This is a genomic window from Congregibacter litoralis KT71, assembly GCF_000153125.2.
Classification (GTDB): Bacteria; Pseudomonadota; Gammaproteobacteria; order Pseudomonadales; family Halieaceae; genus Congregibacter; species Congregibacter litoralis.
Genome location: NZ_CM002299.1, coordinates 3148957 through 3205717, shown reverse-complemented (window position 1 = coordinate 3205717; position 56761 = coordinate 3148957). Strand labels below are relative to the sequence as shown.

Genomic DNA, 56761 nt, shown 5'->3' with positions numbered 1-56761 from the left:
CAGTGTTTTCGAAGGGTTTCAGGGCTCTGCGCTGAAACCTTCAATGGTAGGTTTTTGGCTTTTGGTGAAACTTGATCCAGCACCGTTTCACCGGGGCTTTATTGAAACTGGAGTCGTTTCTGCTGGAGAAGCGGCAGGCGCCTGGCGCCAACCCAACTAACAGGTACTTGTGTAATGAGCGAATCCTTCGCTGATCTTTTTGAAGAAAGTTTAAAAACCGTCGATATGCAGCCCGGCGCCATCGTCACCGGTGTTGTCATCGATATCGACAACGAGTGGGTCACCGTTCACGCGGGACTCAAGTCCGAGGGTGTGATTCCCCGGGCGCAGTTCATTGACGCTGCGGGCGAATGCAGCCTGAGTATCGGTGACGAGGTCCAGGTCGCGTTGGAGACCGTGGAAGATGGTTTCGGTGAAACCAAGCTGTCCCGGGAAAAAGCCAAGCGCGCAGAGTCCTGGAAAGATCTTGAAGCTGCCTTTGCCGCTGAAGAAGTGGTCAAGGGCGTCATCAATGGCAAGGTCAAAGGTGGCTTTACCGTTGACGTTAATACGATTCGCGCATTCCTGCCCGGTTCCCTCGTGGATGTACGCCCCGTGCGCGACACCGCGCACCTCGAAGGCAAAGAGCTGGACTTCAAGGTGATCAAGCTTGATCAGAAGCGCAACAACGTTGTTGTTTCCCGTCGTGCGGTTATGGAAGCGGCCAACAGTGTAGAGCGTGACGCTCTCCTCGCCGGTCTCCAGGAAGGACAGTCCATTAAAGGTGTGGTCAAGAACCTCACGGATTACGGTGCCTTTGTTGACCTGGGTGGCGTTGATGGTCTGCTGCACATTACCGATATGGCATGGAAGCGCATCAAGCATCCCTCCGAGATCGTGGAAGTCGGTCAGGAACTGGACGTGAAGGTGCTCAAGTTTGATCGCGAGCGTAACCGCGTTTCTCTGGGTCTCAAGCAACTGGGTGAAGATCCCTGGGTCGAGATCACAGGTCGCTACCCCGAAGGTAGCCGTGTTATGGCCAAGGTAACGAACCTTACAGATTACGGCTGCTTTGCCGAGATCGAAGAGGGCGTTGAAGGTCTGGTACACGTCTCCGAGATGGACTGGACCAACAAGAACGTTCACCCCTCCAAAATAGTGCAGCTGGGTGACGAAGTGGAAGTCATGGTGCTGGATATCGACGAAGAGCGTCGTCGCATCTCTCTGGGTATCAAGCAGTGCCAGCAGAACCCCTGGGACGCATTCGCCTCCGGTGCAAGCAAAGGCGATCGTATCTCCGGCGTGATCAAGTCCATTACCGATTTCGGTATCTTTATTGGCCTCGAGGGCAATATCGACGGACTGGTTCACCTGTCTGACATCAGCTGGAATGAGACCGGTGAAGAAGCCGTTCGCAACTACAAGAAGGGCGATGAAATCGAAACGGTCATCCTTTCTGTGGATCCTGAGCGCGAGCGTATCTCCCTGGGTATTAAGCAACTGGAAGACGATCCCTTCAGCAACTACATCGCTGTTAACGATCGTGGCAGCATTGTCACGGGCGAAGTGATCGAAGTGGATCCCAAGTTCGTGACCGTGAAGCTGGCGGAGGAAGTTGAGGGTATTCTCAAGGTTGCTGACATCAGCCGTGAGCGTGTTGAAGACGCACGCAGTGAGTTCAAGGTGGGTGATACGGTAGAAGCCAAAATCATCTCCGCTGATCGTAAAAACCGCGGCGTAGCGCTGTCCATCAAGGCGAAGGACTTCGACGACGAGAAAGAAGCCGTTAAGTCTCTGAAAGACGAGGCGGAGGCATCTTCGCCCGGTACCATCGGTGATCTGATCAAGGCCCAGATGGGCGGTCAGTAATCTGCTGGTATCGCCCGCCTGTATTCGGGCGGGTGACGATCAAAGGACCCCTCGGGGTCCTTTTTTTTTTGTCTGCGGGGTGGTCAATCAGACATAAGACCGTCCCGGGTCTGACGGCCAAGTGTAAATTTTCCATAAAAAATAGGAGCTTGCGTGATTTTGTGGAAGCGTACACAATGGCTCTGGAGAGGTTCTCGCGGGGGCTGCGAGGGTTGCGGTGAAAAGAGTTTCACCGCGCCAGGCCAACCGGGAGAGCGATAGTTGATTGATCATAGTTTTGGATCGCCCCGAATGACAAAAAGTGAACTCATAGAAGCCATCGCCCTGAAGCAAACACAGCTTTCCACCAAAGATGTGGAGTTGGCGGTAAAAACGGTCATCGAACAAATGTCGAACTCCCTCAGTTCCGGGGGGCGGATCGAGATTCGGGGCTTTGGCAGCTTCTCCCTCCATTACCGGGAGCCTCGTCGGGGTCGGAATCCCAAGACCGGTGATGCGGTGGAGCTCACGGGTAAGTACGTTCCGCACTTCAAGCCTGGCAAGGAGCTCAGAGATCGGGTGAATCTTGGCCTTCAGGCAGGTCTCTGAGTCTGCCTCTGATGGGTTTTTTACGAAAACTATTGGTTTTGATGATTGCCGTTGCCATGGCAGCGGTCGGGGTGCTCTTTGCGCTGCAGAATGCGGAACCGGTGCCCCTGGATGTGCTTTTCATGATTCTTCCGCCCCGCAGTCTGGCGCTGTGGGTACTGGGTGCCCTGGCCCTCGGGGGCTTTCTGGGACTGTTGCTTTCATCCTTTGCGGTGCTGCGACTCCGGGCCCGGCTCATGGCTGCGCGACGGCAGATCGCAAACTCCCAGGCAGAGATAGACCGGTTGCGCGCAAAGGGCCTGGTCACGCGTGAATGACGCGCTGGTTTTCTTCCTCCTCTTCTCGGCAGTGGCCTGTGGATGGTGGTTAGGTCGCCGCAGCCTTAGCGGCGCCAATGGGGCCGTGCCCTTTCCGCCCAGTCAATATTATCGTGGTCTGAACTATCTCCTTGACGGACGTCCCGACGGCGCCGTTGATCAGTTCATCAGTGCCCTGGAAGTGAACAGCGAGACTCTGGAGACGCACATCGCCCTGGGGAATGTGCTTCGACGCCGCGGTGAGGTGGATCGGGCCATCCGCATACATCAGAACCTCCTGGCGCGCCCTAATCTGCCCAAATCCCAGATGCATATTGCTCACCTGGAGCTCGCCCGAGACTATATATCCGCCGGTCTTTTAGACCGGGCGGAAACGCTGCTGCAGGACCTGGTGAAGGAGTCCGACGAGCAGCGGGACATCAGCCGTCTGTATCTTGTGGAGATTTATCGCTCGGAAAGCGAGTGGCAGCGGGCCATTGACGAAGCCAAAGCGCTTCTCCCCAAGCGCAGCCTCCTCGGTGGAGAAGCGCAGGCACCGCAACTGTCCGGCCAGCCCATTCCCGTGCAACTGGCACATTTTTATTGCGAACTGGCTCTTGAAGTTGCGGAGGAGGGCCGCAGCGATGATGCCAGGGCGATGTTGCAAGAGGCCTTGCGCAGCGACCCGGCCTGCGCCCGGGCCTCCCTGGAGCTGGGACGAATTGAGGGTGCTGCGGGTAATCATCGCCCGGCCATCGAAGCCCTGACCCGGGTTGTGGAGCAGCACGCGGAGTTTCTGCCGGAAGCCATACCCGCCCTGCGCGAATGCTACGCGGCGCTGGGCGAGGAGGACGCCCTGTCGGCCTATCTGCGCCGCTGCCTTGATGAGCACCCGTCCACACCGCTAATGATCGCCGTTGCCGATGACATCCGGCGGGACGAGGGCAACGATGCTGCGCATGAGTTTCTGGCGCATCGCCTGGCAGAAGCGCCTTCTTTGCGAGGTCTTCTTCGTCTGATTCGCATCCAGCAGGAAGACAAGCCCGGCACGCCCGGCGACTCCCTGGCGATGCTGGGTGTTTTGCTGGATCGCCTCATTGAAGTTCGCCCGGCTTATCGCTGCGATCATTGCGGTTTTTCCGCCCGCCATCTCCTGTGGTTCTGTCCTGGCTGCAAGTATTGGGGCACCTTCAGGACCATACGCACAGCAGAAACGGAGTAATCCCATGAGTCGTGTTGAGTCTCCGGTGATCGTAGCCCTGGACTATCCTGAGATGGCGCCAGCCTTGGAACTGGCATCTGCTCTGGACCCGACGGCCTGTCGCCTCAAGGTGGGCAAGGAGTTGTTTACGGCTGAGGGCCCCGGGCTTGTAGAGCGTTTGCAGTCCATGGGTTTTGAGGTGTTCCTGGATCTCAAGTTTCACGATATCCCCAATACCGTTGCCGGCGCTCTGCGCAGCGCCGCGGACCTGGGGGTTTGGATGGTCAACGTGCATGTCAGCGGCGGTCGTCGCATGCTGGAGGCGTCTGTGGAGGCCATTGCCGGCGGCGCTAAGCCACCGCTACTCATCGGCGTCACCGTGCTCACCAGCATGGATGCCGGTGATTTTGATGAGCTGGGATACGGGAACTCCCTCGAGGAGCAGGTACTGCGCCTCGCAACGCTGGCGAAGGATTGCGGCTTGCAGGGGGTTGTCTGCTCGGCACGGGAAGCCGCGGCGCTGCGAGCAAGGCTCGGTACGTCCTTTGCACTGGTGACGCCGGGCATTCGTCCCGCGGGTGCTGTCGCGGACGACCAGCGGAGGATCCTCACCCCGGCCCAAGCGATAGCGGCCGGTGCAAGCTATCTGGTAGTGGGGAGACCCATCACCCAGGCCGACGATCCTGCCGCTGCTCTCGGGGCAATCAACGCCTCCCTGTAGCGTCCCGGGGTGGAGCCCGGCCACACAGCGCCTTGCTCCCACCTATGGCCCCGGAGCAGTCCTATGCTGATCCATAGTGCAGTTTGCCCGGGTCGCTTCTTGGACCAAATGTCTTTTGTAAGGTGAAGTTCAGCCCGATGCGGTCAGTCCAGCCGCGGTGCGGTGAATCGCTGCTACTCTTTTTGCGGTGGCCCCAGGGGCTGGTCTGGCGCGGACGTTTGCGCTGCGACTCCATGAGGTCACATTCCCATAAATCACGCGATGACAAGGAGGTCACACCGTGAAAGAGACACATACCCATCGTTTACCATTCTTCGCCGTTTTGCCGGAAAGAGCTCAGGAAAGAGCCCAAGACCGTGCGATAAGCACCACCGCAATCGGTTTCAACAATGGCCAGGGGCCTTTTAAACGCTGTCCGGGGCGTAGCCGGAGTCTGCCTTTGTTGGCGGTGGCCGCCTTTGCAGCCCAGCTCTGCCTGCCGGTAGCGCCGGCGCAGGCGCAGGTGCAGGTCCAAGGAGAGGCAATGCGTGTCGCCGAGGCGGTAGTCGTAGAACAAAAGCTTGAGGAGCAGAGCGCTGTGGTCAATATCAACAGTGCTACGGCCCTGGAACTGGCAGAGGGGCTTACGGGCATCGGTGGCAGCAAAGCAGAAGCCATTGTGCGCTACCGGGAAGAGTTCGGTCCCTTTGAATCTATCGACGAGCTCTCGGAAGTCACAGGAATCGGTGCGGCGACGGTGGAACGTAACCGGCAACGGCTCCGACTTCAGTAGGCGGCGGTAAAGTCTTGGGGGCACTGCCCCCTTTATTTCCTGGCGCCATACGCGCACCATTCGGCCGCAGCGTTTCGCTGGGGTTGATGGAGAGTGCAGGGCGTGCATTGCCTGGTGACAGGAGCTAACGGATACATAGGGCGGGGACTGCTGTCGGCCCTCTTCGAGAGTGGGTGCTCCGTGAGCGCGCAAACCCGCCCCGGCTCCCCGCCGCTTTTTTTGGCGTCCGGTACGCATTACCAATGTGACTTCGGTGCCGGGGATTGGGATCTGCCGCTGGAGGGGGTGGATGTTCTTTTCCACCTCGCGGGCATCGCTCACCAGCAGGGCGATGTGGGTCATTATCAGGCCGTCAATGTGGATGCCACGCTGGCGCTGGCAAACAAAGCCCTCTCCGCAGGCGTGAGGCGTTTTGTGTTTATCAGCAGCGTCAAAGCTGGGGCGGCCGAGCGCGATAGCGAGGGCGAACTCCTGCCTCTCGCGGAGTCCCGTAACCCCTATGCTCAATCCAAGGCGCTGGCCGAAGCCGGTCTGGAAGCCCGCTGTCAGGGTGCGGACACAGAACTGATTATTGTGCGGCCCGCGCTGGTGTACAGCGAGGATGCTCCGGGGCATCTGCGCTGGCTGCGTCGCTGGACCCGTCTTCACCTGCCCGCGCCGCCTCCCGGCGGGGAGCGGAGTATGATTGCTCTGGCTGATCTGCTGGCATTATTAACGCACCTGAAGAACGCGCCGCTCAGGGAGCAGACCCGGGTCACGGTGACTGATGGCGAGCGCTACAGTACCCGGAGACTGCACAAGGCACTCTGCGCGGCGGGCCAGACTCAGCCCTGGTGTCCGTCGCCGCCGGCCCTCTTCTGGAAAGCCGCCTGTGCGCTGCTCGATGGCATACGGGGAGAGTCTCGGGGATCTACCTGGGCGCGCATGACCGGGGACGAGTGCTACCCGTCGTCGGGGCTTGATGCCCTGGGGTTTCATCCTCGACTGAATTTTGAATCCAGTCTGGGGGTCTCCATTGATGCCCCTTAGTCTCGGATTAATGGCCATGCTCCTCTGCCTCCTGGGAACGGCGGCCTACCTGCCTCTCGCACGACGCTGGCGACTGATCGATGAGCCCAATCATCGCAGTGCCCACGCCGTGGTAACGCCGAGTTCCGGTGGTCTCGCCATTGTTGCAGCGGTTGTTTTGAGCCTTATTGCTGCGCAGCTGTCGGGGACTATCGCAGCGGATCCTGCTGTGGCCGTGATGATCGGCGCCCTGATCCTTCTCTGCCTCATCGGTGCCTGGGATGATCGACGGGCCTTGCCCGTCGCTTTGCGCATGCCGGTGTTTCTGTTGTTGTCCGCTGTCGCCGTGCTGGCCTGTAGTGATGCTTCGGCGATGCCGGTATGGTCATGGCCGCTGCTGATTCTCGCCTTTGCCTGGCTGTTGAACCTGACCAACTTTATGGACGGCATCGACGGCCTTGCGGCATTGCAAACGCTGCTGGTGGCCGGGGGCATGACGGTTCTCGGTATAGCGGGGGGTGCCGAGGAGGACTTTGTCACGCTCTGTGTGATTGTGGCCGGCGCCTACGGTGGATTTCTGTTTTTTAACTGGCCGCCGGCAAAACTGTTTATGGGGGATGCGGGCAGCCTGAGTGCGGGATTTCTCATGGGCTGGCTGGGGCTTTGGACCTGGCAGGGCGGCGATCTTTCCCCCGTCGCCTGGTTCCTGCTAATGAGCCCCTTTCTCCTGGATACGGGTATCACGCTGGTGGAGCGGGCGCTTCACGGCGAGCCTCTGACCCAGGCCCATAGCCGTCACTGCTATCAGCGTCTGGCGCGTCACTGGGGTTCCCATGCGCGGGTTGATGGCGCGCTGCTACTTCTTCACGGATGTTGGTTATTGCCCCTGGCGCTGATGACGGAGTTCAGCTCCTGGCCTCAATGGACGTTACTGGTCCTGGGATTATTCCCGCAACTCTTTCTCATAGCGAAATTGCGCCGTTTACAGTAAGCTTCGGTCCTTAAGTCGGCACCCAATACAGTGTTTTTTAAAGAAGCGTTTTTAAGCGTTTAAACAAAAGCCGACATGCGCATAACCAGCGCGGAGTGACAAAAACGATTGAATAAACCGGCCCAAAACCTGGTGGAGAGAGTGCGCGCAGCGGTGGACGTTGCCGTTCAGTTGACTCTCCGCATTGTCGAAGTGCCTCGCAACGTCAAGCAGGCCATGGTGCTTGGCGTGGATATGGGCTTCGTGGCTCTGTCCCTCGTTGTTGCCTTCGGTTATCCCTTCGCCTCTTTTTCGCAGCCGCCCGGCAGTGTAGAGCTATTCTGCGCCGCGCTGACAATGCTGGCGAGCGCGATAGTGTTTCTGCGCATGGGGCTGTACCGCGCCATTATCCGTTTTATGGGGCAGCAGGCGATCTGGACCATCATCCAGGCCGTGAGTTATTCCACCCTGGCCCTGGGCGCGGCCATATTTTTCACCCAGGCGGATGTCCCGCGTTCCATGCCCTTCGTTTACTGGGCCATGGCGATGTTCACCATCGGTGGTTCGCGTCTGATTGTGCGGGCGGGCTATCAGGCGCGCCTGCGCTCCAGTGGCAAAAACGTGCTTATTTATGGGGCGGGTGAGTCGGGACGTCAACTGCTCACCGCTTTGCACCACGGGGATCAATACCGCGTGGTCGCGTTTGTCGATGACGACCCCCGGGCCCAGCATGCGGTCATCAACGGCTTGCAGGTTGCCTGGCCGAAGGATCTCGAACGTCTTATCGAGCAGCACGCGATTACCCAGGTGCTGCTGGCAATACCCTCGGCGTCCGCTGAACGGCGACGGGAAATCATCAACTCTCTCGTGGGCCTGCCGGTGCATGTGCGCACGGTGCCCAAGATTAATGAGCTGGTCGGCGGCGCCGCCATGGTCAGTCAGATTCAGGACATCGACCTGGATGATCTTCTGGGTCGCGACCCCGTGCCTCCTCACCCTGAGCTTATTGATCGCTGCATTACCGGCAAGGTGGTCATGGTGACCGGTGCGGGGGGATCCATTGGCGCCGAGCTTTGTCGCCAGATTCTCGAAGCGGGTCCCAAGCAGATTGTGCTTCTGGATAACTCGGAGTACGCGCTCTATCGCATCGAGCGGGAGCTTAAGGAACTGTTACTTCGCCAGCAGCGACCCGTGGATATTTTCTGCCTCCTGGGCTCCGTGCGGGACCAGCGGCGCATGGAAATGATTTTCAAAACCTTTGCGGTGCAGACCGTGTACCACGCGGCGGCTTACAAGCACGTGCCCATGGTGGAGCACAATGTGGCGGAGGGCGTTGCCAACAATGTGTTCGGTACCTGGCATGCGGCGGAGGCTGCACGTCTGGCAAAGGTCGAGACCTTTGTATTGATTTCCACGGACAAAGCCGTGCGACCCACCAATATCATGGGCGCATCCAAGCGCTTTGCGGAATTGATTCTCCAGGGGTTGGCCGGCGAAGAAAGTGCCACGCGATTCTGCATGGTGCGCTTCGGCAACGTGTTGGGCTCCTCCGGGTCTGTGGTACCGCTGTTTCGGGAGCAGATCGAGGCGGGAGGACCGGTGACGGTGACCCATCCCGAGGTGTCCCGCTACTTCATGAGTATTCAGGAGGCTGCTCACCTGGTGCTTCAGGCAAGCGCCATGGGAACCGGTGGCGATGTCTTTGTTCTCGATATGGGCGAGCCTGTGCGCATCGTTGATCTTGCCAAACGGATGATTCGTCTCAGTGGCCATGAAGTGGGTACCGGGCGGGATAAATATGACGCCGTGGATATCGATTTCATTGGTCTGCGGCCCGGCGAGAAGCTCCACGAGGAACTGCTCCTGGGTACCTCCGTCAGCGGCACGGGTCATCCCATGATTATGCGCGCCGAGGAGGAATGCCTCTCCCACGGTCAGGTGGCGGTAGCGCTCAAGGAGCTGATGCTGCGCTGTGATGCCATGGACTGTCAGGGCATCACTGAAGTGCTTCGCGAGGCTGTGAGCGGTTTTGCCAACCACGAGATTCGTCACGATCATATCTGGGTGAAGCAGGGTCGTGCAGGCAAGCGTCGCGCCTTGCCCACGGACAGCGAAGTCGCCAACGTCGAAAAGCTGTTTCCCAAGGCGGCAGCGATCGACGTATAAAGCCGCGGCGACTTTTGTGGTCAGCTTACCCCCTGTGGGCCGGGGCTCGTCCGCTGCCATACCCGTCTCGACCCTCCGCCTCACTCACGGCATACTGGTCCCATGAAGAAAAATTTTGATGTGTTTAATGGCGATGCCGACGGTATCTGTGCGCTGCTGCAGCTGCGTCAGGCCATGCCTCTGGACGCTGAGCTCCTTACCGGTGTAAAGCGCGACATTCAGCTGTTGGACGGTCTGGATCCAGAGGCGGTGGACAGAGTGACGGTGCTCGATGTGTCCCTCGATAAAAACCGTAAGCCTCTGGTTGCGCTCCTCGCCGCAGGTGCCCACGTTTTTTATTGCGATCACCATTTCGCGGGAGAGATTCCCGGGCACCCCAATCTTGAGACCCTGATCAATCCGGCACCCGATGTATGCACCAGTCTCCTTGTGAATGGACATCTCCGCGGTGCCTATGCGCACTGGGCCGTGGTCGGGGCATTTGGCGATAATCTCGATGACAGTGCCAGGGCCGTGGCCCGCACCCTGGATCTGGACACTGACACCGTGGATCTTTACAAGCGCCTCGGCACCTACGTGAACTACAACGGCTATGGCGCGATGCTGGGAGATCTGCACTTTCATCCCGCAGAGCTCTATCAGCTGATGCATGGCTACGCGGAGCCCCGGCAGTTTGTTCAGGATGCGAGCGCCAGTTTTGACAAGCTGGAGCAGGGTTATGAGGGTGATATGAGTAAGGCGGCAGCGATCTCGCCGGAGTGGGAGAGTGATTCCGCGGCGCTCTACCTGTTACCCGATGCGCCCTGGGCGCGGCGGGTGAGTGGCGTTTTCGGCAACTCCCTGGCGAATCAAACACCCCAGCGCGCCCATGCCGTGTTCACCCGCAAACCCGAAGGAGGCTTTTTAGTGAGTGTTCGCGCACCGCTCGCGGACAAACGGGATGCGGATACCCTCTGTCGTCAGTTTGATACCGGCGGTGGTCGTGCTGCGGCGGCGGGCATCAACGCGCTGCCCGATGATCAAATGCGCGCCTTTATCGACGCCTTTTCCGCGACCTATCCCTGAGCACCATGGATTGGGATGATCTTAAAATTCTCCTGGCGCTGTCGCGGAAACGCTCAGCCCGGGGCGCGGCACAGCTTCTGGGTGTGAGCAATTCTACGGTGACTCGCCGTCTTGATGACTTTGAACGGGATCTGGGTTCGCGCCTCTTTGATCGAACCCCTGAAGGTTACCGTATGACGCAGACGGCAGAGAACCTCCTGCCCACCGCGGAGCATGTGGAAGAGCTCATGCTCGCTGCGGAGCGACAGGTTACCGGGACCGATCAGGAGTTAGAGGGGACTATCCGTCTGACGCTCCCCCCTGCCAGTGGATTTAACGTCTTGATGCCGAGGCTCGCCCAGTTTGCCAGTGATTATCCGGGTATTGATCTGGAGGTGATCAGTAGCGCCGACGCTCTGGACCTGGGGCGGCGCGAAGCGGATATCGCTATCCGCGTGTTTCTTACGGGAACCTCGCCGCCAGACAACCTCATCGGGCGCAAAATATCGGCGATGACGGCTTCAGCCTACGTGCATCGGGATCTGCTCAACCCCGACAACCCCGAGGATGTCAGTCACCTTAACTGGATCGGTCTTCACGGTAACAATTACGATGATTCCTGGAAGAAAGTCTGCAAAAACGGTCACTTGCCGGTCAGGCATGCCGTCTCCGCTATTACTCTCCAGGTAGAGGCCGTGCGAGCCAAGATGGGTATGATGTTCGCCGCCTGTGCGATGTTCAGGGACCACCCGGAAGTGGTCAGGGTGCCGGGAGAAGATGTGCATCACTATCTTGATCTGTGGGTTCTGACGCATAAGGATCTGCGTCTTTCGGCGCGCATGCGCATCTTGCGTGAGATTCTGGCGGAAGAGCTGTCCCTGCTCCGTCCCTACTTCGACAGCTGTTGTGGGGACGAAGACGCTGTTGCAAAATTGCAGCAGGCCTAGTCAATAGCGGATATTCCGCTTCATATTTGCAGCGACTATAGTGATCTCCGTCATCAATGAAGGAGTTCCACCATGAAGAAGATTCTCGTTTCCAGCATCGGAATTATTCTTGCCACCGGCGCCGTGTCAGCGTTTGCCGCCAAACAGGACCGTGAAAACCTCGCGCAGTGCAAGGCAGACATCAATGCCTATTACGGCGATAACACCCGCACCCGTCTGCGCAGCATCAAGCGCAGTGCCGGTGAGACGCACCTCCGCCTGATGGTGAATCCCAAAAACGGCGAGAACACGGTGATTGTCTGTTCCGTGAGCAGTGAAGGCGCCAGCAGCCTCGCGACCGGCGACGGCGTTGCTCTGACCTCTCCTGAAGGTGAGCAGAAGGTCAGCTACGCTAAGTAAGCCTGCTTAAGTATCAAGCCAGCCTCGGCTGGTGTTTCGACCCCAGCGGGCATCCCCATGGCATGTCCGCTCTTGTCCCGGAACCTGTGGTTCCGGGTTTTTTTTTGCCTGATTTATCGCTTTGCTGATTCAGTCTTCCACGTCGTCAACGTCGAGCTGGCCGCTGAGGCGCCGTCGGATATGCGACCAGGACATCCCCGCCGCCAGCAGTAGGGAAACCAGCAAGAGGGCCAGCCAGGTCAGGGCGCCCGTGGACTGGGTGCTCAACAGTCCCAGGTCGATAAAGAGCCAGATCATGCATCCAAACAACGCAGCCCCCAGGGCAATACCCAGCCATCCAAGGGAGTTGAAGGTAGCCCGGAGATAAACCAGCCAGGCGATAATCAGGGCGACGCCCACCAATGCCGGCAGGGGCCCGAAGGCAAAATTCTCCGAGCGCAGCCACCCAACGTAAGAGAAGGCCGTGGGATTGTAGGTGCCAAACACCAGCGCGACGGCAAACAGCCACCGAACCAGAAAGCTGTCGAGGCCAAAGGACTTTGCCATACTCTTTTCTCCGTTCTTTCCTGTCTGACGCCAGGGCGCCTTGTCGATAGGCGTCTGTCGCTGGTGTTACTGCTCATGCGAATGCTGATGTTGTTAACGTCGGCTCTTGAAAACAGATCTGCAGTTCCCGGGGCTCTGCCAATTGCTGACGCTGGCGCTGCTCCCCTGCGTCAAAGCTAGAACAAAGCTCCCAGCTGTGCAATCGCCAACGGCGCCTAGGGCGCGGGGATAGGGTAAGCCTGATGGATGGCTTCGAGTTCCCGAAGGAGTTCCTTATCAAGTTTGAGATCCACGCTCGCAATGTTTGTACGCAGCTGTTCCATGGTGGTCGCGCCGATAATATTACTGCTGAGAAACTCTCGACTGTTGACAAAGGCAAGCGCCATTTGCGAGGGATCAAGACCCGCTTTTTCCGCGAGAGCGACGTAGGCATCGGTGGCGGCTTCGGACTGCGCGTTGCTGTAGCGGCTGAAACGCTCGAAACGCGTCAGCCGGGCACCGGCGGGGCGGGCGCCTCCGCGGTATTTGCCACTCAGCATGCCAAAAGCAAGGGGCGAGTAAGCCAGAAGCCCCACCTTTTCGCGGATAGCCATTTCAGCGAGACCGACCTCAAAACTCCGATTGAGAAGGCTGTAGGGGTTTTGTATGGACTGCACCCGCGGCAGGTTCTTTTCCCGGGAGACCCGCAGGTACTCCATGACGCCCCAGGGCGTTTCGTTGGAGATGCCGACGGTACGCGCTTTGCCTGCAGTGACCAGTTCTCCCAGTGCGGAAAGCGTTTCTTCGATGGCAATGCCATCATCAGCCCGATGACGGTAGCCCAACTGGCCAAAGAAGTTGGTAATGCGCTCGGGCCAGTGCACCTGATAAAGATCCACGTAGTCCGTCTTTAGCCGTTGCAGTGAGCTGTCCATGGCTGCATGAATGTGTTCCCGGGACAGGCGCGGCCCGTCGCGGAGATGGTCGAAGTCGCCGCCCGGCAGGCTTCTCCCCGCGACTTTGGTGGCGATGACTAGATCGTCGCGCTTACCCCGGTTTTCCAGCCAGCGGCCAATGATGCTCTCGGTCTCGCCCTGAGTTTCCGCGCGGGGAGGTACAGGGTACATCTCAGCAGCATCAAAAAAGTTCACGCCCTGGCTGACGGCGTAATCCATCTGCTGGGCGGCTTCGTCGTAGCTGTTCTGCTCCCCAAAGGTCATGGTGCCCAGACAGATGAGGCTGACATCAATGTCGCTGTTACCGAGTTTTTTGTATTCCATAGTGAAAACGTTTCCTACTATTGTGGTGATGGAGGGGCCGCTGTCCCGGTCCTTGCCAGGGCCCAGACGGGCTCAATCGTCAGTGTGCCAGCGTTGTACTTCAGGAACACCCTCAGGATCCTGATGAATGACGATGTCCGCGCCGGGGTAATGATCAAGAATCGCGGTTTCGACCTCCTCCGCTATGTGGTGGGCTGCCACCAGGGAGATATTCTTGTCCATTTCCAAATGGAGTTGGATGATAGACGTGCGCCCCGACTGCCGCGTCCGCAGATCATGCATTCCCCTTACCTCCGGATGCGCAAGGGCAATGCCGGTGATCCGTTCCTGATCCATTTTTGGGAGCTCCCGATCCAGTAACTCGTTCAGTGCCTGGCGAAGTATCTCTCGCGTGGACACCAGGAGGTATCCGGCGATCAGTAACGCAAAAATCGGGTCTGCCTGAAGGATGCCCTGGCCGGCCAACAGCAATGCCAGCAGCGTGGCCGCGTTACTGAGTAAGTCGGCCCGGTAGTGAACCGAGTCCGCATGAATCGCGGTGGACCCCGTTTGGCGCACAACATAGCCCTGAAAAACAATCAGACATGCGGTAATCACCAGGGACATCAACATCACGATAACGCCCGGTTTGACCGCGAGCATCGGTACCGGCGACAACAGTCGATGGAGTGCCTCATGTATGAGAAAAGCGCTGGTGGCCAGAATAAACACTGCCTGAATCAATGCCGCCAGGGACTCTGCCTTGCCGTGACCGAAGCGGTGGTTTTTATCAGCGGGGGCGAGGGCGTAGCGCACGGCGATGAGGTTGATCAGGGATGCCGCCGCATCCATCAGGGAGTCCATAAGCGATGCCAGCAGACTTACGGCACCGCTTTGAAGATAGGCAAAGAGCTTGACGCTGATGAGCAGACAGGCTGTTGCCACGGAGGCCAGGGTGGCAAGCCGCAACAGCCGCGCAGGGTCTTTTACATCGCCCGGAGAATTAGCCATTGGCTCTGGTCTTTAGCTGCACGAGGGTTTAAGTCCGAGGCTTGAATGCGTACAGTCGCACCCTGAATTTGACGAGTTATTCTATCACCATGTTTCTAACGCGCTCAGCGACCGCGATACCTTTATATCCACTGTTCATCTTTCCCTTCGCCTTCCTCGCGTCGCCTGCCTCGGCGTTGCCGCAGGCTGGCACGCTGGAGGAGGTGCGAGTCGTTGGTCGCCGCGACGTTTTACTCCCATCGCTGGGAGCGGGAACGACGGACTTGATTGCCTTTGATGAGCAGGTGTCGATGAACCGTACCGTCGGTGACTGGCTTGAGCAGTTGCCCGGTGTCAGTCTGAATGGTCAGGGTGGGCTGTTTCAGGCTTACAGTATCCGCGGCTTCAGTCGTTGGCGGGTCCGGACGGAGCTCAATGGCGTACCGATCATCACAGATCGACGCGCGGGTAATTCTGCCTCTTTTGTGCCCCCGGATCTTATTGCTCAGGTTGCCGTCAACAAGTCAGCGTCGTCGACCTTATATGGATCCGGCGCCATGGGGGGCGTAGTCAACCTTGATTCCCGAATCGAGGAGGGGCGGTCCCTCCGGGCCGAGGGCGCCAGTAATGGCGGGCAATTTGCCCTGACGGCGCTCAGCGGTAATCCCGGCGGGCTGTCCGCGGGCCTGAGTGTCCGCAAAGCGGAAGATAGCGATGCGCCGGACGGTCGCAAGCTGAATACTGCGTTTGAGCAGGTGGCGGCTACCGTCACGGGGAGTAGTGAACTGGGCTCTCTGAGCCTGGACTATCGTTGGCTCGGCAGCGTGAGCCGGGATGTCGGCAAGAGCAATGCTTTGTTTCCCGAACGCAGAATCAGCAGCTACCCCAGTGACGATCACTCCGTGACCCAGCTGGAGCTCCGCGCTGACGGTGACTGGTTTATCCGCGCGTACCACCATTTGCAGGACTGGGAGGCAGATGTCGAGCGTGTCGGGGAGCGTCGTAACCTCACGAGCTATCGGGCACACACCGTGGGCGGTCTTTTTCAGGCCAATACCCGGCTGTTGTCCGGCGAGGGTAGCGTCGGCGCAGAGTGGGTCGGTCGGCGCGGCGTCGCCATTGACGATGAAGAATTCACCCCGGATGGCACGCTGCTCATAGAGCAGGCCCTGGTGAGGGGGGAGGAGGATACCGTCGCACTCTTTGCGGACCAGCAGTGGCGCCTGGGCGCCATGGAAATCAGCGGCGGTATGCGCTACGACCATATGGACCAGTCATCCAGGTCGCAGAGTAACGCCGATGGACAGTGGTCCGCGAGCGCCGCCGTGGATTACGGCCTGGGTGACAGCTGGACGCTGCGCGGCGAGCTGGCCTCGGGCTTTCGTTTTCCCGGCCTGAGTGAGCGCTACTTCAACGGTACAACCCCTCGGGGCGAGGTGCTCGGCAATCCGGACCTGGAAGCGGAAACCCGACGCAGCGGTGAGCTGGCGCTACAGTTTGCACCTCTGGTGTCAACGCTGAAGGCCGGCGCTGCGGTGTATTACAGCGATCTGGAGGACTACATCGAGCGATACCCTGTGGGACCGGAGCTCGTCTCCTATCGCAACCTCGATGGCGCAAGTATCCAAGGCCTGGAACTGGATGTGGGTTTTCAGACGGGCGTCGTGCATCACCGGCTCAGTTATCAGTGGCAGGAGGGCGAGGACGATGAGGGCAATACCCTGGCGGACCTCAATCCTCCCTCCCTTCGGTATTTTTTTAGCTGGGAACAGGAGCAGCGTGGCTTTTACAGTGACCTGAGTTACCGGGAGTCCCGGGAAGAGTTTGGCGCAGATGAGCTGCCCCTGGCTTCGGCGGTGATCTGGAACGCGCGCTTCACCCAGCGTGTGGCCAGGCGCTGGCAGGCCGAGCTCTTCCTCAGCAATATCCTCGACGAAGAATACCGCTCCACTGCAGATGATGTGGCACCCCTGCAGCCGGGCAGGACCTTTGGTATTCGGCTGGAGTGGCGCGAGAGCTGAGCCTGGCGCGACTACTTAAGTATCTTCAGGAAAAATCACAGGGGTTTGCCCCGGCGTCCACGGGGGATGCTTGGCCATCACCGCCTTGAACAGCGGGTGATCCAGAAGGCTGTCCAGCCAGCGACGAAGATGCGGGTAGGGTGATTCGTCGAACCAGGCCCTGTCGACGCCGGCAAACTGGCGGATGAAGGGAAAGATCGCAATGTCCGCAAAGCCTTCCTGTTGTCCCCCGAGCCAGGGAGCCTCCGACAGCCGCCATTCAAGTTCTCGCAAAAAGCTGCAGGCCTCCTCGCGATACTTGTGAGGCGGGTGTTCCGGGTGGCGGTCGGCGTACTTGTACTTGTCGAGACAGGTTTTAAAGCGACCGTCATTCTCTGTTATCAGTGGGTCGCGATCCCCGTAGTCCCCTTGAGTCAGCCAGGCGTTCGGGTCCCTATGACCAAGAGTCCAGCGCATAACATCGATGCTCTCATCAATCACCCTGCCGTCTGGGAGAGCCAGAACGGGCACCGTGCCTTTTTGCGAAAGCGCGAGCATCGCCGGGGGCTTGTCCTTGAGAAGCACCTCGCGAAGCTCCACAGGGACGTCCGCATAGGCCAGCGTCATACGCGCGCGTATGGCATAGGGGCAGCGTCGGAAGCTGTATAGAACAGGATGCCCGGTCATGGCCGTTGCGTTCGCAGGAGGCGTGTCTCTGTGCTTTGACAGTGCATAGTGGCGACGGTGGGTCTGCTATCTGTGGGCTTAGTCGATGTACTGCCAGGTTTCTGCGCCATCGAAGGTGCGCAGGGTCAGCTGTGCCGTGACGTCCGGAGACAGCATACGGGCATTAACTGCCACGCGCCGGGGTGCTTCATCGATAAGGGATTCATAGTGGGTCATGCAGCCACAATGGGCGCAGTGCTGAAAGGCGATGCCTTTGTCGCCCCAGACGTAGGACACCAGCTTGCCGGGAGTCGCAGTGACCGATGCGCTCTGATCATCAAGATAGGCCCAAAGCGCGCCATAGCGTCTACATATGGAACAGGTGCAGGCCGTGACCGTGTCCGGTAGGTCAGTAATCGCGATGGTAATCGCACCGCAGTGGCAGCTGGCTTCGGGCATGATGGTGTCCTTTACAAATCTAGGCGGTCATACCGCCATCGACCATATAGGTGGCGCCGTTGAGAAAGCGGCTCTCCTCGCTGGCTAAAAACAGCATCAGGTTTGCGACGTCTTCGGGATCCGCGTAGCGCTCCATGGGGATCGCGGACTTGATCGCTTCGTACTGTGCCGTGGGATCTTCGGGCATCAGACCCGATTCCAGGGAACGCATCATGCGTCCCTCCACGGGAGACGGGTTTATGGTGTTTACCCGGATGTTCTGAGGGCCGCCCTCTTTGGCGCAGGCTCGCATGAGTCCGATAACGGCGTGTTTACTGGTGCCGTAGGCACAGATACCCGGCGTGGCGCTGACGCCTGCCACAGAGGAGGTGATCACGACGCTGCCACCGCCACCGGCAGCCATGACGGGGAAGACATGCTTGATGCCAAGGAAAACCCCCATCACGTTGACATCAAGCACCTTCTGAAAGCTCTGCAGGTCGAATTCGCTCACGGGGGCGGATGGGCCCTCCACACCGGCGTTGGCGAGGAGCACGTCCACACCGCCAAATGCCCCTACCGTGGCGGCGACATAGGCCGCCGTATCGGTCTCTGAGGTGACATCGGCGACGGTGTATCGAAGGTCATCCTCACGGCATTCGGAGGCGATGTCCCGCAAACTACTCTCATCCAGATCGACGAGCATGACTTTGGCGCCCGCGTCTACGAAGCGCCGGGCCGCGACTTTGGCGATGTCGCCGGCGCCACCGGTGAGGATCACGGTCTTATCTTTTACGCCTTGCATGGTTTTTCTCCTGTTATTTTTTTTGTGTGTTTTAACCGATGGTATCACCGAGGAGGCGCAGCCAGTTGAGACCCAGGAGGCGCTCAATGTCTTTCGAGGCACAGCCTCGGCCCTCCAGCACCGCCATGAGGTTGCGGTAGCGGTCGGTGGTGTCGAGGGCGGGAATCCAGGGCGGCCAGCGGAGCTCGTAGCTGGGTTTGAAGTAACCCGTACGCGGAACAAACCACTCCTCATAGGTGGCCCAGGGGGAAATGCCCTGGGGCGGATAGTCCGTAGAGATGCCGATGTGTTCTATGCCTGCGACATTTACTGCATGCTCGATATGGTCGGCATAGTGCTCGATGGTGGTGTCGCCGCCGGGATCGGGGCCGACGAAGTAGCCGAGGGCCACCATGCCAATCACCCCGCCTTTCTCCGCGCAGTTTCGCATCTGTTCATCGGTTTTAGCCCGGGGATGACTGCGCAGGGCATCGCACATGGTGTGGGTGATACCTACGGGTCGCTGGGAAAACGCGATGCCGTCCAGGGTGGTCTGATCGCCGCAGTGGGAGAGGTCGATGAGCACGCCGGTGTCATTCATGCGCTCCACCACTTCCAGGCCGAAGTCCGAGAGCCCCGCATTGGTTCGTTCCAGACAGCCATCACCCACGAGATTGCGGAAGTTGTAAGTGAGTTGAAACGATCGCATGCCCAGGGCGTACAGCGCATCGATGTTATCAACGTCACCGTTGAGCATGGTCGAGTTCTGAAAGTTCATCATCACGGCGGTGCGCTTGGAGTCCTTTGCGCGCCGAAAATCTTCTGCCTGTAGAGCGAACATCAGTTGGTCGCTGTGATTTTCAATACGCTTTCGCCAGTCCAGGAGCGCATCAATCGCCGTTTGCAGGTTCTTGCGCGGCAGGCTCTCGATGATGCCCGAGTAATTCGCCGCGCGAAGAGCCGCGAAAACCTCCTCTCCCCATTCCTTGCCAAAGCACAGGGCATCGATAACCAGCATGTCTTCATAGCTTTTATCCGGGCCGCTGTCCGCAGCGCCGGGGAGGGCCTGACTCGCCAACACGGCGGCGGCCCCCTGAATAAATGTGCGTCGATTTGTGTCCCATTTCATGTGCTATTCACCTCCGTGGTTGGGGGCGTTGCAAAAGATCGGAGCCCCGGTGGCCAGTCTACCCCCAGAGTAAAACCGGTTCCGTGCCCGCGGTCGATAGTTTTTCGTTTACTATTTTGCCCCTCTTTGACAGCGAGCCTCTTCCTTCATGATTGATCTGCGTAGTGACACCGTCACCAAACCCACCCGGGCAATGCTTGAGGTCATGGGGGAGGCGGAAACCGGGGACGATGTTTACGGCGAAGACCCCACGGTTAATGCGCTGGAACGCTTCGCTGCGGCACTCACGGGCAAGGAAGCTGCGGTGTTTGCGCCCACGGGCACCCAGTCCAATCTCCTGGGGCTCCTCAGTCACTGCGGGCGAGGGCATGAGTATATTGTGGGGCACACGGCGCACACCTATATGTATGAGGGCGGCGGCGCGGCGGTACTGGGGGGTATACAGCCCTGCCCCTTGCCCTTTGCCGCGGACGGGTCTTTGCCTCTGGATGCCGTGGAAAAAGCCATCAAGCCCGATGATGCGCATTTTGCCATCACCCGACTCGTGTGCCTGGAAAACACCCAGGCCGGAAAGGTATTGCCCCTTGATTATCTCCAGCGTTACAGCGAGCTGACCCGGCAATGGGGTCTCAAGCGGCATCTTGATGGCGCGCGGCTGTTTAATGCGGCGGTAGCCCTGGACGTACCCGTGGCTCAGATCTGTCAGTACTTCGATACGGTATCTATCTGCCTGTCCAAAGGTCTTGCCTGTCCCGTGGGCTCTCTCCTCGTCGGTGACGAGGACGCAATCCGCAGCGCAAGGCGCTGGCGCAAGATGCTGGGTGGAGGCATGCGCCAGGCAGGGATTCTTGCGGCGGCGGGGCTCTATGCGCTGGAAAACAATGTCCAGCGTTTACGGGAAGATCACGACAAGGCGCGGCGCGTGGCGGATGCCCTGGCCAGCCTTCCCGCCTTCACACTCCAGGCGGCCCCCCAGACCAATATGGTGATGCTCGATGCCGCGACGGATGTGGAGTCCCTGGCGAGGCATCTCGAAAGCGATGGTATCCGCACAGCGGGCACACGCTGGGTCTTTCATCAGGACGTTTCCGACGATGACGTCGATCGGCTTATTGAGAGTTGTCGACGCTTCCGTTGAGGATCACGAGTTCCCTCAGTTCGCTTTAACCACCGCCAGGAATGCCGCAGCGTATTTATCGCGCTTGCGGTCACCCACGCCGGAGATGGCGGCAAATTCTGCGACGCTGGCGGGGCGCTGCTCGCAGATGAGTTGCAGGGTGCGGTCGTGGAAAATGATGTAGGGCGGTATGCCCTGATCCTCCGCGAGCTGTCGACGACACTCCCGCAGGGCCTCCCAGAGACCGACATCGATGTGCTCGGGCAGTACATTTTTTGTGGTGCGACGAGCGCTGCTGCCCTTGGGGTCCTGGCGCAGAAGCACCTCAACCTCGCCTCGCAGTACGGCACGCGCGGGCTCCTGCAGGCAGAGGGCGCCGAAGCGTGTCATGTCCACGCTCAGTAATCCCCGGGCAACCAGTTGTCGAAAAACCGATTTCCACTGCCGTGTATCCAGGCCCTTGCCCACGCCGAAGGTAGGTAGCTGATGATGATCGTTTTGAAAGATCTTGTCGTTTTCAGAGCCCCGTAACACATCGATGAGATGGTTGACGCCAAAGCGCTGGCCCGTGCGGTAAACCGCTGAAAGGGCCATCTGGGCCGCCTCTGTCCCATCCCAGGTGGCTACGGGGTTCAGGCAGCTATCACAGTTCCCGCAGGGTTTTTCCAGGGGTTCATCAAAGTACGCCAGGAGTGCCTGCCGTCGACAGCTGGTGACCTCGCAGAGACCCAGCATGGCGTTGAGGCGGTGTTGCTCTTCCCGCTTGTAGATTTCGCTGCCCTGGGACTGATCGAGCATCTGACGAAGGGTAATGACGTCCTGGAGCCCATACACCAGCCAGGCATTGGCCGGCAGGCCGTCGCGACCTGCGCGCCCCGTTTCCTGATAATAAGCCTCAACGGTTTTTGGCAGGTCGAGGTGCGCCACAAAGCGTACATCGGGTTTATCAATGCCCATGCCAAAGGCAATGGTGGCGACGATGATGATGCCGTCCTCCCGCAAAAACCGCCGTTGATGATCGGCGCGGGTGTCCGCGGGAAGTCCCGCGTGATAAGGAAGGGCTTTAAAGCCCTGATCCACCAACCAGCGCGCGGTTTCGTCGACGCGTTTACGCGAGAGGCAGTAAACGATGCCCGCATCATGCCGGTGCTCATTCTGCAAGAAGCGCAGTAGCTGGCCCCGGGGATTGTCCTTGAGGGCGATGCGGTAGCAGATATTCGGGCGGTCAAAGCTGACGAGGAAGTGTCGCGCTGTCGTTAGATTCAGCCGCTCGGCAATCTCCTGTCGCGTTCGCGCGTCTGCCGTCGCCGTAAGGGCGATGCGGGGTACCTGGGGATAGCGCTCGTGAAGTGCGCTGAGCTGCAGATAGTCCTCGCGAAAATCGTGGCCCCACTGGGATACGCAGTGAGCTTCGTCGATGGCAAAGAGGGCCGGTGTCATCTGATCCAGCAGGGCAAGCATCCTGGGTTGCAGGAGGCGCTCTGGAGCGACATAGAGCAAATCCAGACGATCATCGAGCCAGTCCTGCTCTATGGACCGCGCCTCCTCGGGGGCAAGGCTGGAGTTGAGGTAGGCGGCGCGCACGCCGAGTTGCTGCAGCGCTTCTACCTGATCCTGCATCAGCGCAATAAGGGGCGAGACAACGATGGCGCAACCCTCGCGAAGGAGGCCCGGTATCTGGTAGCAGAGGGACTTGCCGCCGCCCGTGGGCATGATGACCAGGGCGTCCTCCCCGCGGAGAAGCGTGGTGATAATTTCCTGCTGGGGCGGCCTGAATGCCGGGTAGCCGAACACGTGCTGGAGCGTGTTCAGCGCCTCAGCGGTGTGATCGGTATGCCTGTCTTCTGCTTGCAGTGGACGCCTCGTTAATCCTGGCGCTGCGTTCTGGACTCATCGCTGTACTCATCGTTATACAGCGATGGCCCCCGGGCAGTGTTAGCTGGCGCTTTTGCTCGCCGCTGATTTTGCCTTGGGTGCTGCCATGTTCGCCTGGCCGCTAACGCCGGACTTGATCTGCTCGATTTCTCCGCCGGCTTCCAGAAAAGCCTTCACTTTATCTTCCAGGGAGGAGGAGGTCTCTACCGCCGCCGGGGGTTTCTTTTTGCCGGCAGTTCTAAGGGGTTTCTTGGCCATGACTAGGGATTCACTATGTTTTCGACACAATTTTCGGCCAGCCAGCATAGCAAATTATGGACTCAAGAGCCCGCACTAAATTGCGCTGCTGCGTGCCCTGGCTCGTTCACCGCCCTCACAACCAGTCCGTCAAAGCGATGCCGATGCCGATCCGGTTGTTGTAATTCTCCATGTCGATAAGATTTTCCCCGTATCCGGAGTAGAGTTGAACAAATCCCTTGAGTCGCTTGAACAGGGGGAAGGTGTAATTCACTTCCAGGCCGCTGCGATTGGGGCTACTGAGATTGTTTTTCAGTCCTATGGCAACGGTATGGCGCTCGCGTTTGTGCACCAAACCCAGTTGGAGCCTGCCCATGTAATCCTCGATATTGGGATTGTCATCCACATCGGCCGGTTCACTGATGCGTGCCCAGGTCTTGGCAGAGACCACCCAGTTGCCGCGATCGAGGGCGAGTTCTGCGGTAACCCGGTTCCAACTCCTGGACAGGGGTTCCGAGCGGCCGTTGGACTGGTGGTTGATGGCCAGGGTAGTGGTTCGGGCGTTCCAGCCAAACACCTTGAAGTCTACGGGCAGCTGCCAGAAAACCTCTGGCTGGTGGTTGGTTTCCCGAAAGGGCGCCGACGCATCATCCTCGGCATAAAGCTGCCAATAGGATTGCTGGGTGTAAGCCGCCCACACCGACGAATCCCGCCAGAGGCCCTCGGCAAGACGTGTTTTCAGGCTGAGCTGCATTTTGATCTCGTAGTCACTGAAGCTCTCCTCCAGGGGGCCGAAATCAGAATAGTCCGGGTTGCTGCTGAAGGTCATGGGCAGGATGTAATTGGGATGGTGAGGAGTGATCGAGAACCACTGATCCGTGAGGGTGTCTTCCTGCTCAATGCGGGCTTCGATGAGCGACAGGGACGGGAGCGCCTCACTGAGGAGTTCCACCTCACCGGCGGCGTTGACCTCGGGAAGCTCCTCGGGTGTGAAATAGCTGTCAAAACAGTTCAGTCGGGCATCGGCGTCGGCGATATAAGCGCAGGTTTCCGGGCTTCCAAAAGCCATGGACCCATAGAGCAACGCCAGGACTGAGGCGATGCCACAGAGGTTTTTCGTAGTATGGCGCAGCGTTATTTTCATAAACAGAAACTCGGGGTCGGAGGCGTGCCAGCAACAGAGGTGGGGAGGCTAAAAAAACGACGATACCAGATCGGAGGCCCCCTGCCTGCCATAAATTGACGCCTACGGGGGCTGTACAGCCTTTGTCTCTCCCGACAAAATACGCGCCCTCTCATTCCTTGGAATAGCTTTATGGCCTCTTTGTCTGATGCCCTTACGTTTAAAAGCGGGGCCATCATGCCCAATCGCTTTATGCTGGCGCCTCTCACCAACCTCCAAAGTCATTCCGACGGCACCCTCAGTGATGACGAGTATCGTTGGCTGAGCAAACGTGCTGAGGGCGGCTTTGGTCTCACCATGACCTGCGCCTCCCACGTGCAGGCCGTGGGCTGCGGGTTTCCCGGCCAGCTGGGCTGTTTCTCTGATGAGCATCTTGAAGGCTTGGGTCGCCTTGCTGCCGCTATCAACGCGGAGGGCAGTGTGTCGGTCCTGCAGCTTCATCATGCGGGTATGCGGTCGCCCGAGGCGCTTATCGGTGAGCAGCCCCATTGCCCCAGCGACAATGAAAAGACCGGTGCCCGGGGTTTGTCCCACGAGGAGGTGTTGCGCTTGCGAGACGATTTTATTGCCGCTGCGGTGAGGGCTCAAAAAGCCGGTTTCACCGGCGTGGAACTCCACGGCGCGCATGGCTATGTACTGGCTCAGTTCCTGAGTCCCACTATCAATCTGCGCGATGATGAGTACGGTGGCTCCCTGGAAAATCGCAGCCGACTGCTCCTGGAAATTATCGATGGCGTGCGAGAGCGATGCGGCGCTGACTTCCTCCTGGGCGTGCGTCTGTCGGCGGAGCGTTTTGATATACGCCTCGCCGAGATGCGGGACCTGGCACAGCAATTGATGCGTGAGGGAAACATCGATTTTCTGGACATGTCCCTGTGGGACTCCTTCAAGGAACCCGAGGAAGAGGGCTTTGAGGGGAAGACCTTACTGGAGTGCTTCACGGAGCTGGATCGAGGGGACGTGCTTCTGGGAACCGCGGGAAAAATCCGCAGTGCCGAAGATGCCCGCCGTTGCATTGAAGCGGGTGCCGATTTTGCTGTCGTCGGCCGCTCAGCCATTTTGCATCACGATTTTCCCCGACGAGTCTTGTCTGACCCGGCGTTTCAACCCGTCTCGAATCCGGTTACCGCCGAGTATCTGCGCAAGGAGGGTCTCGGGGAGGCCTTCATTGAATACATGGCCTCCTGGAAGGGCTTTGTCGAGGCTTGATGGCGGGGGGCGGCCTTTTTTATGAGGCCTTTCCCGCGATCTTTGCGAGGACGCAGCGGTCATGCCCTTTAGACATCACCCGGCGCTGCGCTGCCCTCTGGATGGTTTGCCCATGGAGTGGGATAGCCACAGCTTGCGCTGTCCCAACAAACACAGCTTCGATAGAGCACGACAAGGTTACTGTAATCTGCTGTCGGCGCAGGACAAGCGCTCTAAAGACCCCGGCGACAGTCAGCCCATGATTGCTGCCCGTCATCGGTTCCTGGAGGCGGGGCATTATTACCCCGTAGCAGAGGGTATTGCCCAATTACTACTGCCCTATGTTGATTCCAGCCGTCTGGTTGTCGATGCGGGCTGTGGTGAGGGGTATTACCTGAACCATCTTCGTGATTGCGTTCAGGCAGCGGGATTATCGGAGCCTGGGATCCTGGGGTTCGATATTTCGAAATGGGCCTTGCAGGTGGCCGCGCGGCGTTTTCCCGGCACCTGGTTGGTCGCCAGTAATCGCAATATCCCCCTCGAGGATGCGTCCGCTGACCTTGTTATGGACATGTTTGGCTTTCCGGATTTTCCTTCCTTTTCCCGCGTACTCAAGAGCAGCGGTCTGCTCCTGCGGGTCCAGACGGGGCACGAGCATCTCAGAGAACTGCGGGAACTGATCTATCCGCAGCTAAAGGCCCAAAGGCCTGCTTCCGATATACCAAAAGGCTTTACGCTGCGCGAGAGAGCGGCGCTCACATTCAAAACGGCAGACCTTGATCAAGAGGTCATCGCGGATCTTCTCTTGATGACACCGCATTTCTTTCGGGCGTCTGCCGAGGGTAGGGCTCGCGTTGCGGCAGTGAGCTCTCTGGCAGTGACCGTAGATGTCTCCCTGACGCTGTTACAGCGGGACTAAATTTTTAAAGCCCGGTTTGCCGGCTCAGCTCAGGTAACCCATGAGTTTCTCGGCAGCAATCATTCCCTGCTCCTGCAAGCCCTGTATAAACGCGGCGTCTGCCTCCGCGCTGGTTTTCGGGGAGCTGAAGCCATCCAGGCGCGCTGCTTTCATCCATGCCATCAGCGCTGGATCCTCTTGCCAGGCCAGTCCGTTAACGAGATCGGCGAGCATATTGCGAAGATAATCGGTATCACAGTCTGGGTGGGGGACGGGCGTGCAAAAACGATTTTTCTCAGCCTGATCCTTCTCCGACAATTCGATATGGGCAATGAACGCCGCGCTGAACACCTGCTGGCAGGTCCGCACAGACTGGAGAGTGATTCGGCCATCCCTAAACACAGGCTCCGGAGGACGGCGGGCGAGACCGTCCGCCGTGCAGTCCACAAACAGGGTTTGTGCACCATAGTTATGCGTACCCTGCTCCAGCACGATACGTTCCCGCTCAATACGTTCTACCCGGCCCAGGCGCAGGACATTCTTGATGCTGCGGAGTTTCTCGATTTCAGTTTTTGTGACTGTAGCGCAGCGAAACATCGTGGGAGCCTCGGATTCGTCGATGCGCAGGACGAGTCCCGCGGCCTCGGCCCGTGCGAAGAAATCATCGACGGACTCGGATTCCGCCACCACCCTGACCTGCATCTGGGAGAGCGTCTGAATGGACTCCTCAAAGAGCTCTCCCGCCTGGGCATAGGCACGATCCCACAGCCAGGCTTCTCGGGGTTTTATCCAGGAGATGGCGTCAGGGGAAACGCCGCTATCCAGTAAAAACAGGCAGGCATCGAAGCTTGTCTTGCCCGCGCCGATGACCGTGTAGTTCGCGTACTCGCCTCGCAAAGTCGTGAGAGCGTTGGGCGCAACGCAATGCACGCCATCGGCAACAGCGTAGGCAGGGGCGGCCATCGCAGGTACCTGCACGTTCATAAATGTGGCATCGACCACGGTGCCGGCCTGAATGCGGTGTATCTCCGGTGAGGTGAGGGACTGAATGTTGCCGTCTCCACGGTATTCACTCATGGGGAAATATTGCAATCTGCCGGTGCCAAGGAACTCACGCATAAGCTCGTCGTAATAAGCACAGATCTCAGCCTTGCTCGCCAGCTCATAAAGGCCCTTGTTGTTGCCCCGGGTGTCAATGCGATCTTTACCCAGGGGGCGGGAGTTGACGCCGTAAAAACTGGAGGGTTGGTGGAGGCGCACATAGGAGTAGGCCAGGTTCCAGTGACCCCCGGGTTGATGGTAGCGGTCGACCATCGTGATCGTGGCCTCGGACTCATGCATGAGCACGTCGGCGAAGGCCATGCCCATGGCACCGGCGCCCACAATCAGATAATCCGTGTTCTGTGTTCTCATTGCCGACTCTCCATTATTCTTTTGATTGTCTTATCGGGATCTCTTCACCGCGGCCTCTTCACCATGGTCTCTTCGCCACGGTCTCTTCGGAAAGAGCGACAGGGCGCGCGATAGAGGCTGACACAGCAGGATTTGTCGCAACACCTTCGTCCCTCTGTGAACCGCCAGTCTGTGTCATTATTGGCAGCGGATATTGAGTTCACAAACAACTGCCTCGTAAGTGTTGGGGAGCAGGGGGATAAAAACAATGGAACGACTCCAGAAACTGATGATTGGCAACGCCTTTCTCGTGATCGTGATGAGCATGTTTGCAGGCTTTATGCTGGGCTTCGGACTCATCGGCGGTCTGGAGCTTTATCCGGGCAAGATCGTAGCCATGCCTTACTACGGTACGGCGGAGGGTTGGGCCCGTGCCCATTCCGGTGGCTTGAGCAATGGGCTGTTGGTCCTGGCGGTGGCCTGGGCCCTCCCCAAGATCCCCCTGAGCAATCGCATGCGCAACATCACCGCCTGGGGTTTTATTTATATCGCCTGGGCAAATACGGTCTTTTACTGGGCGGGCAATGCCGCCGGTAGTCGCGCCCTGAGCTTCGGTGACAATCCCCTCGGCGCAAGCAACCTTTTTGGTGTTCTGGGTTTCGGTCTGGCGTTTGCCGGGGCGCTGCTCATCGTTTACCTGCTCCTTGTCGCCGCCATCAGCACCTTTCGTAGTGCCTGAGGAAAAATAATGCAACGACTGACTGCTACTTTGTTTCTGATCTTCTCCTGCGCCCTTATGTCGATGATGCCGGCCTCTGTTTTTGGAGAGGCATCCTCGGACACGCAAGGGTCTGTTTATGTGGATTCGGAGGATCCCATGGCCGATGTGCAGCGTGCTTTGGAAAAGGCAAAACAGACCGACAAGCTGCTGCTTCTGGTGCTGGGTGCCCAGTGGTGTCACGACAGTCGGGGGCTGGCCGAGAAATTCACTGATCCTGCCGTTGCCGCTGTTTTAGACGCTCATTATGAAACGGTTTTTATCGACGTGGGCTATTTTAAAGACCTCCGCGAAGTGACGCGGCGTTTTGATCAGGCGCATTACTTCGCCACGCCCACGGTGATGATCGTCAATGCGCAAAGCGAGCGCCTGATCAATCGCGAGGATATGCATATCTGGGGCTCTGCCGATTCGGTACCCCTGGAGAAATACGCAGAGTATTTCGCGGCCTATGCGGCCAATCCCTCACCAGCCTTTGTGCCCCTGCCCCCTGCGCAGGCGTCTGTTGTGGCTGCCTTCGAAGAGCGGAATGCGCGACGCCTCCAAAGTGCCTACGAGCACCTGGTGCCTGCCATGCGCAGGGAGGACGAGACGGGGAGGGCAAGCGATGCGTTTTTGGCGCAGTGGCGCGAAGTCTGGCGCTACCGCAGCAGCCTGCAGAGGGATATCGTTACCCTGCGACAGGAAGCGCAAAAGACGCCCGAAAGCGAACAGCGCTTACCAGAATACGCGCCCTTCAGCTGGGAAGCTTCGGGTTCCGCTCAGCCCGATTCCTGATTTGAAGCTGCCTCAGGAAGCGAGGGCGGTAGTGCTCAGGGCTTCCTGATGGGCAAGATATTCGTCGTAGCTACCTTGAAAATCCACTAGTTCGCCATCGCGGATATCGACGATACGCGTCGCGAGAGACGAGACAAACTCCCGGTCATGGCTGACAAAAATCAGGGTGCCGTCGTAGTGCTCGAGGGCGAGGTTAAGGGCTTCGATGGATTCCATATCCAGGTGATTGGTGGGCTCATCCAGAAGAAGCACGTTGCTATCCATCATCATGAGCTTTCCGAAGAGCAGTCGATTTTTTTCGCCGCCGGAACACACCTTTGCCTTTTTCAGAAAGTCGTCCGAAGAAAACAGCAGGCGTCCCAGGGTCGCCCGCACGATCTGGTCATCGTGACTGGGCTTGCGCCACTGACTCATCCAGTCAAAGAGGTTCAGGTCCGTGTCGAATTCGTCGTTAGTATTCTGGGGGCAGTAGCCCAGGGTCGCACTCTCGGCCCATTTGATGCGACCGGCCATGGGTTCTAATTGCCCCATCAGGCAGCGGAGGAGCGTGGTCTTTCCCGCGCCATTCTCACCAATGACTGCGAGGCGGGCGCCGGCCTCCAGAATGAGACTTCCGTTTTCAAACAGCGGCCCCTCGTCAAAACCATGGCCGAGGTCCTCTATCACCACCGCCTGACGGTGAAGCTTTTTCTCCTGCTTGAAGCGGATGTAGGGGCTGACGCGACTCGAGGGCTTAATGTCGTCGAGCTTGATCTTCTCAATACGCTTGGCGCGGGATGTTGCCTGCTTTGCCTTTGAGGCATTTGCCGAGAAGCGCGATACAAATTGCTTGAGATCGGCGATCTCGGCGCTCTTCTTGGCGTTCTGTGATTGCAGGCGTTCCCGTGCGGCTGTGGAAGCCGTCATAAAATCGTCGTAGTTCCCCGGATACACGCGCAGCTCACCGTAATCGATATCAGCCATGTGTGTGCACACGGCGTTGAGAAAGTGCCGGTCGTGGGACACGATGATCATGGTGGACTTGCTCTGGTTAAGCACGCTTTCCAGCCAGCGGATGGTATCGATGTCCAGGTTGTTGGTCGGCTCGTCCAGAAGCAGAATGTCAGGATCCGAAAACAATGCCTGGGCCAGCAGCACGCGAAGCTTCCAGCCCGGTGCCACCTCGCTCATGGGGCCGTGGTGCAGCTCCTTTGCGATACCGGCACCAGTGAGGATTTCCTCCGCGCGGCTTTCGGCAGAGTAGCCGTCTAATTCGGCGAACTGGACCTCCAGGTCCGCCACGCGCATGCCGTCCTCTTCGGACATGTCGGGGTTCGAGTAGATCCGATCCCGCTCCTCCTTGATGGCCCAGAGTTCCTCATGACCCATCATTACCGTATCGACCACCGTGAATTCTTCGTAAGCGAACTGGTTCTGGTTCAGTTTACCCAGGCGCTCGTTCGGCGATATCGATACGTTGCCCGAGGTGGGTGTCAGACTCCCGTCGAGGATTTTCATGAGCGTTGACTTGCCGCAGCCGTTGGCGCCTATGAGGCCGTAGCGGTTGCCGTCGCCAAATTTTACGGAAATGTCCTCAAAGAGAGGCTTTGCAGCGAACTGCATGGTGATGTTAGCGGTGGAAATCAATGGTGGAATCCTGAAATTAGAGCTGACGCGCCGAAGGCTGGCCCGGCGGTAGTAAGGCGGTATGGGGAAGTCACCACCTTAATTGAGTACGGGGCACGGGTCGAGAAAAGTCCATGGGAATAATGCGCGTCACAGTGGTGATTCGTTTTGGCAATGAGCGTGTCGAGATAAAGCCTTGCTGAGGCTTGTCCCTGGCATCTTTTTTTTCAAGAGGCTTTGCTTGCTCTCCTGAATCCTGGAAGCGACGGTGCAGATAAGGCTGATGAGAGTGATCTGAGGGACTTGTTCTGGCCGCGCTGGTTCTGGAAAGTGCCATCGGTATTTACTGCTACCTCCGGTCATTTTTCAGATGAGTCAGAAGCCTGGGGAAAGCAGGAACGCTATAGCTGCGGATTTATCCAGGAGTATCGTCGCGCTGTTCCTGATCCTGGTGATCTTGCTGCTGGGTATCTTGCCGCAGCTATTGATGGATCAGATTCGAGGCGTATGTTAGTAAGGTTGACGCGAGGGGCGTTGGGAGGAAAAAAATGCTGAAGTCAGTGAGTTTGCGAGATTATATGGTAATGCACCCGGTGACGGTTAAACCGGATATGAGTATTTTTGAGGCGATGACCATCATCAGCGACAACAAAATTTCAGGATTGTGTGTTGTTGAGGATGATCATCAGCTGGTGGGCGTCCTTTCGGAGATGGATTGCCTGCGCGCTGTACTCAGCGCGGTCTACAACAAGGGTGGCTTCGGTCCCGTTCGTGATTACATGACCGCAGAGAATCTTATCGTGGCCCATCCGGGAGAAGACGTTGTCGATGTTGCTCAGGATATGCTGCGACAGAACAAGCGCCGGCGTCCGGTGGTAGAGGATGGACGTCTCATCGGACAGATCACCATCCGAAACCTGCTCAAGGCGGTGCAGGAGTTTCAGGGGGCGGGTAAATCCTGACAATAGCGTTTCAGGGTCGGTGTAAAGCCCGGTTCCGGGCGACCCGGAACCGCCGATAGGTTAGGATAGCGCCCTGAACAGAAAGCACGGGTAGCACCATGGGTCGCGAAATCGGTCGATTTCATACGATGGAAATCCTTGAGATAGGCAGGCACAGCGCCATTCTCGACGGCGGGGATTGGGGACGTTTATCTATGGATCTCCGCCTCTGCCCCGACACGGCAGAGCCCGGCGATGGTCTCGAGGTTTTTGTCTATCTTGATGCCAGCGGCCAGCCCGCGGTGACCACGGAAAAACCCGCTGCGCAGCTGGGAGAGGTCGCCTGGGTTGAGGTCGTCGAAGTCAATGATCTCGGCGCTTTTGTGGACTGGGGTTTGCCGCGGGATCTCTTTGTCCCCTTTGCAGAGCAGCAGCATGCCCTCAAGAAAGGCAGCCACACTCTCGTGAGGGTGTATCTCGACAATCAGGGCCGACTGGCAGGGTCCACGCGGGTGGATCACTGGATCGACGACAGCTCAAGCGCCCTGCAACAGGGGCAAAAGGTCAGTTTAATGATCGCCGAGCGAACGGAGCTGGGCTACAAGGCCATTATCAATCATCAGTGCTGGGGACTGCTTTACAGCAATGAGCTTTATCAGCGCGTTCGCAAAGGGCAGGTGCTGACGGGTTTTGTGCAGCGTATCCGCAATGATGGTCGTATTGATCTCTCCCTTAACCAGCCCGGCTTCAGTAGAACCAAAATGGATGAAGTCTCGGCCAAAATCCTCGCACGCATGGAAGAAAACGACGGCTTCCTGTCGCTGACGGATAAAAGCCCGCCCCGGGAGATTTACGCCGTGTTTGGCGTGAGTAAAAAGGTGTTCAAGCAGGCGATCGGCGCTCTCTATAAGCAACGCATCATCACGCTGGAGACGGACGGTATTCGTTTTCTCTGAGCCAGGGGCGGAATTCTTTGCTTTTATTTATTCCCAACTCTGTTAGTGTGCGCACCTTCGAGGCGTACTTCGGTCTGCGCCACAGCTAAGCCCACGCATTCTGCTGGCGCTAGCATCTATAGCAATCCCAGTCTGGACCGAAGCTCTGCCTAAACGGTGCACCTTGTTTCAGGGCCGCTGCGCAGGTCAGTCAGACGATTTGCAAGACAAAATCAGGAATACATTACGTGTTATTTAAAGATCTCAGCCTTTCGGCTGAATTGCTGCGCGCAGTAGAAAAGCAAGGTTACGACAAAGCCACCCCCATTCAACAAAAAGCGATTCCCCTGGTACTCGAAGGCAGCGACCTTCTTGCCGGCGCCCAGACCGGCACGGGTAAAACGGCGGGTTTTACCCTGCCCATGCTGCAGCGCTTGCAGAACAAGTATCCGGGTACGGCGAAAAGTTATCCCAAGGCTTTGGTGTTGACTCCCACGCGGGAACTGGCAGCGCAGGTCCATGAGAGCGTTCGGGATTACGGTGCCTATCTGCCGTTCAAATCAGCGGTCATCTTTGGGGGTGTCAGCATCAATCCCCAGAAGCAGAAGCTCATCAAGGGTGTCGATGTCGTGGTAGCGACCCCCGGTCGTCTCCTGGACCATGTGCAGCAGCGGAGCATTGACCTGTCGAAAATCGAGATTCTCGTCCTCGACGAGGCGGACCGTATGTTGGATATGGGCTTCATTCACGATATCCGACGGGTGATGAAAGTCATTCCAAAGCAACGACAAACCCTTCTTTTCTCTGCGACATTTTCCAATGAAATCAAAAAGCTCGCGTCAGAGTTTCTGGAGAACCCCCAACAGATCCAGGTCACCCCGCAGAACACCGCGACGAAGCTCGTGAGCCAGCGGGTGTACCCCGTCGATAAGGGACGAAAGCGTGAGTTGTTGTCTCAGCAGATCGGTGAAGGCAACTGGCAGCAGGTCCTTATTTTTACCCGAACGAAGCACGGAGCCAATCGCCTTGCGGAGCAGCTGAGTAAAGATGGCATAAGCTCCGCAGCCATTCATGGCAACAAGTCCCAGGGAGCGCGTACGCGGGCCCTGGCCGAATTTAAATCCGGAGCTATAAGAGCCCTGGTTGCCACGGACATTGCCGCGCGGGGCATTGATATCGACAAGCTGCCCCATGTCGTGAATTACGAGCTGCCCAATGTGGCGGAGGACTACATCCACCGTATCGGGCGCACCGCTCGGGCCGGTCAGGAGGGTCACGCCATATCCCTGGTGTGCGTTGATGAGTTGAAGCTTCTCCGCGATATCGAGAAGCTCCTGGGCTCAGCTATTGAGAAAGTTTATCTTCCCGGCTTTGAGATCGATCCCAGCATCAAGGCTGAGCCTATACAGAATGGCCGTGGCGGGCGCCAGAACAGCGGTGGTGGTCGTGGTAACGGGGCCGGTCGTGGCCGTTCCCAGGGTGGCGGTCGCCCCGGCGCGGGAGGGCAGAACGCCCGGCGTGGCAGCGGTGGTGGCGCTCGCGGCCGCAGCAGCAACAGCGGCAATCGGCGCACTGCCTGAGCAGTTGCGGTGTGAGTGCTTCTATCGCAGTATCCCCGTTCCTGACAAAAACAGCCGCGGGTCGGCGAGGATAGGCCAATGTTCCGACGAGTGTGGGTAAGCCTGGTAGCGATGCTTTTGCTGGCCAGCGCGTCAGCGTTCTCTGACGACCGTGGGGAGCTGGCGGCCCTTCTTGATGAGTTTCTGGCCGGCGCTTCGGTGAATGATGTGGCCGTGCATCAGCGTCTTTGGGCAGAGGACCTCATCTACACCAGTTCCAGCGGCGCGCGCTACGGAAAAGCCAGCATCATCGAGGGTATGGGAGAGCCTCCGGCGCCCAATGCTGAAACGCCGGTCTACACCGCTGATAAAGTGAACATCAATCTGCTTGATTCCGATATCGCGGTGGTGACTTTTCGCCTGGTGGCGGAATCTCCCGACGGTACCGTCGACTATTTTCTGAATACCGGCGTGTTTGAACAAAAGGCAGGCCAGTGGCGCGCCAGTACCTGGCAGGCTACCCGGGTTCCCGAGTAGAGCCCGGCTCAGTATTCCCAAAGCGCAATGCTGCCCCCGGGAGCGCACAGGTGCGGGAATCCGGGGCTTTGTGCTAAAGACAGGACGCTGCCTGGATGAACTCGGCTTTACTGCGTGAGCGCTTCGCGATTCCTGATCATGTCAGTATTCAGGATATCGCCCCCGATTACCCGGTGCTAGACATCCGTAACCCCCATGCGACGGCGCGCATTGCGGTGCACGGCGCCCAGGTATTGAGCTTCCAGCCCGAGGGTGAAGAAGATCTGCTCTGGGTCAGCAAAACAGCGGTTTTCGCGGAAGGTACATCGGTGCGCGGTGGTATTCCCATCTGCTGGCCCTGGTTCGGCAGGCATCCGAAGAAAGACATGCCATCTCACGGTTTCGCGCGTAATCGGTTCTGGACCCTATGCGCGGTGGAGCAACAGGACGATGGCCGCACGGTAGTGACTTTGTCCCTGGAAGATGATGCGCAAAGTCGCGCGATCTGGCCCCATGCTTTTCAACTGCAGCTACAGGTCTCGGTAGGTCGTAGTCTGTCCCTTGCGCTTACCATGAGAAACAAAGCTGCCGAGACCGTGGACCTGACCATGGCCTTACACACTTACTTCAGTACCGGTGACATTGCGCAGACAGCCGTGCGGGGTTTAGAGGGCAGGGTGTATATTGATGCTCTGCGAGACTGGCGGCGCTTTACGCAGGCAGGCGATGTGCGCGGGGGACTTTTTTATCTGGGCCTTTCCCAATGCGGGCAACCCACAGAAGGCGCAGCGCTACCCCCGAGAGTGGGCGCAGGCACTGAGGGAGATGGCGACGATGGAGGCCGAGCTGTTTCTTCCCGCTCACGGCCTGCCGATTTGCGGGAAAGAGCGTATCGCCTCGGTGCTGGATGATGTTGCCAGTGCCCTGGAGTATCTCGTAGGCGAGACCCTTGCGCTGATGAATGAGGGCGCAAGACTCAGCGATATTATTCACGGCATTAAGATACCGACCTCCCTTACGGACAAGCCCTGGCTTGCGCCGACCTATGACGAGCCGGAGTTCGTGATCCGCAACTTGTGGCGATTGTATGGTGGCTGGTATGACGGCAATCCGGCGAATCTCAAACCTGCCGCAGACAGTCGATTATCTCAGGAGCTTTCTGCTCTTGCCGGGGGTGCGCAGAAGCTGGCAAGCCGTGCCCTGGAGCTGAGCGACTCGGATATCCGCAGCGCCTGCCACCTGGTAGAGATGGCCAGTCTCGCGGAGCCGGAGAACGGCGCTATTCATGCGATACGGGCAGAGGTTTACCAACGCCGGAGGGCCGGCGAGACCTCGCTGATGGCCAAGGGAATTTACGGGGCAGCAGCCAATGAGTCCAAGGCTCGCCTGGAGTCGGAGTAGGTCCACCGTTAAAGCCACTGCTATGAAAGAGAAGAAAGAGACAAAAGAACAGGACGCTGCCATCGGGCAGGACTTCTTTCAGCAACTCCGGCGGATGACGAAGCGTCTGGCAAAGCGCCATGGGATCGAACTCGATCGCGCGGCGGATTACCTGCTGGCAGGTTCCCTGTTTACCGCTGCCGATATCTACGATGCAAGCATCGATGAAACCCTCGAGGTGATGCAGGAACTTGCCGTGTCAGTTCAGGTGGATGAGCTACGGGAAGAAACGCGCCATTGATGGAATCGCGAAGGTGCCACACTATCCCATTAACGCGCCAACCCCCGCGGCACCCAAAAGCCCGAAGGTCGGTAATATGCTCAAAACAAAGCCCAGGCCACGCTTGCTCGGGTCTTTGGCGTAGGCCGCTCCATAGAGAAAGCGCCCCAGGATGTAGACAGCGCCAATCGCCGCGATGATAGCATCGGGCCAATAAACCGCCGAGAGAAACAGTGCCGGCAAGAAGCAGACGAGTTGTTCAAGGGTGTTCATCTGAATTCGGAACGCTCGATCAAACATCTCATGGCCTGAGGTTGCCGGCGCGGCGACCCCATACTTTCCCCGGGCGCGCCCCACCATAATGCCGAAATAGAAAAACTGTAGAACAGAGATCACGGCCACGATATGTACGAAGTTCATAGGGTTCCTTGATGCTCACGGGGAGCAATAATTAATGGAATTCAGTGATGCTTGGGGTTAGTGGATGATGGGTTAGCAGGTAAAAGGAAGCAAAAGCAAGCGACGGTAAGCGATTGGAAACCACCAACCCTATGATCCCGTGGCGCCGGCGCTGATATTAACTCAACACCTTTTGTAACCAGGCCGATATCTCCGCAATCTCCTCGGGGCAGACGGCATGCTCCATGGGGAATTCACTGTACTCCACGGTGTACCCCATATCGGACAAACGCTGCTGCGCTACCTTGCCCTGCGCCACGGGGACCATTGGATCCAGGGTGCCGTGACAGATCTTAATGGGAATCGCCTTGTTAGCGCTGTTTGCCGTGATCGTGTCCTTGGTTGCAAAGTAGGTGGACAGGCAGAGCAGTCCCGCCAGAGGCAGCATATGGGTCAAAGCGGTTTGATAGGCCACGGCGCCACCCTGGGAGAACCCGGCCAACACGATGCGCTCACTGGGAATGCCGGCGTCGACTTCACGGTCGATTAACAGGCGAACTTTTTCCGCCGAATCAATGAGCTGGGCCGAATCCACCTTTCGTTCAATGTCCAAGGCCGTAATGTCATACCAGGCGGGCATCACATAACCGTTGTTAATCGTGATGGGGATTGACGGTGCATGGGGGAACACAAAACGTACGGCGAGTTCCCGTGGCAGCTTGAGCTCGGGGACTATGGGGGCAAAGTCATTGCCATCGGCGCCAAGGCCATGGAGCCAGATAACCGAAGCGTTCGCCGGAAGCTCGGGTTCTTTAACGATACAGGGTAGGAGCGCCATGCTGAGGGTCTCAATGGGGGAGTTATGAGGAGAGGGTACCTGGTTTCGTCGTGGGCTTATGTGGCGCTGTGGTAAATCTTCTGCACATCCTCCAGGTAGTCCAGCATATCGATGAGATTGTCCAGGACGGCCTGATCCTCCTCGTTAAGCGGCGTGGTGAGTTGCGGTATGAACTGTATCTCATCAAGCTCGAACTCGGTTTCGCCAAATTCATCGATGATGGCCTGCCTGGCTTTAAAGTACTCGGTGTGCGGGGTGAAAACGGTAACTTTTCCGTCGTCGCTTTCTATATCGCTGACATCCACGTCAGCCATCATCAGCGCTTCAAGCACCGCCTCCTCATCGCTATGAGAAAAGACAAAAATGGCGTTGTGATCAAAAAGGTGGCTGACGCTACCGCTATTGCCCAGTTTGCACTTGGCCTTGTTAAAACACTGCCGTACATCGCCGAAGGTACGATTGGGGTTGTCGGTCAGGCAGTCGACGATGACCATGGAGCCGTTGGGGCCAAAACCCTCGTAGCGTGCCAGGGTGAAATCCTCGCCACCGGTGCCCTTGGCCTTGTCGATGGCCTTTTCGATGACATGAGAGGGCACCTGATCTTTTTTGGCTCGATCAATAATGCTGCGCAGGGACAGGTTGCCGGCCGGGTCGATGCCGCCATCTTTTGCTGATACGTAGATTTCGCGAGCGTACTTGCTGTACACCCGGGCTTTTTGGTCCGAGGTTTTGGCCATGGACTCTTTGCGGTTTTGGTAAGCTCTACCCATAACGTCAATCAATCTTTGCGGGAACAGACTGCGCAAGATAAAGCTTTAGTCACTGTGTATCCAGAGTCCATTTGTTTTACCGACAGTATTTTGGGCAGTGTTTTGGACAGTGTTTGGGACTTATTTTGTCCGTGAGCAGGATTCTATTCCGGTCGCTGTTTGTTTCGCACTGAGGCGCACGGGATACGTAGATACCTGTAGCCATATACAGACAGATAAAAGGAAGAAAGCATGGGAAACCAACTGTTGCTCGACGCTGAGCTGGACCAGGAACTGAAGTCCTTGAATTCCGGCTTTACTGCTGCGTGGGAAATGAACGATAACGGGAAACTCGAGAAAGAGTTCAAGTTTGAGGACTTCAACGCCGCATGGGCGTTTATGTCGCGCGTGGCCCTCTTTGCAGAGCGTAACGATCATCACCCGGAGTGGTTCAATGTCTACAACCGCGTCCGAGTAGAACTCACAAGCCACGACGTTGGCGGTATTTCCCGTAAAGACATCGATCTTGCGACGTTTATGAACAATTGCGCAAACGCCTAACAGGGCTAAGCAGATGAATAGGCTGAGCCCCTTGCGCCTGGCTGATGGGAGGCGGAAGGGGGGCGGAAGGAAGGCGGAAGGCAGGCGGAAGGCAGGCGGAAGGCAGGCTGATGAAAGGCTGATAGGTGTATAAGTGGGAGAACCCGGTCTGGCTGCTGCATCTTACCCAGCGCAAAGAACCCTAGGATGATTGAGCCTGTCCCGTACTCTCTCGAACCACTAATTCTGTGGTGAGCGCTGTGTCGCCACAGGCCTCACCATTGATCATGCGCAACAGTGTTTCAACAAGAAGTTCACCGGCCCGACCAATGTCCTGTCGCACCGTAGTGAGTGTAGGGCTGCTGTAAGCAGCCAGACCGATATCGTCATAACCCGTTACCGCAATATCATTTGGCACACTCAGGCCTTGTCTCTGCACCGCTGATATCGCGGCAAGGGCAACGACATCGGATACACATACCACTGCGTCAAAATCGGTTCGCTCGCTCAACAGTTGCGTAATGGTGTCGCGAGCACTCTCCATAGTGAAGGGCACGTCAAAGTGGAGAGACGGATCGAAAGCTATGCCTCTATCGCACAGCGCGGAGCGATAACCTTCAAAGCGGGCCGCATTCTCCGGGTTGGCGGTATTGCCAAAAAACGCGATTCGTTTTCTGCCGGTATCAATCAAATGACGGGTCGCCTGATTGCCGCCGTTGTAGTTGTCACTGCCCACAACCACATAACGCTTGTCCGGCACCGGATGCCCCCAAACCACCATGGGACGATTGCTGTCGGCCAGTTCATTGAGTTGCGCGTGCTGTCGTTCCTGTCCAATGAAAATGATGCCGTCGGACTGCGTCATTGCGCGGCCATCGGCAAGCTTTGCGGCGTCGATTACGGGAGCATGGGCGAGGAGCAGGTCATAGTCCTTGGCAGCGAGGGCATCTGCGATGCCTCCGAGCATATCCAGAAAAAAAAGGTCCGACATATTCTGTTGCGAGCGAATATCGAGCATGAACACCACAGAGACAACGCTGTTTCGCTGCAGGCGCAGGTCCCGTGCTCGCCGATTGATCGAGTAACCGTGTTCATGTGCCAGGGCTTGCAGCCTCTGGCGTGTTTCCAGAGCAATTCTCGGATTGTTGTTCAGAGCTCGCGACGCGGTAGCCCGCGATACCTGGGCCAGGTCCGCAAGATCCTGCAGGTTAGCAATTTTTTTTCTTCGCCCTGAATTCAAGACAGGCTTCCTTTTAGGCTTTTTCGCGGCAACAAAAATTCATTGTATAACAGTCGCTTACGAATATGACAATCGATTGCATATTTTTCTTGCAATCGATTGCACATTGTTCTACATTTTTTAGATCGGTCCATAAACCACCGGTATCGCCACATAAATCTAAAACGAGGCAAACGCCATGAAAAAATATTCGACCGCGCGCTCCCTGTGCGTTCCCTTCACTTTTGCTCTTGCCGCGCTGCCCGCTGCCGTGGTGCAGGCACAGGAACAGACCGTTCTTGAAGAAGTTATCGTTACCGGTGTGCCCGCCGGTGGTGCAACGAAACTCGAGGCCAGCGTTTCCGTGAGCTCCGTGGGAGGCGACGAGCTTATCGACTTTGCACCGCGTTCTGCCGCGGAACTGTTTCGAGCCTTACCGGGTGTTCGCGCCGAGTCATCAGGAGGCGGCGGTAACGCTAATCTCACGGTTCGTGGTATCCCCCTCGCAACGGGCGGCTCGAAGTACATGCAGATTCACGAGGATGGCCTGCCGGTTCTCGAATACGGCGACATCAACTTTGGTAACACCGACAACTGGCTGAGGGCCGATTGGACCATTGCCCGTATCGAAAGTATCCGTGGCGGCTCAGCCTCTACCTTTGCGAGCAACTCCCCCGGCGGCATCATCAACATGATCAGCAAGACCGGTGAGGAAGAGGGCGGCAGCATCGGCGTCAGTATGGGACTGGATTACGATGAGTTTCGCACCGACTTCGAATACGGTGGGTCTTTGACGGACACTATTCATTACCACGTTGGTGGCTTCTTTCGCGATGGTGAGGGTGTCCGTGATACGGGGTACAACGGTGAAAATGGTGGCCAGCTGAAGGCGAACATCACGAAAGAGTTCGAGGATGGCTATCTGCGTTTGTATGCCAAGCATCTGGATGATCGGGTTGCGACCTACCTGCCATCACCTGTGCTGGTTGAAGGAGGGGATTCCTACGGTGCGGTGCCCGGGTATGACGCCAGCTCGCAAACCCTTCAGTCGCAGCAGACAAACAACTTTACGACCTTTGATCAGTTTGGAAATCCCGTCAGGCGCTCCCTTGCTGACGGTATCGAGTCCAAGGTGTCGGCATTTGGCTTTGAGTTTGAAAAGTCGCTGAACGATCAGCTGACGGTGCGTAACAAGTTTCGTCAATCTGACATTTCGGGGGGCTTTATCGCGCCCTTTACCGACGGATTCGCCGGCGGCACGGCAAGCATCGCAGATAAGGGTGCAGAGCTTTGCGCCTCTGCAAGCGTCGCTGGCGTTGGGCTGGATTGTTCTGGCGGTGTTACCGCACTTATCGATGGGCAGCCTGCGGATGGCGACCAGCTCGCCTATACCAATCTTCTTTTCGATACCAAGATTCACGACCTTGGCTTGTTTGTTAATGACCTTTCTTTTAGCTGGGAAAACACCAGCGGTCTGGCGATATCCGGCGGTCTCTACTATTCGAAGCAGGCCATAAAAACGTCCTGGAATAGCTGGCAGACGCGTATGCAGACTCTCGATGGTTCTAATTCGCGGAACATCACCTATCTCGCTAACGGCGCAGGTATCGATGAAAATGGAAACGCAGTGGATGTGGTCCTTGCGGACAATGGCGCGCTTACGCAAAGCTTCCTGGCGTGGAACTGGGATCTCGAATACACCACCTTTGCCCCTTACATCAACGTGGGCTTTGATGTGGGTGAGCGCATGCGTTTCGACGTTAGCGCGCGCCACGATGAGGTCGAAGCAAGAGGACAGCGTCTGGATGGCTGTTGCGGAGGCAATACCCCCATAGACCTTAATGGCGATGGCAGCGTAGGCCAGTTCGCCGTTGACGGTGGTGTAATTACCCGTCTCGATAGCGATGCGTTGTTGGAAAATCCCGGCGCCACGTCGGCCGGTTTCATTGCCGGCGGTGTGCGGGTTCTTAACTCCAGCAATGCCGCAACCACCAACGTAAACTACGACGCTGATAATACCTCCTACTCCGTGGGCGGCACGTTTCTCCTGACGGATGCGTCATCAGTTTTTGCGCGTTACAGCGATGGCGGCCGCGCGATCGCTGATCGACTGACACAGGTTGGCGGTTCTTTGCGTCCTGATGGCAGTCTTACGTCGACCACCGACGGCTTTGACAACGTTCAGCAATTGGAGATTGGCTACAAACACGTTGGCGAAAACTGGTCAGCCTTTGCAACCTTCTTCAACACGATAACGGAGGAAACGCAGGCGGAGCTTACCAGCGGCTTAACCTTTGTCCGTGAGTATGAAGCGAATGGTATTGAGTTAGAGGGTGACTTTAACTTTAGCGACAGCTTCGTGGTACGAGGCAACATTACCTGGACGGACGCTGAAATCACTGACGATGCCACCAACGCAGCGGTTGTCGGCAATACTCCCCGGAGACAGGCAGATTTCATCTATACCCTGATCCCCGAGTACCGCAATGCGCGTCTTGCGACGGGCCTGGTCCTGCAGGGATCAACCGACTACTACGTGCAGGACAATAACGACCTCAAGCAGGAAGCGTACGTACTGGTAAATGCTTTCTTCAACTACGATGTCACTCAGGACCTCACAGCCTACGTCAACGTTAACAATCTTACGGATGAGTTCGTCATCACGGAGTCAGAAGAAGGATCGGCAGCGGTAGGAAGCTTCATTCGTGCTCGTCCTCTCAATGGCCGATCGGCTAACATCGGTATCACTTACCGATTCTAGACAGGGGTGCTGGATGGTGCGTTTCGACGGCGCACCGTCCTATTCTCACTTACGAACAATCTGGTCTTTGATTTATGCGCAGGGTTTCGCTCATCACCTATGCCGACCGTTTGGCCGGCGATCTCAAAAAGCTTAAAGACTTGCTTGACGGTGAGTTGAGCGGCCTCTTTGGCGGCGTGCATATCCTTCCGTTCTTTAACCCTATTGACGGGGCGGACGCGGGTTTTGACCCCACGGACCATCTTGCCGTGGATCAGCAGTTGGGTGCCTGGGACGATGTTTCTGCGATTGCAACAGAACATGCGGTCATGGCAGACATGATCGTCAACCATGTGTCGTCGGAGTCGAGTCAGTTTCAGGATGTTCTTTTAAACGGCACCGCGTCACGTTTCTGGGGGCTGTTTCTCCGCTATGGGGACGCATTCGGCAGCCTCGATCCCGACGCTGCTGACGCCAAGGTGCAGCAGATTTATCGACCGCGACCGGGAGTCCCCTTCACAGCCAGGACGCTGGCAGATGGCAGCACCCATGAGTTCTGGACGACGTTCAGTTCCAGCCAACTGGACATCAACGTAGAAAGTGCCCCGGGGCAGGAGTATCTGCAGAGCATTCTTGAGACCTTTTCCGCGGCTGGTGTGAAAGAGGTGCGGCTGGATGCTGCCGGATATGCAATCAAGCGTCCGGGCACCGACTGCTTTATGTTGCCCGAGACCTATGACTTTATCGCCGCTTTGGGCGCTGAAGCTCATACCCTCGGCATGGAAACCCTTGTTGAGATTCATGGGCACTATCAGGTGCAATGCGAGATCGCAGAACGAGTAGGGCGTGTGTATGATTTTGCCCTGCCACCACTGGTGCTTCACAGCTTGTACACCAACGACGTGTCTGCTCTGGAGCATTGGCTTCGAATTGCGCCGCGCAACTGCGTGACCGTGCTGGATACTCACGACGGCATCGGTATTGTTGACGTGGGTGCGGCGGGGGACCGTCCCGGCCTCCTCAGTGACCATGAAATCGATAGCCTGGTTGAAGGCATTCACCACAGAACCGCCGGAAAGAGCAGACGAGCCAGCGGCAATACGGCGTCTAATCTGGATATTTACCAGGTCAATTCGACCTACTACGACGCCCTGGGTGGCAGCGATATCGACTATCTCATCGCCCGCGCTATTCAGTTTTTTGCACCCGGTACCCCCCAGGTATATTACGTCGGACTCCTTGCCGGAGAGAATGATCTTGGCCTTGTAGAGCGTACGGGCGTGGGCAGGGATATTAACCGTCACTATTATTCCCGGGAGGAGCTTCTCTCGGCGATCAATCGACCCGTGGTTGAGGAGCTTTTTGCACTTATCCGCCTCTGCAATTCTCTGCCGGTATTTGAGGGCGATTTTTGTGTGGAAAGCTCGCCGGAGCAACACCTGGTGCTTTCCTGGACTCACGGAGAGCGCAGTGCCCGATTGGCCGTTGATTTCGCTCAGCGTCGCGCAACGATTGCTGGCGTACTGGATGGAGAGCCCTTTGAATATACGATTGGTGCTCTGACCGAAGCGAGCAGAGAGGCGGTGTGATGAGCGCCGTGCGAAACGCCGCGCCCCTGTCTTTTCGTGAGAAGGTCGGTTACGGCCTGGGTGATATGGCATCGAACTTCTATATGGGGTTCTTTGGGCTTTTTCTTCTGTATTACTACACCGATGTGTTTGGTATCAGCCCTGCGGCCGCGGCGACCATGCTTCTTGTTACCAAGGTGGTGGATGCGATCAGTGATCCGGCCATGGGGCTCATCGCTGATCGAACCCACTCCCGATGGGGGAAGTATCGGCCCTATTTGTTGTGGGTTGCAGTGCCCTATGCGGGTCTGGGTTACCTACTGTTCCTCGGGCCGGAGCTCTCCTCCACGGGCAAACTCATCTATGCCTATGTCACCTACACCTTGATTATGCTCGCTTATACGGCGATCAATGTTCCCTACTCAGCACTCCTCGCCGTGATTTCCCCTGTTGCTGAAGAGCGAACAAAGGCTACGCAATTCCGTTTCGTGTTTGCGTCATTGGGCACGCTCTGCGTCGGCGCTTTTGCCACTCCCCTTGTGGAAATGCTCGGTAATGGGGATGAGCTGCTGGGATTCCGTCTGACAATTGTCCTGTTCGCTATCCTCTCCGTAGTCATTTTCTGGATAACCTTTGCCAGCACGAGAGAGCGAGTCCAATTGCCTCGCCATGATTCGAGCATCGGCGAGGACTTTTCAGCGCTCCTGAAAAACGCATCCTGGGTTGTTCTGGTACTGACGGGAATTCTCATTGTGGTCGGGCTGGTCGCGCGCTTTGCGTCCATTGTTTACTACGTCAAGTACTACCTTGGTGACTCGGGGCAGCTGGTCTTCCTGATCTTCGATAAGACCGCAGTGCTGACTTCCTGCGGTTTACTCGGCCAACTGATCGGTGCCCTTATCACGCCGCGGCTCACGCTTCGCTTTGAAAAACACCGTCTTATTTTTGCAATGAGCATTATTCATGCGTTTCTTCTCGGCCTCTGTTACCTGGTGCCACCGGAGGCTTTCTGGTTGATCACCCTGGTGCACAGTGCGGGTATTCTGACCTTCGGTGTGACGATCACCCTCTTGTTTTCCATGTACACGGACTGTGCGGAATATGGTGAGTGGTTAACGGGTAAGAACACCGCTGGCCTTACGGTTTCGGCATCGATGTTTTCTCTTAAATTCGGCTCCGCCGTGGGAGGGGCTCTCCCGGGCTTCATGCTTGCCTGGTTCGGGTTCACGGCCAACGCCGCTCAGTCCGAGCAGGCCATGACGGGTATACGACTGATGTTCAACGTGGTGCCTGCGATCTACTTTCTCGCGGGCGGCGCTTTGATGATGTTTTACCAGATCGACCGTGCCACGCTGCACCGGGTGGAGCGTGAGCTTTACACGCGTCGTGAGAAGGCGGTAGCGTGAGCGTCGCTGTTCTAGGGGAGGCCTTAATCGATCTCATTGTCGGTGAGGACGGAGCTTATCGGCCGCATCTCGGGGGGTCGCCTTACAACGTCGCCATTGGCCTTGCCAGGCAGGAGATCCCTGTCAGCTATCTTTCTTCGCTTTCGGATGACCGTTTTGGGGAGGAGCTTTGCGATTCTCTCCTGCGAGAGGGCGTCGTGGTGCCGTCCCAGCGCAGGTCACTGTGCCCCACCTCCCTGGCATTGGTGACCGTCAATGATCAGGGGCAGCCTTCCTACAGGCTCTATCGTGAGGGAATCGCCGATAAGGACACGAGCCTCGAAGAAGTTGTTGAGCACTTGCCAGGGGATCTACGCGTGTTTCACACAGGGTCCCTTGCGATCACTCCGAGCCAGCTACCCAAGATCAATGCCCTGTTTACGTTGATGAAAGAACGTGGTGTGTTCATCAGTATCGATATCAATATTCGTTTACGCGGTAGTCTGGACCAAAAAAAGTATCTGGATGGCGTTCGCAGCCTGATGGCCGTTGCAGACGTCGTTAAAGCAAGTGACGAGGATATCGAAGCTTTTGAACTGGGGGGCACTATTCGTGAAGCGGCGGTTCAGCTTCATGAGGAAATGGACGATGGTCTTTTGGTCCTGACCGAGGGTGGCGGCGGTGCCGTTCTGTATGGCGCTCCGGGAGAGGCGGGCGCTATTGAAAAACGTGCTTACCCCGTTACCAGGCTGGAAGATACCGTGGGGGCGGGGGATACCTTCCACTCAGCCTTTCTTGCCAGTCTCTATCGCACCGGAGCATTCGAGCCATCAAAGGGGGCGAGCGATGCGGAGACCCTGGCTGAGGCTCTGGATCTCGCCTGTGCCGCCGCAGCAATTAATGTTTCCCGAGCCGGCTGTTCGCCGCCCACAAGGTCAGAGCTGTCGCGCTTTATCGACGCCAGTCGCCGTTAGCCTGGCTCCGGAAAAGGCTTTTTGGTGGCTATGCGTGGCGAATGCTTCGCAGATCTGGATTCCCGGCCACCCCCGCCGTGGGCTGAAATCTGAAGGAATGTGCTCAGCGTTCGAGGGGCCATTGATAGCCCCTTAAAACCGTCTCGAATATGCGCTACCCTGCGCGCCTCTCGCGACAGGCTCACTCGGATGTCGATCCGTTTGCCCTGTCGTCGATTGCCCCGGCCGATCAGTATTCGCTGACGGTTACTCTGTAAATTGCTTGTTGGCGGGCCTTGTGCGTTCGCTTCATGAGGCGTCGTGCTCAGAAACATGTCCAGGACAACTATCTCAGCTGTAGGTCAGGCGCCCCTGGTGCGTCTTCTGGCTGACCTGGGTTTGGCGTCTTCGAAGCCCGGAAAACGCGTGTTTGCCACGCGATTGGCTGATCTGATCGATATTTCCGACGCTATCACCCTGTCCGATTTTTTCTCCAAACTTGACCGGGTCAGCACAAGCCAACAGGTCGAGAGCGCCGAAGGGGTTGACTCGGTTTTTGATCAGCACCGGGCGGCAATGCGTGGCTCCATTGATGCAAGTTTTGCCACAGACGAGGATGAGCTATCGCTCGCAGGACGAAATGTCTTTCCTCTACCGACGGTGAGCGCTGAAAACGTGAGCGCAGCGGAGACCATCGCCCGCTACGAGCGCTTTTACAGCCTCCACCAAAGTGAGCTTGAGCGGCGTGTTGCACAGCTGCGAAAGGTTCTGTTAGAGCGGATGCGCTCTCAAAGCGACGCCCTGGCACAGGTCGCTGCCCTGGAAATCGCCATGGGGCCTATATTCGTAAAGTACACGCGCCAGTGTTTTGCGACTCTGCCCGGGCTGGTAGCGCAGCGCTTCGAATACTTGCGCCTCCACCAGCATCAGCAGGATTGGGTCGCTAAGGAACCAGCGTCCTGGCTCCGTGAGGACGGCTGGTTGGCGCGCTTTCATGACGAAGTAAAACAGCTGCTCCATGCAGAATTGACACTCAGGCTTCAGCCCCTCGACGGGATGTTGTCCTTGCTGTCTCCTAACGATTCCCTAGAGAAACATTCATGACTCGAGTTCTTTCCTACGCCGCCTTTGTCACGGGCATGGCCCTCATTATTCTCATGACGAGACTGGTGGCTGCCGATGACAGGATGACCCTCCTCGTCATGCTACTCATCGTCACGGCCTACAGTGTTGGTGCGACGGAGCTATGGCGCTACCAGCGTCAAACGGGGGGGCTTCGCCTGGCCCTGGGGGCCCTTGATACAGCGCGGTCATCATCTGCTGATGCTCCAACACTGGATGCGTGGCTTTCCTCGGTGCCCGAGGCCTTACGCCATGCCGTTCATCAGCGCATCGTGGGTCAGTTTCAGGGTCTCCCGGCGCCTATGCTGACACCCTATCTTGTCGGGCTGCTGGTGATGCTGGGCCTCATGGGTACTTTCGTGGGCATGGTCGCTACCCTGGGGGGCGCTGCCCTTGCCCTCGAGGGTGGTACAGAACTGACGGCCATTCGGCAGGGCCTGGCCGCACCTATCGAGGGTCTGGGGATGGCTTTCGGGACATCCGTGGCCGGTGTCGCGGCCTCCGCCATGCTGGGTCTCATTGCTACCCTCAGCCAGCGCGAAAGACTCCAGCTATCCAAAGTGTTGGATCAATGTCGGGATGAATTTTTCCGGGATCATTCTCTTCATCATCAACGCAGGCAAACCTATAGCGCATTGCAGCAGCAGGCCGGCGCTCTACCCGATGCGGTGGCCAGTCTTGCGGCATTGGGAGAGCAGTTGGGCCAGCTCGGAGAGCAACTGTCGACCTGGAGCGAGCGCTCCAGTGAGCAGCTTGTGACCCAGCAGCGCGAGTTCGAAACGGCGGTGCGCACGGATTTCCAAGCGTTGACGGCAACGCTTTCCACCGAGGTTAAGAACAGTCTGGCGAGCACCGGCAAAGAGACTGCGGAAACGCTGCGCCCATTTGTGGGCCAGCTGCTGGAGCAGGCCTCGGAGCAGCTTGTTAGCGAGGCGGCAGCGCGCCGACAGGTGGAAGAGGAGCGCCAAAGCGCTTTCCAGGCGCGGCAGACAGAGGAACTGGAAACGCGTCGCGTCGCCGAAGCGGACTGGCTGAACACAATGGGTGAGCGCGTGGACACCCTGGTTGCAGAGCTTGGCAATCAGCTGGGTGAGATTCAGTCGCTGGAGCGTGAGCGCCTCGAAAACAGCGGCGCCCAGATCGTGCGGCTGCAGGAGTCCCTTGGCGAGAGGCTTGAGGGAATGAGCAGCAGTATTCATCAATCTGTCGCTTCCATGGAGTCCGCTGCACAGGCGTCGACCCGCATGGGTACTGATTTGCTGGATACGCTCCAGAGCCATAGCGATCGGTCCCTTGAGCGCGATACCTTGCTTATGGAAGAGCGATCGACCTTGTTGCAGGAGCAGAGGGCACTCATCGAGAGCCTGAAGCAGCGTGATGAAGAGCAGCAGGGCCTACTAAAAACAACAACCGCAGCATTCCAGAAACATGTTGAGCAACAGTCTGGCGCCACCGCTGACAATCTGGACCGACTGATGACTCAGAGCGCGCAGCAGCTTGCCGACGTGTCTGAAAGTCTCTTCCAGCAGATGGCGTCGACTCTGGAGAGCAACGAGGAGCAGTGGCGGCAGTTGTCGAGCAAGCTCGGCATGGAGTTGGAGCAGTTGCTGGCCCGCAATGCTGAGGTGCTGGATCAGTTTGCCGGTAGTCTGAGTGAGCACCTGGGTGCGTCGGGACAGCAGATCGCCAGCACTGCCAGCGACCTGGCGGCCTTGAGCGGCGGCTTTGCGGATTCTGTTGCTGCTTTTAAAGCAAGCAGCGAAACCGTTGATACATCGCTAAAGGCGATTACCGAGGCCTTGACGACGTCTGCTTCGCGCAGTGATGAGCAGATGGGCTACTACGTGGATCAGGCGCGGGAAATCATCGACCACAATCTGCTGACCCAGCAAGCCATACTCGAGCGCCTCGAATCGGTGATTTCCAAGCCGCAGGTCGAAGCGGAGCCATCATGAAAGAACTTCTCGATGATGGTCTGAACGACGGTCCTCCCATCTGGGCGATTTTCGGGGACTTGATGACGGGCCTCGTTGGCGTGTTTGTCCTTATCCTGATCTGGACCCTGGGGTTTCAATTAGAGCTGGCGAAGGACCTGGAGCTGGCGGAGGCAGAGCGTGAGCAGGCGCAGGCGCGGCGGCAGGTACTTGAGGAGGCTCTGGCGGGGCCCTTGGCAAGTGGACGCATCACCATCAACGACGGTCGCATTGGAATAAGCGGCAGTGTGCTGTTTGCCCTGAACTCCGATCGATTGCAGGATGAAGGTCGGGAATTGCTCGCCACCCTTGCTGATCCTCTGAACGTATTCCTTAAGGAAAATGATCAGTTATTAATGATCAGCGGGTTTACCGATGATCTGCCGATCCAGGCGGGCAATCTTAGCTTTAAAGACAACTGGGAGCTGTCAGCTCAGCGCGCCCTGACCGTGACACGGGAGTTGGTCGCTGCCGGCTTGCCCGCTGACCGGGTGTTCGCCGCGGCCTTTGGGGACCAGCAGCCTGTAGCGCCAAACCGTGATGAGTCTGGTCGTGCCCTCAATCGGCGGGTTGAGATGGCGCCGGTGCCTCGCTCCACGTCAACAGAGGCACCCCTGCCCGATGCCTGAGGTAGCGGAACGCGAGGTGCCTGAAGAAGGGGGGAGCGTGTGTGAACTGACGCGGGACCAAACCGTGGAATCCCTCGGCGCATTGAGGGCGCTCTTGGGTCAACGGACAGAGCTCAGGGCTCTCGATGTCGTTCGCCAGCGTGTCTGGAAGCGCGGCGTTGAGGCGCGTATCGCCCAAGCCATGGCGACATTGCCGGAAGCGGCGGGACCCTTGAATTCCCAGGGCCTGGTGGTAAAGGCGCTGGTCGTCCTCGATGAGCGAGCGCCGGAGTATCTGGAGCATCTGGCCAGTTATCTGGATACCTTGCTGTGGCTAGAGGAGCAATCCTGAGTCTGCGTAACGTGTTTAGCAGAGCGTCACTACCAAGGGTTTGTCTCTTCAATCACCATTGCGCTGCGCCGATAGCTGAACGGTCCTTTGCCCGACCAATTCATCCCGTCGGGATAACGCACTTCCACACCCTTTAAATCAGAGGATTCGAAGAGTTTCATATTAACCCCAATCTGATCGACCGTCGGATTGGACGCTTTGAAGTCATCATTCAGATCGAAATGTGTTGTCGCCAACGCCTCCACAGATACAAGAACCCGTCATCGCGCTTCTCCTTATTTGCTTAAACAATCCTGAGTATGCAGCTTAAACTTCCGTTCAGCGACGTTTTCGAAAGACATCAGGGATAGAGCACGCACCGACTGGCATGCGACTACCTGCCTTGCCTCTGCAAGACTTCAAGCGTTGTTTGGTACTCGACTCGCAATTTTTCGTTTAACAGCAGAACGTTCGATTGCCAGTTCTCCCAAGTGTGAAACCACTTCAAAAGGCCTCTATCGGTGCAAGCCTCCTGAATGCTGGCATCAAGCTCCAAAGCATACCGAGGGACCTCGCACTCAATTCCGAACCATTTAGCCTTAAACCTCTCCATCGGCTGTATTGAGAGTATTGGCGATCCACTCGGCCAAATCTCCGCAATGACGGGTTCAAACCGGTTGGAGGTAGCTACTGCCAACTGCTGATAGAAGCGCAGTTCTGAGAGCCGCTTTCGAAGCTGGTCCGACTGCTCTGACAAAAAGGCAGGATTTGTTGTCAGCTCCGTGATCGCTGCGGCGCGTATTCGAACACCGCGCGTTCCACGGATTGCGATGATACCGTCGTTGACCTTTTCAGAGGCGCCAGGCTCTTCGGAGCAGCTTAAAAGTGCATCAAAGCCAGCCCGGGCGATGGATAGTGTGTCCCCGATAGCCGCCGCCTCATCGTCGGGTAATAGCTGTGCATGCAACCGGTCAAAGCTAATTACTCAATCAAGTGATTTTTCCGTCACTCAGGTAGTACGCAGTAATGCTGATCGAGTTGACCAAGCCGTGCGCAATGATCAGTGGAAACAACTTTTTTCCATTAAGTAAATAGACCACTGCAAATATCACTGCGACGCCTGCGGTGCCAATGATGCCGGGGACCCCCTGGGAGATATGCAGCATCCCGAAGATTAGCGCGTGCAATGCTACCGCGGCGCTAATGCCTTTCTTGTGATCACCAAAGAGCTCAATCAGGCTGTTCAGCAGAAACCCGCGCATGAGCAGTTCTTCACCCACTGCCGCGCCAATCCAGATGACCACAAGCATATAGGCGACGAACACAAGCGGTTGACCCAGGAAGAATTCGAATCGGTCGGTGGAACTCTCGGGAACATGAGCACCGAGCAGCGCTGAAACGAGCGGCACAACCAGCGCCATTAACAGAAGTACGGCTACAACGGTTAGCAGTGCCAGGCCCAGAGCCTTCACCCAGTTCATCGAGCCGGAGGGTAGGGTCAGGCCCCGGTCTTTCCAGCTGACGCCCTGTTTGTTCATAAAGTAGGCGGCAACAAATATGCCGCACCACATGGCAATCGATCCTGCGCCAATGGTGTTGAAGCGATCCGCAACGTCCTTTACCAACAGCATGACGCCAAGGACAACGAGTACTTCGAGCACGATTCGTTTTTTGTCGGCCAAGTGGGATAACGTTGGTTCTTCGAGCGGTTGAGGCTGCATCAGTGGTTCCTGTGAACGTGAGTTGCTGTTGCTGGATAGCGCGCAACCTTATTTCAGCAGTTTGATGCTGGATAGCGCTTTAGGATGGACTGAACCTTAAATGCGCCGAGGCGATGCCTGAGTCGGGCCGATCGAATTCTGGCGCGCTTTGGGAATCAACGTGACGAAACTCTACTAAACCGATGACCACAAACTCCCGAAAGCCACGCGGCTAAAGCGTATGGAAAGGGCGCTAAAGCAGCTACTGTCCGTGCTTCCTGATATGGTCTATACCTACCAACAGGGGCGAGTTACCCATGCACAAGGATTATTCGAGCGAAGGCTTGTTAGCATTCCTGAGGGAAGCCACTCTCGCCGGACGCATGGCGCCGGCCCTGGCCAGGAGCCGTCGTGCGGCGGCGCGCGTGTTGTTTGCCGAGCTGACCGAAGGCGAGGCAGCGGACCTCCGACAGCTAAGTATCGATGCGCTCAAGTCCCGATTGCTCAATATCCAGGGAGATGGCCTGCGCAGAGAGGTGGTCGAGCTATATGCGGAGCGCCTGCAAGGGGCCCTCGACGACTATTTCCGTTTCGTGGAAGCACCAGACAGCTTTGTTTCTAAAGCCGTGCCGCAGGCAGCATCGCCACGGGACAAACAATCGACCAAAACACGCGAGGAACGTGCCCTGGAAACGGTGCGCCTCAGTGCTCCCGGGCAACGGCCGGACGTCATCCCAATCCCTCTGAACAAGGATCGCGTGGTCTACCTGCACGGAATACCCGCAGATCTCACGCCAAAGGAAGCCCGCAAAATCTCGAGGGTTGTTGAAGCACTTGCTGACGATGCCGAGGTCGACAAGTGAACCGCTGGCTTTTCATGCTGCCCCTGGTGGTTTTCGGGGTAGGGGGGCTGGGACTCTACGCACTCTTCGTCTCCCAGGCGGACGACGCTTCTTTTCGGGAGAACCTGCTTCCGGAGCTCATCGGCTTTTGCCTGGAAGGGTTTTTTCTGGTGGGTCTGTTCACTTTTGTGCAGCAGCTGCGCGACTACTACCATCGTCGCGAACAGTGGCTTAGTCTGCGCAGCGTCCTTCGCGATTTTCTGTCACACCTGAATTTGGCGTTTCTGGCACCAGACGCGGAGCCCGCTTCCACAAGTGATCTTGAATCACAGCCGCTGATCGTTCACCAGTTGATGGAATTGCTTAGCGATGCGGAGCTCGATGTCGAAACCCTGGTATCCCTGAAGCGCGTTGCAATTTCCACCCTGCCTTTGGCGCGGGATCTCATCAACATAGCGGCGCAACTGAGCACGCGTCATATGCGTTGCTGGATTGCTATCGTGGCGTCTATAGACAGCCTCGCCGAAGCAGATACCCGGGAGCAGGCGGAGCTACCGCTGAACGAACTGTTAGTGCGACTTACGGAGTTTGACTCGCTGAAGCTGTGATCGCCCCGGCATGCCCACCGCCTTGGTATAGAGCGCGGCTGCTCAAAGGCTGCTTTCAACATAGCCTGATAGTCCGGTGTCATCTCTATTCGCCGGCGGCTCACTAAGACCACACCTCCAGATTTCCTGTCCGAGCGATTTCGCGGGTCAGTCTTGCGCTCAAAAGCTCTCCCATTCCCGCCTCCTCCAGTAACGACGACAGTGTCGCTTGCTCTACCGCAGTCACCGACTCGTATATCGCCTGAACTCTCGCCAGCAAATAGAATCGATAAGGTTGCGCAAGGGCGCTGATGGTGACCCCAGCGATCTCAAACTGGCAAAAGCCCACACCTCGCTCGGCCGTAGCGCCAGAGGCCAGGTCATCTTGAGTAGACAGCCAGTGATTAATAGTGGCTGCCGCTGCAAGTGTTTCGGGCACAAAATCAGTGGCCAGGTGCCGCATGACTGCTATCAGCGTTTCGGGGATTTCATCGTCCGGTAGATAACCGTCTGCCTGGTTTTCGAACTCACCAATGTCAGGTTCCGGGCGGTTCATTCTTTCTACCCAGCGAAACAGATGAGGTGCTCGCGTCTGCATCATCGACAGAGGCTTGGGGTCACGACCCAGGTGAGCGTACAACGGTGCGATCATGCCAAAGTCCCCGATGCAAGGTCGATTACCCAGCAAGTAAGGAACTGCGGCAAAGTGCGCATCCAGCGTATCGAGCAGTTGTTCATACAGGGACTCGACCACCGCAAAAGTGTCAGGAACGACGCCAAAGCCCTGCGCTGCTCGGCGCATGGCCTGCATGGCCTTGTCGGTCTTGTCCTTCATACCCTTTGGCATCATGGTCTGAAAATGGAAGCGCAGGAACTCCAGATTTTGATCATCAAAGTTCCAGCGATAGTGCATCGCCGGTCGCAGGAGCCCCTCGGCCCCAATGACATCAAACAAGCGACTGATCAGGTTCTGCTTGATACGACTAGGCGAAAAACCATGGCCGCTCAGGGCCTCAAAATGATCGATAATCGCAGCGCCGTCACGAATAACCTCACCGTCTGCGGTTTCCAGCGTTGGTATGCCCTGACGATTGCCGGCAGCAGGCAACACGACCTTCGCATAGTGCTCGCTGGTGGGCGTGGTCTCGCGGTAGGTTAGTCCCGCCTTGATCAAGTAGCTGCGAGCGCGTCCCGTGTAAAGTGAAAACGGTGAACCGTAGAGCGAGTGGTGCGTCATTAGGGATTCCTTGTGAACGGGAGACAAAGTCAGCCAGGCTGGATTGACAGTACGAGTGTCCTCAGGGAGCAGTAGCCGATGCGGCAGTTCAGTATCTGATCTACTGTGGCTCAGTGCAAAGGTATCGCAAGGTTTTCGCCAAGGTGTCGCCAAGTTAACTGCCCCGGATTGGAAGAAATCTTAGGCCGGAGCGAGTAAGCTGAAAAATCGCAAAAGATTTTCTCGACCGAACGTCGAACCGACGCCGAAGCTGCTGTCGGGCGAGTGATTCGAAGCAAAGATTATTGGTTACGGCGGTGTCAGAGGCTTGAGTCTGTATGGGCCGCAATCACTTTTGACTCGACTCTCGAAACGGAAGGGGTTGCTTTTGATGGAGGAAACCGAAAAATTTCCTTCATTTATCAAAATAGATTGGAGGAATCTATGTTGCGGTTATTGAAGTTGCTCACGGGAGGGGCGTCTTTTTTTCTACTGGTTGCGGCAACGACTGCTCAAGGATTTGATGTCGAAGGTTCTACTCGTGCTTATCTGAGTTCGACCTCGGCCGATGCGATTGCCAATACTGATGGTTACGTGAATACCGGCTACGTCGTTATGCTTCTTGATACGGTGGCGGCGGTGCTAATTGCCTGGCTGTTCCTCTCGCGGGGCTGGTCGCGGCGCTGGCGAGAACTTGCGGAGGCAAAATTAAAGTCACCCTTTGCCCGAGCGTTTATCTACATACCGATTTACGCACTGGTGTCGTCCGTATTGTTGTTTCCACTTACCTGGTTCAGTGACTTCTACACGGAGCATAAATATGGTCTGGCGACTCAATCTTTCTCTGCCTGGTTCGGAGACTTTCTTATAGAGGGTGGAGTTACCACCCTTTTGTTCGCGCTGTTTGTGGGCTTGCTGTACCTGGTGATTCGCCGAACGCAAGATAATTGGTGGGCCTGGGGTTCTGGTCTGTCTGTCGGCTTTATGCTGTTTGCCCTATTCATCAGCCCCGTCTTTATCGATCCGCTGTTTAATGAATATCGACCCATGGACGAAGGTCCTTTGAAAGAGCGAATCCTGTCGATTGCGCGAGCTAATGGGATGGAGGTGGACGATGTAAAGCAGGTGGATGCCTCGCGCCAGACGAATCGCGTAAGCGCGAACGTTAGCGGCCTGTTCGGAACGGCGCGAATTGCCCTCAATGACAATCTTCTCAATCGCGCCGACGTAGACAGTGTCGAAGCGGTAATGGCTCATGAAATTGGCCACTACGTGCTCAATCATCCAATTAAAATGATGCTCGCATTGCTGCCAATATTGCTAGCTCTTTTCCTCCTCAGCCACGTGATTTTTCGCGCATTGCTGCGACGTAAAGGCGAGGACTGGGGTGTGCGGGGGATAGACGACTACGCGGGGTTCCCGTTGCTTGTGGCAATTCTCACCGTCGTGGGATCGTTGGCTACGCCGGTTTTTTACCGCGTGGTCTATGTGCAGGAGTATGAAGCCGATCTGTTTGCGATCAATGCCACCCAGAATCCCGATGCCTGGGCCGAGGTCGCGCTGCTCACCGCAGAATACC

At 57.4% G+C, this 56761-nt stretch carries 57 protein-coding genes (1 of these 57 cut by a window edge); 37 read left to right on the top strand and 20 right to left on the bottom strand.

Annotated features, from left to right (window positions below; all coding sequences use genetic code 11):
* Positions 1-174 precede the first annotated feature (174 nt).
* The 12 genes from rpsA (at position 175) to KT71_RS14525 (ending at position 11960) form a co-directional block, all read left to right on the top strand.
* Entirely contained in the window at positions 175-1848 is a 1674-nt protein-coding gene (gene rpsA / locus KT71_RS14580; protein WP_008294604.1) for a 30S ribosomal protein S1, read from the top strand.
* A gap of 291 nt (positions 1849-2139) precedes the next feature.
* Positions 2140-2436, top strand: a complete 297-nt coding sequence (gene ihfB, locus KT71_RS14575; protein WP_008294605.1) for an integration host factor subunit beta — start codon at positions 2140-2142, stop codon at positions 2434-2436.
* An 11-nt stretch (positions 2437-2447) separates the two neighbouring features.
* The gene (locus KT71_RS14570) at positions 2448-2753 is read left to right on the top strand and encodes a lipopolysaccharide assembly protein LapA domain-containing protein (protein ID WP_023660127.1); all 306 of its coding nucleotides are present in this window, start codon (positions 2448-2450) and stop codon (positions 2751-2753) included.
* On the top strand, positions 2746-3954 hold the full coding sequence (gene lapB, locus KT71_RS14565) for a lipopolysaccharide assembly protein LapB (protein ID WP_023660126.1): 1209 nt from the start codon (positions 2746-2748) through the stop codon (positions 3952-3954). The genes KT71_RS14570 and lapB overlap by 8 nt, the downstream gene beginning before the upstream one ends.
* Positions 3955-3958: 4 nt before the next feature.
* Positions 3959-4654 carry an orotidine-5'-phosphate decarboxylase gene (pyrF, locus tag KT71_RS14560; protein ID WP_008294608.1) on the top strand — a complete coding sequence of 232 codons (696 nt, stop codon included), beginning with the start codon at positions 3959-3961 and terminating at the stop codon, positions 4652-4654.
* A gap of 280 nt (positions 4655-4934) precedes the next feature.
* Positions 4935-5426: a ComEA family DNA-binding protein gene (locus tag KT71_RS21410; protein ID WP_023660125.1), complete on the top strand. Its 492-nt coding sequence runs from the start codon at positions 4935-4937 to the stop codon at positions 5424-5426.
* Positions 5427-5519: 93 nt separating this feature from the next.
* The gene (locus KT71_RS14550) at positions 5520-6455 is read left to right on the top strand and encodes an NAD-dependent epimerase/dehydratase family protein (protein ID WP_333782693.1); all 936 of its coding nucleotides are present in this window, start codon (positions 5520-5522) and stop codon (positions 6453-6455) included.
* Positions 6445-7425, top strand: coding sequence for an MraY family glycosyltransferase (locus KT71_RS14545; protein WP_040362398.1), 981 nt, complete (start codon positions 6445-6447; stop codon positions 7423-7425). The genes KT71_RS14550 and KT71_RS14545 overlap by 11 nt, the downstream gene beginning before the upstream one ends.
* 108 nt (positions 7426-7533) lie before the next feature.
* Entirely contained in the window at positions 7534-9570 is a 2037-nt protein-coding gene (locus KT71_RS14540) for a polysaccharide biosynthesis protein (protein ID WP_008294612.1), read from the top strand.
* Positions 9571-9672: 102 nt separating this feature from the next.
* Positions 9673-10635, top strand: coding sequence for a hypothetical protein (locus tag KT71_RS14535; protein WP_008294613.1), 963 nt, complete (start codon positions 9673-9675; stop codon positions 10633-10635).
* 5 nt (positions 10636-10640) lie between these two features.
* Positions 10641-11561 carry a LysR family transcriptional regulator gene (locus tag KT71_RS14530; RefSeq protein WP_008294614.1) on the top strand — a complete coding sequence of 307 codons (921 nt, stop codon included), beginning with the start codon at positions 10641-10643 and terminating at the stop codon, positions 11559-11561.
* Positions 11562-11633: 72 nt separating this feature from the next.
* Positions 11634-11960: a hypothetical protein gene (locus KT71_RS14525; protein ID WP_008294615.1), complete on the top strand. Its 327-nt coding sequence runs from the start codon at positions 11634-11636 to the stop codon at positions 11958-11960.
* A 129-nt stretch (positions 11961-12089) separates the two neighbouring features.
* Here the strand turns inward: KT71_RS14525 and KT71_RS14520 are convergent, their stop codons facing one another.
* From KT71_RS14520 to KT71_RS14510, 3 genes are all read right to left on the bottom strand, one after another.
* A complete protein-coding gene (locus tag KT71_RS14520) occupies positions 12090-12506 on the bottom strand; it encodes a DUF6524 family protein (RefSeq protein WP_008294616.1) in 417 nt (138 codons plus the stop codon).
* Between the two features lie 215 nt (positions 12507-12721).
* A complete protein-coding gene (locus KT71_RS14515; RefSeq protein ID WP_008294617.1) occupies positions 12722-13765 on the bottom strand; it encodes an NADP(H)-dependent aldo-keto reductase in 1044 nt (347 codons plus the stop codon).
* A 72-nt stretch (positions 13766-13837) separates the two neighbouring features.
* Positions 13838-14755 carry a cation diffusion facilitator family transporter gene (locus KT71_RS14510; protein ID WP_008294618.1) on the bottom strand — a complete coding sequence of 306 codons (918 nt, stop codon included), beginning with the start codon at positions 14753-14755 and terminating at the stop codon, positions 13838-13840.
* Between the two features lie 89 nt (positions 14756-14844).
* On the opposite strand from KT71_RS14510, the gene KT71_RS14505 reads away from it, so the two are divergent.
* Positions 14845-16755, top strand: a complete 1911-nt coding sequence (locus tag KT71_RS14505; protein WP_023660122.1) for a TonB-dependent receptor plug domain-containing protein — start codon at positions 14845-14847, stop codon at positions 16753-16755.
* Between the two features lie 15 nt (positions 16756-16770).
* On the opposite strand, the gene KT71_RS14500 is transcribed toward KT71_RS14505, so the two are convergent.
* The 4 genes from KT71_RS14500 to KT71_RS14485 all read right to left on the bottom strand — a co-directional run bounded on the left by KT71_RS14500 (position 16771) and on the right by KT71_RS14485 (position 19751).
* Complete coding sequence (locus KT71_RS14500) at positions 16771-17421, bottom strand: glutathione S-transferase (protein ID WP_023660121.1); 651 nt, start codon at positions 17419-17421, stop codon at positions 16771-16773.
* Between the two features lie 78 nt (positions 17422-17499).
* On the bottom strand, positions 17500-17859 hold the full coding sequence (locus KT71_RS14495; protein ID WP_008294621.1) for a GFA family protein: 360 nt from the start codon (positions 17857-17859) through the stop codon (positions 17500-17502).
* Between the two features lie 19 nt (positions 17860-17878).
* Positions 17879-18643 (bottom strand): SDR family NAD(P)-dependent oxidoreductase, encoded by a 765-nt coding sequence (locus KT71_RS14490; RefSeq protein ID WP_008294622.1) that lies wholly within the window; start codon positions 18641-18643, stop codon positions 17879-17881.
* 31 nt (positions 18644-18674) lie between these two features.
* Positions 18675-19751, bottom strand: a complete 1077-nt coding sequence (locus KT71_RS14485; protein ID WP_008294623.1) for a dipeptidase — start codon at positions 19749-19751, stop codon at positions 18675-18677.
* 148 nt (positions 19752-19899) lie between these two features.
* Here KT71_RS14485 and ltaE point away from each other — a divergent pair, with 148 nt between their 5' ends.
* A complete protein-coding gene (gene ltaE / locus KT71_RS14480) occupies positions 19900-20889 on the top strand; it encodes a low-specificity L-threonine aldolase (protein ID WP_008294625.1) in 990 nt (329 codons plus the stop codon).
* A 15-nt stretch (positions 20890-20904) separates the two neighbouring features.
* On the opposite strand, the gene recQ is transcribed toward ltaE, so the two are convergent.
* The 3 genes from recQ to KT71_RS14465 form a co-directional block, all read right to left on the bottom strand.
* Positions 20905-22722, bottom strand: a complete 1818-nt coding sequence (recQ, locus tag KT71_RS14475; RefSeq protein ID WP_152025252.1) for a DNA helicase RecQ — start codon at positions 22720-22722, stop codon at positions 20905-20907.
* An 81-nt stretch (positions 22723-22803) separates the two neighbouring features.
* Entirely contained in the window at positions 22804-23001 is a 198-nt protein-coding gene (locus tag KT71_RS14470) for a PFL_1563 family small protein (protein ID WP_008294628.1), read from the bottom strand.
* Positions 23002-23116: 115 nt separating this feature from the next.
* Positions 23117-24124 carry a phospholipase A gene (locus KT71_RS14465; protein WP_008294629.1) on the bottom strand — a complete coding sequence of 336 codons (1008 nt, stop codon included), beginning with the start codon at positions 24122-24124 and terminating at the stop codon, positions 23117-23119.
* A 171-nt stretch (positions 24125-24295) separates the two neighbouring features.
* On the opposite strand from KT71_RS14465, the gene KT71_RS14460 reads away from it, so the two are divergent.
* A complete protein-coding gene (locus tag KT71_RS14460) occupies positions 24296-25372 on the top strand; it encodes an NADH:flavin oxidoreductase (RefSeq protein ID WP_008294630.1) in 1077 nt (358 codons plus the stop codon).
* Between the two features lie 61 nt (positions 25373-25433).
* Positions 25434-26270, top strand: a complete 837-nt coding sequence (locus KT71_RS14455; protein ID WP_008294631.1) for a putative RNA methyltransferase — start codon at positions 25434-25436, stop codon at positions 26268-26270.
* Between the two features lie 24 nt (positions 26271-26294).
* Here KT71_RS14455 and KT71_RS14450 read toward each other — a convergent pair whose 3' ends face one another.
* The gene (locus tag KT71_RS14450) at positions 26295-27662 is read right to left on the bottom strand and encodes a hypothetical protein (protein ID WP_008294632.1); all 1368 of its coding nucleotides are present in this window, start codon (positions 27660-27662) and stop codon (positions 26295-26297) included.
* A 247-nt stretch (positions 27663-27909) separates the two neighbouring features.
* Between KT71_RS14450 and KT71_RS14445 the strand changes: the two genes are divergently transcribed.
* Positions 27910-28380, top strand: a complete 471-nt coding sequence (locus KT71_RS14445; protein WP_008294633.1) for a styrene oxide isomerase — start codon at positions 27910-27912, stop codon at positions 28378-28380.
* 9 nt (positions 28381-28389) lie between these two features.
* Positions 28390-29196 (top strand): thioredoxin family protein, encoded by an 807-nt coding sequence (locus KT71_RS14440; protein WP_023660120.1) that lies wholly within the window; start codon positions 28390-28392, stop codon positions 29194-29196.
* A 12-nt stretch (positions 29197-29208) separates the two neighbouring features.
* Here KT71_RS14440 and KT71_RS14435 read toward each other — a convergent pair whose 3' ends face one another.
* Positions 29209-30822, bottom strand: a complete 1614-nt coding sequence (locus KT71_RS14435) for an ABC-F family ATPase (RefSeq protein ID WP_008294635.1) — start codon at positions 30820-30822, stop codon at positions 29209-29211.
* Positions 30823-31349: 527 nt separating this feature from the next.
* Here KT71_RS14435 and KT71_RS14430 point away from each other — a divergent pair.
* From KT71_RS14430 to KT71_RS14400, 7 genes are all read left to right on the top strand, one after another.
* Positions 31350-31763 (top strand): CBS domain-containing protein, encoded by a 414-nt coding sequence (locus KT71_RS14430; protein WP_023660119.1) that lies wholly within the window; start codon positions 31350-31352, stop codon positions 31761-31763.
* A 98-nt stretch (positions 31764-31861) separates the two neighbouring features.
* Positions 31862-32698, top strand: coding sequence for a CvfB family protein (locus KT71_RS14425; RefSeq protein WP_008294638.1), 837 nt, complete (start codon positions 31862-31864; stop codon positions 32696-32698).
* A gap of 227 nt (positions 32699-32925) precedes the next feature.
* Positions 32926-34257, top strand: a complete 1332-nt coding sequence (locus KT71_RS14420) for a DEAD/DEAH box helicase (RefSeq protein ID WP_008294639.1) — start codon at positions 32926-32928, stop codon at positions 34255-34257.
* Between the two features lie 78 nt (positions 34258-34335).
* Positions 34336-34773 carry a nuclear transport factor 2 family protein gene (locus KT71_RS14415; RefSeq protein ID WP_023660118.1) on the top strand — a complete coding sequence of 146 codons (438 nt, stop codon included), beginning with the start codon at positions 34336-34338 and terminating at the stop codon, positions 34771-34773.
* A 95-nt stretch (positions 34774-34868) separates the two neighbouring features.
* Positions 34869-35663, top strand: a complete 795-nt coding sequence (locus KT71_RS21100) for a D-hexose-6-phosphate mutarotase (RefSeq protein WP_008294641.1) — start codon at positions 34869-34871, stop codon at positions 35661-35663.
* Positions 35587-36153: an alkyl sulfatase dimerization domain-containing protein gene (locus KT71_RS14405; protein WP_238549427.1), complete on the top strand. Its 567-nt coding sequence runs from the start codon at positions 35587-35589 to the stop codon at positions 36151-36153. The genes KT71_RS21100 and KT71_RS14405 overlap by 77 nt, the downstream gene beginning before the upstream one ends.
* A 22-nt stretch (positions 36154-36175) precedes the next feature.
* Entirely contained in the window at positions 36176-36433 is a 258-nt protein-coding gene (locus KT71_RS14400) for a hypothetical protein (protein WP_008294643.1), read from the top strand.
* A 21-nt stretch (positions 36434-36454) separates the two neighbouring features.
* On the opposite strand, the gene KT71_RS14395 is transcribed toward KT71_RS14400, so the two are convergent.
* From KT71_RS14395 to KT71_RS14385, 3 genes are all read right to left on the bottom strand, one after another.
* A complete protein-coding gene (locus KT71_RS14395; RefSeq protein WP_008294644.1) occupies positions 36455-36832 on the bottom strand; it encodes an MAPEG family protein in 378 nt (125 codons plus the stop codon).
* A gap of 157 nt (positions 36833-36989) precedes the next feature.
* Positions 36990-37649, bottom strand: a complete 660-nt coding sequence (locus tag KT71_RS14390) for an alpha/beta hydrolase (RefSeq protein WP_008294645.1) — start codon at positions 37647-37649, stop codon at positions 36990-36992.
* 56 nt (positions 37650-37705) lie between these two features.
* Positions 37706-38419 carry a YebC/PmpR family DNA-binding transcriptional regulator gene (locus KT71_RS14385; RefSeq protein ID WP_008294646.1) on the bottom strand — a complete coding sequence of 238 codons (714 nt, stop codon included), beginning with the start codon at positions 38417-38419 and terminating at the stop codon, positions 37706-37708.
* A 231-nt stretch (positions 38420-38650) separates the two neighbouring features.
* Between KT71_RS14385 and KT71_RS14380 the strand changes: the two genes are divergently transcribed.
* A complete protein-coding gene (locus KT71_RS14380; RefSeq protein WP_008294647.1) occupies positions 38651-38959 on the top strand; it encodes a 4a-hydroxytetrahydrobiopterin dehydratase in 309 nt (102 codons plus the stop codon).
* 181 nt (positions 38960-39140) lie between these two features.
* Here KT71_RS14380 and KT71_RS14375 read toward each other — a convergent pair whose 3' ends face one another.
* Positions 39141-40178 (bottom strand): LacI family DNA-binding transcriptional regulator, encoded by a 1038-nt coding sequence (locus KT71_RS14375; protein WP_008294648.1) that lies wholly within the window; start codon positions 40176-40178, stop codon positions 39141-39143.
* A 178-nt stretch (positions 40179-40356) separates the two neighbouring features.
* Between KT71_RS14375 and KT71_RS14370 the strand changes: the two genes are divergently transcribed.
* The 8 genes from KT71_RS14370 to KT71_RS19815 all read left to right on the top strand — a co-directional run bounded on the left by KT71_RS14370 (position 40357) and on the right by KT71_RS19815 (position 50858).
* Positions 40357-42918: a TonB-dependent siderophore receptor gene (locus KT71_RS14370; protein ID WP_008294649.1), complete on the top strand. Its 2562-nt coding sequence runs from the start codon at positions 40357-40359 to the stop codon at positions 42916-42918.
* Positions 42919-42992: 74 nt separating this feature from the next.
* Positions 42993-44486: a sucrose phosphorylase gene (gene gtfA / locus KT71_RS14365; RefSeq protein ID WP_008294650.1), complete on the top strand. Its 1494-nt coding sequence runs from the start codon at positions 42993-42995 to the stop codon at positions 44484-44486.
* Positions 44486-45871 (top strand): MFS transporter, encoded by a 1386-nt coding sequence (locus KT71_RS14360; protein ID WP_023660117.1) that lies wholly within the window; start codon positions 44486-44488, stop codon positions 45869-45871. The genes gtfA and KT71_RS14360 overlap by 1 nt, the downstream gene beginning before the upstream one ends.
* A complete protein-coding gene (locus KT71_RS14355) occupies positions 45868-46824 on the top strand; it encodes a PfkB family carbohydrate kinase (RefSeq protein ID WP_008294652.1) in 957 nt (318 codons plus the stop codon). Before KT71_RS14360 ends, KT71_RS14355 begins: the two co-directional genes overlap by 4 nt.
* 312 nt (positions 46825-47136) lie before the next feature.
* Positions 47137-47907, top strand: coding sequence for a DUF3348 family protein (locus KT71_RS14350; protein WP_008294653.1), 771 nt, complete (start codon positions 47137-47139; stop codon positions 47905-47907).
* On the top strand, positions 47904-49880 hold the full coding sequence (locus tag KT71_RS14345) for a coiled-coil domain-containing protein (protein WP_008294654.1): 1977 nt from the start codon (positions 47904-47906) through the stop codon (positions 49878-49880). Before KT71_RS14350 ends, KT71_RS14345 begins: the two co-directional genes overlap by 4 nt.
* Entirely contained in the window at positions 49877-50527 is a 651-nt protein-coding gene (locus tag KT71_RS14340) for an OmpA family protein (RefSeq protein WP_008294655.1), read from the top strand. Before KT71_RS14345 ends, KT71_RS14340 begins: the two co-directional genes overlap by 4 nt.
* Positions 50520-50858 (top strand): DUF2894 domain-containing protein, encoded by a 339-nt coding sequence (locus tag KT71_RS19815; protein WP_008294656.1) that lies wholly within the window; start codon positions 50520-50522, stop codon positions 50856-50858. Before KT71_RS14340 ends, KT71_RS19815 begins: the two co-directional genes overlap by 8 nt.
* Positions 50859-50887: 29 nt before the next feature.
* On the opposite strand, the gene KT71_RS14330 is transcribed toward KT71_RS19815, so the two are convergent.
* From KT71_RS14330 to KT71_RS19810, 3 genes are all read right to left on the bottom strand, one after another.
* The gene (locus KT71_RS14330; protein ID WP_008294657.1) at positions 50888-51103 is read right to left on the bottom strand and encodes a hypothetical protein; all 216 of its coding nucleotides are present in this window, start codon (positions 51101-51103) and stop codon (positions 50888-50890) included.
* A 128-nt stretch (positions 51104-51231) separates the two neighbouring features.
* Positions 51232-51804, bottom strand: coding sequence for a hypothetical protein (locus KT71_RS14325; RefSeq protein ID WP_008294658.1), 573 nt, complete (start codon positions 51802-51804; stop codon positions 51232-51234).
* A 22-nt stretch (positions 51805-51826) separates the two neighbouring features.
* Positions 51827-52558 carry a CPBP family intramembrane glutamic endopeptidase gene (locus tag KT71_RS19810; RefSeq protein WP_023660115.1) on the bottom strand — a complete coding sequence of 244 codons (732 nt, stop codon included), beginning with the start codon at positions 52556-52558 and terminating at the stop codon, positions 51827-51829.
* Between the two features lie 296 nt (positions 52559-52854).
* On the opposite strand from KT71_RS19810, the gene KT71_RS14315 reads away from it, so the two are divergent.
* Both KT71_RS14315 and KT71_RS14310 read left to right on the top strand, forming a co-directional pair.
* The gene (locus KT71_RS14315; protein ID WP_023660114.1) at positions 52855-53400 is read left to right on the top strand and encodes a hypothetical protein; all 546 of its coding nucleotides are present in this window, start codon (positions 52855-52857) and stop codon (positions 53398-53400) included.
* Entirely contained in the window at positions 53397-53987 is a 591-nt protein-coding gene (locus KT71_RS14310; RefSeq protein ID WP_008294662.1) for a hypothetical protein, read from the top strand. Before KT71_RS14315 ends, KT71_RS14310 begins: the two co-directional genes overlap by 4 nt.
* Before the next feature lie 103 nt (positions 53988-54090).
* Here the strand turns inward: KT71_RS14310 and KT71_RS14305 are convergent, their stop codons facing one another.
* Positions 54091-55203 carry a glutathione S-transferase family protein gene (locus tag KT71_RS14305; RefSeq protein ID WP_008294663.1) on the bottom strand — a complete coding sequence of 371 codons (1113 nt, stop codon included), beginning with the start codon at positions 55201-55203 and terminating at the stop codon, positions 54091-54093.
* A 264-nt stretch (positions 55204-55467) separates the two neighbouring features.
* Here KT71_RS14305 and KT71_RS14300 point away from each other — a divergent pair, with 264 nt between their 5' ends.
* A protein-coding gene (locus KT71_RS14300; protein WP_202962360.1) for a M48 family metallopeptidase crosses the window boundary here: on the top strand, positions 55468-56761 show its 5' portion. It continues 131 nt past the right edge of the window; 1294 of the gene's 1425 nt are visible here — the first part of the coding sequence; the start codon lies at positions 55468-55470; the stop codon falls past the right edge of the window.

Excerpts from the sequence above, each read along its gene's own strand:
- KT71_RS14415 (WP_023660118.1), top strand. The coding sequence starts at position 34,336 with ATGTTCCGACGAGTGTGGGTAAGCCTGGTAGCGATGCTTTTGCTGGCC.
- KT71_RS14530 (WP_008294614.1), top strand. The coding sequence starts at position 10,641 with ATGGATTGGGATGATCTTAAAATTCTCCTGGCGCTGTCGCGGAAACGC.
- KT71_RS14490 (WP_008294622.1), bottom strand. The coding sequence starts at position 18,643 with ATGCAAGGCGTAAAAGATAAGACCGTGATCCTCACCGGTGGCGCCGGC.
- KT71_RS14465 (WP_008294629.1), bottom strand. The coding sequence starts at position 24,124 with ATGAAAATAACGCTGCGCCATACTACGAAAAACCTCTGTGGCATCGCC.
- KT71_RS14390 (WP_008294645.1), bottom strand. The coding sequence starts at position 37,649 with ATGGCGCTCCTACCCTGTATCGTTAAAGAACCCGAGCTTCCGGCGAAC.
- KT71_RS21100 (WP_008294641.1), top strand. The coding sequence starts at position 34,869 with ATGAACTCGGCTTTACTGCGTGAGCGCTTCGCGATTCCTGATCATGTC.
- KT71_RS14350 (WP_008294653.1), top strand. The coding sequence starts at position 47,137 with ATGTCCAGGACAACTATCTCAGCTGTAGGTCAGGCGCCCCTGGTGCGT.
- KT71_RS14340 (WP_008294655.1), top strand. The coding sequence starts at position 49,877 with ATGAAAGAACTTCTCGATGATGGTCTGAACGACGGTCCTCCCATCTGG.
- KT71_RS14425 (WP_008294638.1), top strand. The coding sequence starts at position 31,862 with ATGGGTCGCGAAATCGGTCGATTTCATACGATGGAAATCCTTGAGATA.
- KT71_RS14345 (WP_008294654.1), top strand. The coding sequence starts at position 47,904 with ATGACTCGAGTTCTTTCCTACGCCGCCTTTGTCACGGGCATGGCCCTC.
- KT71_RS14315 (WP_023660114.1), top strand. The coding sequence starts at position 52,855 with ATGCACAAGGATTATTCGAGCGAAGGCTTGTTAGCATTCCTGAGGGAA.
- KT71_RS14515 (WP_008294617.1), bottom strand. The coding sequence starts at position 13,765 with ATGGAATACAAAAAACTCGGTAACAGCGACATTGATGTCAGCCTCATC.
- KT71_RS14360 (WP_023660117.1), top strand. The coding sequence starts at position 44,486 with ATGAGCGCCGTGCGAAACGCCGCGCCCCTGTCTTTTCGTGAGAAGGTC.
- KT71_RS19815 (WP_008294656.1), top strand. The coding sequence starts at position 50,520 with ATGCCTGAGGTAGCGGAACGCGAGGTGCCTGAAGAAGGGGGGAGCGTG.
- KT71_RS14385 (WP_008294646.1), bottom strand. The coding sequence starts at position 38,419 with ATGGGTAGAGCTTACCAAAACCGCAAAGAGTCCATGGCCAAAACCTCG.
- KT71_RS14520 (WP_008294616.1), bottom strand. The coding sequence starts at position 12,506 with ATGGCAAAGTCCTTTGGCCTCGACAGCTTTCTGGTTCGGTGGCTGTTT.
- KT71_RS14405 (WP_238549427.1), top strand. The coding sequence starts at position 35,587 with ATGGAGGCCGAGCTGTTTCTTCCCGCTCACGGCCTGCCGATTTGCGGG.
- KT71_RS14500 (WP_023660121.1), bottom strand. The coding sequence starts at position 17,421 with ATGACCGGGCATCCTGTTCTATACAGCTTCCGACGCTGCCCCTATGCC.
- pyrF (WP_008294608.1), top strand. The coding sequence starts at position 3,959 with ATGAGTCGTGTTGAGTCTCCGGTGATCGTAGCCCTGGACTATCCTGAG.
- KT71_RS14370 (WP_008294649.1), top strand. The coding sequence starts at position 40,357 with ATGAAAAAATATTCGACCGCGCGCTCCCTGTGCGTTCCCTTCACTTTT.
- KT71_RS14400 (WP_008294643.1), top strand. The coding sequence starts at position 36,176 with ATGAAAGAGAAGAAAGAGACAAAAGAACAGGACGCTGCCATCGGGCAG.
- KT71_RS14470 (WP_008294628.1), bottom strand. The coding sequence starts at position 23,001 with ATGGCCAAGAAACCCCTTAGAACTGCCGGCAAAAAGAAACCCCCGGCG.
- KT71_RS14570 (WP_023660127.1), top strand. The coding sequence starts at position 2,448 with ATGGGTTTTTTACGAAAACTATTGGTTTTGATGATTGCCGTTGCCATG.
- KT71_RS14495 (WP_008294621.1), bottom strand. The coding sequence starts at position 17,859 with ATGCCCGAAGCCAGCTGCCACTGCGGTGCGATTACCATCGCGATTACT.
- KT71_RS14505 (WP_023660122.1), top strand. The coding sequence starts at position 14,845 with ATGTTTCTAACGCGCTCAGCGACCGCGATACCTTTATATCCACTGTTC.
- KT71_RS14380 (WP_008294647.1), top strand. The coding sequence starts at position 38,651 with ATGGGAAACCAACTGTTGCTCGACGCTGAGCTGGACCAGGAACTGAAG.
- ltaE (WP_008294625.1), top strand. The coding sequence starts at position 19,900 with ATGATTGATCTGCGTAGTGACACCGTCACCAAACCCACCCGGGCAATG.
- KT71_RS14535 (WP_008294613.1), top strand. The coding sequence starts at position 9,673 with ATGAAGAAAAATTTTGATGTGTTTAATGGCGATGCCGACGGTATCTGT.
- KT71_RS19810 (WP_023660115.1), bottom strand. The coding sequence starts at position 52,558 with ATGCAGCCTCAACCGCTCGAAGAACCAACGTTATCCCACTTGGCCGAC.
- gtfA (WP_008294650.1), top strand. The coding sequence starts at position 42,993 with ATGCGCAGGGTTTCGCTCATCACCTATGCCGACCGTTTGGCCGGCGAT.
- KT71_RS14485 (WP_008294623.1), bottom strand. The coding sequence starts at position 19,751 with ATGAAATGGGACACAAATCGACGCACATTTATTCAGGGGGCCGCCGCC.
- KT71_RS14525 (WP_008294615.1), top strand. The coding sequence starts at position 11,634 with ATGAAGAAGATTCTCGTTTCCAGCATCGGAATTATTCTTGCCACCGGC.
- KT71_RS14305 (WP_008294663.1), bottom strand. The coding sequence starts at position 55,203 with ATGACGCACCACTCGCTCTACGGTTCACCGTTTTCACTTTACACGGGA.
- KT71_RS14445 (WP_008294633.1), top strand. The coding sequence starts at position 27,910 with ATGGAACGACTCCAGAAACTGATGATTGGCAACGCCTTTCTCGTGATC.
- KT71_RS14450 (WP_008294632.1), bottom strand. The coding sequence starts at position 27,662 with ATGAGAACACAGAACACGGATTATCTGATTGTGGGCGCCGGTGCCATG.
- KT71_RS14395 (WP_008294644.1), bottom strand. The coding sequence starts at position 36,832 with ATGAACTTCGTACATATCGTGGCCGTGATCTCTGTTCTACAGTTTTTC.
- KT71_RS14460 (WP_008294630.1), top strand. The coding sequence starts at position 24,296 with ATGGCCTCTTTGTCTGATGCCCTTACGTTTAAAAGCGGGGCCATCATG.
- KT71_RS14455 (WP_008294631.1), top strand. The coding sequence starts at position 25,434 with ATGCCCTTTAGACATCACCCGGCGCTGCGCTGCCCTCTGGATGGTTTG.
- rpsA (WP_008294604.1), top strand. The coding sequence starts at position 175 with ATGAGCGAATCCTTCGCTGATCTTTTTGAAGAAAGTTTAAAAACCGTC.
- KT71_RS14510 (WP_008294618.1), bottom strand. The coding sequence starts at position 14,755 with ATGGCTAATTCTCCGGGCGATGTAAAAGACCCTGCGCGGCTGTTGCGG.
- KT71_RS14545 (WP_040362398.1), top strand. The coding sequence starts at position 6,445 with ATGCCCCTTAGTCTCGGATTAATGGCCATGCTCCTCTGCCTCCTGGGA.
- KT71_RS14440 (WP_023660120.1), top strand. The coding sequence starts at position 28,390 with ATGCAACGACTGACTGCTACTTTGTTTCTGATCTTCTCCTGCGCCCTT.
- KT71_RS14430 (WP_023660119.1), top strand. The coding sequence starts at position 31,350 with ATGCTGAAGTCAGTGAGTTTGCGAGATTATATGGTAATGCACCCGGTG.
- ihfB (WP_008294605.1), top strand. The coding sequence starts at position 2,140 with ATGACAAAAAGTGAACTCATAGAAGCCATCGCCCTGAAGCAAACACAG.